Genomic DNA, 57671 nt, shown 5'->3' on the forward strand with positions numbered 1-57671 from the left:
GGTTCCGGCAGCCTTCAGTGGTCTTTGCAGAGTTAAGACAGGCGGCTTAGCGTTGCACTTCGAACTTGAATCCGCCCGACAGGATCAATATATTGGTAGCCATTCGCAAAGTAGATTTCACCCCACTCATCAGGATAGTTTGATAATACAAACAGATCACTGGGGTTATTTTTCTTCATTATTGCAAAAGTAAAGCGAAAATCTCCGAATTTTTGCAGTTCCTGGCTCAGCCATGTCTTTGTCTCGAGATTTATTTTTGTGTTATCGAAATCGTCATGCAACAAAATAGACCCCTTCTGAAAACGGTTATGCTTTCTGGCCTAGCCAGCCATGAAGGAGTGTAATGACATTATATAATCAAGTAAACCATTATAAGGAGAGTGACGTAAGGAATAATAATTACTTAAGCTGATTGACTACAGGTGGAGGAGATGATTTGAGAGTGATTAAATAGAAGATATTATCTTTGACCGTTTTTCGGGATTTATCTGGGGTGATGGCAGGGATCTTACAAATATTCTCCTGCTGGAGAATGCCGGGAATAAGAATAACCTTAACCCCGGCTTAATTCACTCAAGCCACCTGAACCGGCACCGCTTTCGCCAGCCGCTTCATCTGGTTTTTGCCTTCAAAGTAGGCCACTTTCGGCTGCCACTCTCGTGCCTGCTCATCGAGCATCTGCACATAGGAGCAGATAATCAGAATATCGCCCTCGCAGGCACAACGCGCTGCCGCGCCGTTCACCGAGATAATCTTAGAACCGCGTTCCGCGGCAATTGCGTAGGTGGAAAAGCGCTGGCCGTTAGTGACGTTATAAATATCAATCGCTTCATACTGAAGGATGCCGGACGCATCGAGAAAGTCCTGATCGATGGCGCAGGAACCTTCGTAGTTCAAATCAGCCTGGGTCACGGTGACCCGGTGCAGTTTGCCCTGCAACATGGTGCGTATCATTGCGTGGTTACCTTATTCAGCTTCAAACCCTGATAGTCACATCAGGGTATTAAAAATATGAACGACAGTATCTGTCGATCTGCCCGCCTTGTCTATTGCGTCAGATCAACCTGCTGGTTATCAATCAGACGCGCATTGCCCAGCCACGCCGCCATCAGGATTACCGCGCGCTGGCTTTCGGTATTCAGCGGCAGCAGGCTGTCGGCATCGCAAATCGCCAGACGATCGGGGCGGAAGCCTTTCTCTTCCAGCTCCGCTTCGGCAGTGGCGATAATCTCGTCCACATGGCGTTCACCGTCAGACAGTTTATTCGCCATACTGTTCATCACCTGGCTCAGGCCCGGTGCAAGCTGACGCTCCTCTGCGGTGAGATAGCCATTGCGTGAACTCAGTGCCAGACCATCTTTGGCGCGTACGGTCGGCACGCCGATAATCTCGATATCGTAGCCCATATCTGCCACCATCTTGCGGATCAGCGCCAGCTGCTGGTAATCCTTTTCGCCAAAGCAGGAGAGGTCCGGTTGCACCAGATTAAACAGCTTGCTGACCACCGTCGACACGCCACGGAAATGACCCGGACGGCTGGCGCCCTCCAGCAGCGAAGACAGCCCCGGTACGTCGACAAAGGTCTGCGTATCCAGCCCCTTCGGATACACATCCGCCGGAGAAGGGGAAAACACCAGGTCAACGCCGCGACGGTTCAGTTTTTCGCAATCTTCCTGCAGCGTGCGCGGATAACGCGCCAGATCGTCAGGACGGTCAAACTGCATCGGATTGACAAAAATGCTGACCACCACGATATCGGCACGCTCACGCGCTTCGTCCACCAGCGTCATATGACCATCGTGTAAATTACCCATGGTCGGCACCAGCGCGATGCGCTTGCCATCCTGACGCCAGCGGCGCACTTCACGACGCAGCATGGGCAGGGTTTCAATTATCAGCACAGACTTTCTCCTGAATTATTGGAAACTGTGTTCTGCCGCAGGATAGGTGCCAGCTTCCACTTCGGTAATGTACTGGCGCACTGCGCTGCGGATATCGCCACTGTCGGCGAGGAAATTTTTGGCAAATTTCGGAATATGGCCGCCGGTAATGCCAAAGGCATCATGCATCACCAGAATCTGACCATCGGTGACGTTACCGGCTCCGATGCCAATCACCGGAATGGTCAGCGCTTCGGTAATGCGTTTCGCCAGCGCCACCGGCACGCACTCCAGCACCAGCAGCTGCGCACCAGCTTCTTCCAGCACCAGCGCATCCGCCAGCAGGCGGTCGGCATCCTCGGCCTCACGGCCCTGAATCTTATAACCGCCAAAGATATTGACGGACTGCGGGGTCAGGCCGAGATGGCCGCATACTGGCACGGCACGCTCGGTCAGCTGCTGTACGGTCTCTGCCAGCCATTTTCCGCCTTCCAGCTTGACCATATTGGCACCCGCACGCATCAGCTGTGCAGCACTGTCAAAGGTCTGTTCAGGGGTGGCATAGCTCATAAACGGCAGGTCGGACAGCAGCAGGGCGTTTGGCGCGCCACGGCGCACGGCATGGGTGTGATAGACAATATCGGCAACTGTCACGGGCAGAGTGGAATCATGCCCCTGCACGGTCATCCCCAGCGAGTCTCCCACCAGCAACACCTGAATACCCTCTTCGGCAAACAGTCTGGCAAAGCTGTATTCATAGGCAGTGATGGAGGCAAATTTACGGCCTGCCTGTTTCCACTGGCGCAGATGAGAAATAGTGGTCGGTTTCATTACGGCCTCTCAGGTCGAAATTTCTGATGGGCAAGTGTAATGGATTGTGAATGTCAGAGGGAAGGGGGATCAGGTCAGGAAGCACGCCAGGGTAAAATAATTTCCTGACGTGATTACCATGGTTTGATGGTACTGCTGTCCAGCAGGGCAAGGCTGTCCGCGACACGACTGCCATCGGGGAAGCACAGCGCAGGGGCAATTTCGGCTAATGGCAGCAGCATAAATGCACGATTTTTCATATCGTAATGCGGCACGGTCAGACGCGCGGTATTCAGCGTCAGCTCGCCAAACAGCAGGATATCGAGATCCAGCGTACGCGGTCCCCAGCGCTCTTCTTTACGCACGCGTCCCTGTTCCAGCTCGATACGCTGGGTGTGATCCAGCAGGGCTTCAGGCGCAAGCGTGGTGTCGAGCGCAATCACGGCATTCAGGTAATCAGGCTGCTCCGGCGGGCCATAAGGCGGGGTACGATACAGCGAAGATGTGGCAACCAGCTGGCTGTCGGGGATGGCAGCCAGTGCATCAAGTGCATGTTGCACCTGATGCAGAGGATCCGCCAGATTGCTGCCTAGCGCGATATAGACGCGGGTCATGCGCTGGCGCCACCGTCACGGTGCGGCGTGCGTTTGCGCGGACGACGGGTACGACGGCGTGGCACCGGATCGTCACCGAGCGTGTTCAGCATATTTTTCTGCTGTGGCGGCGCGGCAACCTGGAACTCACCCCACCAGGTGGTCAGACGCTGCAGTTCATGGTTATTTTCCGCTTCCGCGCGCAGCGCCAGCAGGTCATAGGCGGCACGGAATTTCGGATGTTCCATCAGTTTCCATGCGCGTTTACCATGGCGGCGCGAAATACGCAGCTGCAACTGCCAGATATCACGGATCAGCGTCGTAATGCGTTTCGGAATCGCCAGCGCGCGGCAGGCTTCATCCAGCACATCGTTCATCGCCAGCGCGAAGGCATCATAATAGGCCAGACCGCTTTCCTGGGCGATTTTCTGCGCCGCTTCCTGCTGTGGATACCAGAACATCGCGGCAAACAGGAATGCCGGATTGACGCGCATCTGGTTATGGATGCGGTTATCGGTATTTTTCAGCACCTGGTTGATCATGCGTTCCATGGCGCTGTCACCCTGGGCGGTAAAGTATCGGGTGATAATCGGAAACAGCGGCTGGAATAACTGGTATTCACGCAGTTGCAGGTAGGTGTCGTAGCCATAGCCCGCCTGCAACAGCTTCAGGGTTTCTTCGAACAGGCGCGCTGGCGGAATATCCTGCAGCAGCGTGGCAAGGCGCGGGATCGGCTCTGCCGTCTCTTCGGCGATGCGCATCTGCAGTTTGGCAGCGAAACGCACCACGCGCAGCATACGCACCGGATCTTCGCGGTAACGGGTTTCCGGATCGCCAATCAGGCGAATAATGCCCTGCTGCAGATCGCTCAGACCGCCGACATAATCACGGACGGTGAAATCCGCCACGCTGTAGTATAGGCTGTTAATCGTCAGGTCGCGACGCTGAGCGTCATCTTCGATGGAACCAAAGATATTGTCGCGCAGCAGCATGCCATTTTGTCCGCGCTGGGAACCGTTACGGTCATCCTGATCTTCATCGGCATGGTGATGGCCACGGAATGTCGCCACTTCGATCACTTCCGGGCCAAACATTACATGGGCCAGGCGGAAACGGCGGCCAACCAGACGACAGTTGCGGAACAGTTTACGCATCTGTTCCGGCGTGGCATTGGTGGTCACATCGAAGTCTTTCGGTTTTTTACCCAGCAGCAAATCGCGTACGCCGCCACCAACCAGGTAGGCTTCATATCCGGCTTTGTTCAGGCGATAAAGCACCTTGAGGGCATTTTCGCTAATGTCTTTGCGCGAAATATTGTGGCGATCGCGAGGGATCACGGTCATCTGGCTGACTTCTTCTTCAACCCTGACTGGCGTGTCATTTTCGCGATGCAGGACTTTTCGGCAAAAATTAGCAACTCGGGTAAAAATGGGACACCTCGATAGTGACTAAGAAACTTAGGTGGTAAAAACAGCGGCTAATCATAGCTTAGTGAGAACCATTTGAGAATGCCGTTGTCGCTGCATCGTTTAGCACGACGTCGTTACGTGGAATTTTCGCTAAATTCCACTGCTGAACCGCCTGCTTTAGCAGCGATTCCAGTGATTCATCCTGCCAGCCTGACGGCACTGGCTGACCGAGAAAACGCAATGCGCGCATCAGCACCGGGCGTGGGTCGCCTTCCGGCAGCGCGGGGGCATGGTTTTGCTTCGACAGCTTGTTGCCGTCCGGGTTAAGCACCAGCGGTAAATGCAGATAATCCGGCATCTGCCAGCCAAACTGCTGATACAGCGCGATTTGCCGCACGGTGGGCTCAATCAGGTCGGCACCGCGTACGATCTCGCTGACGCCCTGGAAATGGTCATCCACCACCACGGCCAGATTATAGGCGAACAGGCCATCGCGGCGATGAATAATAAAATCCTCTGTCGCCAGTGCGCGATCGGCGATAATTTCGCCGCGCAGCCGATCGGTAAATTGTGTGACAGGCGTGTGCTGGCGTAAACGCAGCGCGGCGTTGTCGGCCGTCAGTTGCAGCTCGCGGCAGTGGCCATCATAGTGGCCGCCGAGTTGCTGGATACGGCTGCGTGGGCAACGGCACCAGTAACTTTGTCGTTGCTGGCGCAGCCACTCCAGCGCACTGCGATAGGCATCATGACGCTGTGACTGCCACAGCACCTCACCATCCCAGTGCAGGCCATACTGTTCCAGCTGGCGCAGGATCTGCGCTGCTGCGCCCGGTACTTCGCGGGGTGGGTCGATATCTTCGATACGCACTAGCCACTGCCCGTGCTGCGCGCGCGCCTGCAGGTAGCTGCCAAGGGCGGCTATCAGTGAGCCAAAATGGAGTTCGCCGGAAGGAGAGGGGGCAAAGCGCCCGATATAGCGTCGTGACATGATATTCAGAGTCAGTGTGCAGTGAAGCGGGACAACAATGTATCCCCGCCTCACCGCAGCACCCAGCGCCGTTAGCCGGCCATTTGTTTCTCGCGGATTTCCGCCAGTGTTTTGCAGTCAATGCAAAGATCGGCGGTAGGACGCGCTTCAAGGCGACGGATACCGATTTCTACACCGCAGGAATCGCAGTAGCCGAAATCATCCTCTTCCACCTTTTTCAGCGTCTTCTCGATCTTTTTGATCAGCTTACGCTCGCGGTCACGGTTGCGCAGTTCCAGACTGAACTCTTCTTCCTGAGCGGCGCGATCCACCGGGTCCGGGAAGTTAGCAGCTTCGTCCTGCATGTGCGTAACCGTACGGTCTACTTCATCCCTGAGTTGATTGCGCCAAGCTTCAAGAATCTTCTTGAAGTGCTCCAGCTGGGCTTCGTTCATATACTCTTCGCCTGGCTTCTCTTGGTATGGCTCCACCCCAGCGATGGCGAGAATACTCAGGGACGATGTTTTACGGTTTTGCCCTTCTTGCATGTTGTTTCTCCTGGATAACACGCACTATCGATCCCCAACGGGGAAAAAAACAGGCCGCTATAAATAACAGAAGCGATTAAGGTTGGCAATTATTCCTCAACATCACTTGACAAGCCTGTGAGTAAAAGCGTATTTAGCGCTTCGCCAGCGACCATCCTATCAGAGCAAATTGCGTTAAATATTACAACTCCACGACAAGCGACTTTTTTAACGTCAAGCCAGCAGGTGATAACTGCGCCTTATAACAGAGGATCTCGACACCACTCTGTTGTGCCTGTACCAGTAGTTCTGCGTACTGCGTGTCGATGTGACGTGCCGGGGAAACGTCCTCAATCCCCGTATGCAAAACGGCAAAAAAAAGAACCGCACGTTCGCCCTCAGCGGCGATTTTCGCCAGCTCACGCAGGTGTTTTTGGCCGCGTACGGTCACCGCATCCGGAAAATACCCTTTACCTTGCTGGAGTAGCGTCACGGATTTCACTTCAATATAGCAGTTGCGGCGCTTCTCTGCCTGCAGCAGAAAGTCGATGCGGCTGCGCTCTGCGCCGTACTTCACTTCCGCCTGCAACGTGCTGTAACCCGCCAGTTCTGCAATCACTCCTGCCTCTATCGCTTCACGCACCAGCGTGTTGGCGCGCAGGGTATTGACGCAGATCCAGTCGCCCTGCTGTGTCTCCGTCAGCTCCCAGCTGTGCGGGTATTTGCGTGTGGTGCTGGCGGATGTCGAGTACCACACCGTATCGCCGGGTGTGGCGCAGCCGGTCATCGCGCCGGTGTTGGCGCAGTGAAGGGTCAGGGTGTCGCCCTGCGGGGTGACCACATCGGCCAGAAAGCGTTTGTAACGTTTAATCAGGCGTGCCGGTTGCAGCGCCGGGAAATAATCCATGGTTAATCCTGAGTCAGTGACCAGCTGTCGATAATGTTGTAGCTGCTGCGCCCCTGGGTAAAGGCCGATTCCATCAGCGCGAACTCCGTGACATCAAACTGCCAGTGGAAGTTGCGTGGCGGCATCGCAATCGGCCGGGTGGCATTGCGCAGCAGGCTGATATGCGGATGAAACGGGTGCGGACTTTGATAGCAGCCGCTGCGTGCCGCCTGTGACCGCAGCATCTCCGCCAGCTGCACCAGCCCGCGTGGTGCCTGGCGCGGACCGAGCCACACCACGCCCGGGCGCGGCCAGTGGCCGGCATCATCAAGATGCAGTGTGAACGGCGACTGGCGGATACGCCCGGCCATACGGCGGATGGCGCTGGCCTTTTCATCGCTGATTTCGCCAAGAAACGCCAGCGTCAGGTGCAGATTGGCCGCCGCCAGCGGACGGCCCGCATCGGCGCTGAATGCGCTGGCGCGCCAGGTGACAATCTGTTGCTGGATTGCCTGCGGCAAACCGATGCCAAAGAATAAACGGCGTATGGACATGGCAGCCTCCGGTAATGAATGTGGATGAATGCTACAATGCCCGCTTTCATATGACCACGTTGTTACGGAGTTTTCCTGTGAGTGACTTACCTGTCAGTGCCGTACTGCCTGAACTGCTTGCTGCGTTACAGCAGGCGTCACAGGTGTTGCTGGCGGCACCGACCGGTGCCGGTAAATCGACCTGGCTGCCGTTGCAAATCCTGCAGCAGGCGACATTCAGTGGCCGGATTCTGTTGCTGGAACCGCGGCGACTGGCGGCGCGTAATGTGGCGCAACGGCTGGCGGAACTGCTCGGCCAGCAGCCGGGAGAAACGGTCGGCTACCGGATGCGTGCAGAGACCTGTGTCGGCCCCGCGACCCGGCTGGAGGTGGTCACGGAAGGTATTCTGACGCGCATGCTGCAGCAGGACCCACTGCTGGACGGCGTTGATCTGGTGATCCTCGATGAATTCCATGAACGCAGTCTGCAGGCTGATCTGGCGCTGGCTCTGCTGCTGGATGTGCAGCAGGGACTGCGTGACGACCTGAAAATTCTGCTGATGTCCGCCACGCTGGATAACCAGCGGCTGAGCGAGATGCTGCCGGACGCGCCGGTGATTGTCTCCCAGGGGCGCAGTTTCCCGGTCGAGCGCCGCTATAGCGCGTTGCCGACGCATCTGCGCTTCGATGACGCCGTGGCGCGAGAAGTCAGCCAGCTGTTGCGTGACGAAACCGGATCGTTGCTGCTGTTTTTACCTGGCGTTGGCGAGATCCAGCGCATCAAAACACTACTGGAAGAGCGTGTCAGTGCCGATGTTGATCTCTGTCCGCTGTATGGCGCGCTGCCGCTCAGTGAGCAGCGCCGGGCGATTCTGCCTGCCGCCGCCGGACGGCGCAAAGTGGTGCTGGCGACCAATATTGCCGAAACCAGTTTAACCATTGAAGGTATCCGGCTGGTGGTGGACAGCGGACTGGAGCGGGTGGGCAGTTTCGATTTGCGTACCGGCCTGACCCGGCTGCAAACCCAGCGTATCAGCCAGGCCTCAATGACGCAGCGTGCCGGACGTGCCGGGCGTCTTGAAGCCGGTATCTGTCTGCACCTGCTGGGGAAAGAGCAGGCGGAGCGCGCGGCCAGTCATGCCGATGCCGAGATGGTGCAGAGCGATCTCGCCGCGTTGTGGCTCGATGTGTTGCAGTGGGGCTGCCACGATATCCGCCAGCTGAGCTGGCTTGATCTGCCACCAGCCGCGGCATTGCACGCCGCCGCCACGTTGCTGCATCTGCTGGGGGCGACGGATGACAGCGGCAAGCTGACGGAAAAAGGGCGCAAAATGGCGCAGCTGGGCAGCGATCCGCGTTATGCCGCGTTGCTGATTGCGGCGGGCAGTGATAGCGATCGCGTGGCGACTGCTGCTCTGTTGGTGGCGATCCTCGAAGAACCGCCGCGCAACGGCAGTGGCGATCTGCGTGACAGTTTCTCGCGCCCGCAGTCACACTGGCAGCGGCGGGCACGTCAGCTGCAAAAGCGGCTGGGTATCACTAGCGGTGAGCCGGACAGTGAGCTGATCGCGCCACTGCTGATGTCGGCTTTCCCTGATCGGTTGGCGCGTCGTCGCGGTCAGCAGGGGCGCTATCAGCTGGCGAACGGCATCGGTGCGCAGCTGGATGATGACCATGCGTTAACACGCTATGAATGGTTGCTGGCACCGTTGTTGCTGCAGAGTGGCACACAGCCTGATGCTCGTATCCTGCAGGCGCTGCCGGTGGAAATTGATGCGCTGGTACGCCAGTGTCCGCAGCAGGTGCAGTCAGTGACTGCCGTGGAGTGGGACGAAGAGAAGGGTACGCTGCGTGCCTGGAAGCGTCAGCAGATTGGCTCGCTGGTGTTGCAGGCGCAACCGCTGGCGAAACCGCAGCCGGAAGAACTCCATGCCGCGATGCTCAACTGGGTGCGCGAAAAAGGGCTGGAGGTGCTCTGCTGGACGCCGGAAGCGGAGCAACTGCGTATGCGGCTGGTCTGCGCTGCGCAGTGGCTGCCGGAGGAGGCGTGGCCCGCCAGTGACGATCAGACCCTGCTGGCGACGCTGGATCGCTGGCTGTTGCCTGCCATGACGGGCGTGCAGGACCTGAAAGGGCTGCGGCAAATTAACCTTGCCAACGCATTATTACAATTCCTGACGTGGACTCAACGTCAGCGGCTGGATAGTGCGCTGCCAACTCATTACACTGTGCCGACCGGAAGTCGTCTGCCGCTGCGTTATGACGCGACCCTGCCGCCGGTACTGGCAGTGCGCCTGCAGGAGATGTACGGCGAAGCAAACAATCCCTGCATTGCCGACGGACGGGTGCCGCTGGTACTGGAATTGCTGTCGCCAGCCCAGCGTCCGTTGCAAATCACCCGTGACCTGGCGGCATTCTGGCGCGGTGCGTACACCGAGGTGCAGAAAGAGATGAAAGGGCGTTACCCGAAACATCTCTGGCCGGACGACCCGGCCAATACCCTGCCAACACGACGGACGAAAAAGTTTTCCCCGCCGTCCTGAATGGCCATTGAACACGTTGCATTTCGGAAGGTTCTACTACTCCGTAATGCAGAACAGGAACAGAGTAGTCGGCGTTGCCGATGGCAATCCCTGGAGAAATGAAACGAATGTCTGGGAATGATCGCGAACCTATTGGGCGTAAAGGGAAACAGCCTAAGCCGCCACGTAAGCCGGTAAAAGGTCGCCGCAGGGAAGAAGAGTACGACGAGGACGATTATGACGATTATCAGGATGATGACGATTATGACGAGGAGCCGGAACTGATGCCGCGTAAGAAGAGAAGAGACTGGCTGGGGCTGTTTATCAAGCTGCTGCTGGTGTTTATCGTGCTAATGGCGATTTACGGCGTATACCTCGATTCGCAAATCCGCAGCCGTATTGACGGCAAAGTGTGGGATTTGCCAGCCACGGTGTATGGCCGCATGGTCAGCCTTGAGCCGGGTATGTCCTACAACAAGCAGGAGATGATCGCACTGCTGGAAGGCACACAATATCGTCAGGTGACGCGCATGACCCGTCCCGGCGAGTTCACGGTGCAGGCCAACAGCATTGAGATGATCCGTCGTCCGTTTGATTTCCCGGACAGCAAAGAAGGGCAGATCCGCGCCCGTCTGTCCTTTGCCAATAACGCGCTGAGCGAGATTAAAAACCTCGACAACGGGCGTGACTTCGGCTTTTTCCGTCTCGATCCACGCCTGATCACCATGCTGCAATCGCCGAATGGTGAACAGCGTCTGTTTGTGCCGCGTTCTGGCTTCCCGGACCTGCTGGTGGATACGCTGATCGCCACGGAAGACCGCCACTTCTATGAGCATGATGGCATCAGCCTGTACTCGATTGGTCGTGCGTTTGTCGCCAATATCACCGCCGGGCGTGCAGTGCAGGGCGGCAGTACCCTGACGCAGCAGCTGGTGAAAAACCTGTTCCTGACCAACGAGCGTTCACTGTGGCGTAAGGCGAATGAAGCCTATATGGCGCTGATTATGGATGCGCGTTATGGCAAGGATCGCATCCTTGAGCTGTATCTGAACGAAGTGTATCTCGGTCAGAGCGGCAGCGATCAGATCCGCGGCTTCCCGCTGGCCAGCCTGTACTACTTTGGTCGTCCGGTGGATGAACTGAGCCTCGACCAGCAGGCGCTGCTGGTGGGGATGGTGAAAGGGGCATCGCTGTATAACCCATGGCGTAATCCGAAGCTGGCGCTGGAACGACGTAACCTGGTGCTGCGTCTGCTGCAGCAGCAGAATGTCATCGACCAGGAGCTGTACGACATGCTGAGCGCACGGCCGCTGGGCGTGCAGCCGAAAGGTGGCGTGATCACCCCGCAGCCTGCCTTTATGCAGATGGTGCGTAATGAGCTGCAGCAGAAGCTGGGCGACAAGGTGAAAGATCTCTCCGGGGTGAAAATCTTCACCACGCTGGACTCCGTATCACAGGATGCGGCAGAAAAAGCAGTGGAAGAGGGCATCCCGGTACTGCGTAAACAGCGTGGCCTGAATGATCTGGAAACCGCGATGGTGGTGGTGGATCGCTTCAGTGGCGAAGTGCGCGCGATGGTCGGGGGTTCTGATCCGCAGTTCGCCGGTTATAACCGTGCACTGCAGGCGCGCCGTTCGATTGGCTCGCTGGCGAAACCCGCGACCTATCTGACAGCACTGAGCCAGCCGGATAAATTCCGCCTGAACAGCTGGATCGCCGATAACCCGATTTCGCTCAAGCAGCCGAATGGTCAGGTGTGGAGCCCACAGAACGATGACCGCAAGTTTAGCGGCCAGGTGATGCTGGTGGATGCGCTGACGCGTTCGATGAACGTGCCGACGGTGAACCTGGGGATGACGCTGGGTCTGCAACAGGTGATTGATACCTGGAGCAAACTGGGCGCGCCGAAAGATCAGTTGCAGCCGATGCCAGCAATGTTGCTGGGTGCGCTGAACCTGACGCCAGTGGAAGTGGCGCAGGCATTCCAGACCATCGCCAGTGGCGGTAACCGTGCACCACTGTCGGCACTGCGTTCGGTGATTGCGGAAGATGGCACCGTGCTGTACCAGAGCTTCCCGCAGGCGGAACGCGCAGTACCGGCACAGGCCGCGTATCTGACGCTGTATACCATGCAGCAGGTGGCGGATCACGGCACCGCGCGAGCACTGGGTGCGAAATACCCGAATGCGCATCTGGCGGCGAAGACCGGTACTACGAACAGCCAGGTCGACAGCTGGTTTGCTGGTATTGACGGTAAAGAGGTGGCGATCACCTGGATTGGCCGTGATAACAACCAGCCGACCAAACTGTATGGCGCCTCCGGTGCAATGCAGATCTACAGCCGTTATCTGGCAAACCAGACGCCGATGCCGCTGTTGCTGACCCCGCCGGAAGATATCGCGGCAATGAGCGTCGATTACTCCGGTAACTTTGTCTGCGGCGGCGCCAGCAGCTGGCGCACCCTGCCAGTGTGGACCACCGATGCCAGTGCGCTGTGTCAGCAGCAGCAACAGCAGGTTCAGCAGCAGCAACAACAACAGCAACAGCCACAGTCAGAGCAGAAGGATGCGGATGGCGTGGCCGGCTGGATTAAGGATATGTTCGGCGGCAATTAATGTTGCTGGCGGCATCCGCTTTAACGTTTATCCACGCTCTATCCCCTCCCCCACATCGTGGGGGAGGGTTAGGGTGGGGGAGCAGTCAGTTCAGAAGTCGGCAGTTCCCCCTATCCCAGCCTTCCCCCACAATGTGGCGGAAGGGATTATTCCCATATTCACCTCAGCGCCGCAGGCAATCCTCTTTCATCACCTTATCTCCTCGCCTGACCTTACTCCTTTCTAATAATAATTATCGTTTACATTCACATCTGTTATCGTAGTGGGATCTTGTTATCGAACTTAATGTTTAATCCGGCGCGGTTTACTGCGTCCGCCAATAATGTTGAAGACAGCCATGCAAGCTCAGCACACCCAGGATACAACTTTCACGCTGGATAACGTCAGCTTTACCGTTCCCGGCCGCACGCTGCTCCATCCGCTCTCCCTGGCTTTCCCCGCCGGGAAGGTGACGGGTCTGATTGGTCACAATGGTTCCGGCAAATCGACACTGCTGAAAATGCTCGGCCGCCACCATGCCGCCAGCGGTGGCCGGGTATTGCTCAATGATGCGCCGGTTGGCGACTGGAACAGCAAGACCTTTGCCCGCCAGGTGGCGTATCTGCCACAGCAATTGCCCGCAGCGGAAGGGATGACGGTGCGTGAACTGGTAGCGATTGGTCGCTATCCCTGGCATGGCGCATTAGGGCGTTACGGTGTGGAAGATCGTGAACGTGTAGAAGAAGCGATTGCGCTGGTGGGGTTAAAGCCGTTTGCCCAGCGGCTGGTGGACAGCCTGTCAGGCGGTGAGCGCCAGCGCGCCTGGATCGCTATGCTGGTGGCGCAAAACAGCCGCTGCCTGCTGCTTGATGAACCGACGTCAGCGCTGGATATCGCCCATCAGGTGGATGTGCTGGCGTTAATTCAGCGCTTAAGCCATCAGCGCGGACTGACGGTGATTGCGGTGCTGCACGATATCAATATGGCTGCGCGTTATTGCGATCATCTGGTGGCGCTGCGCGGTGGTGAGGCGATTGCTCAGGGCGCGCCGGATGAGATTATGCATGGTGAGGTGCTGGAAAAAATTTACGGCATTCCAATGGGCATTCTGCCGCATCCGCAAGGCGGCGCTCCCGTCAGCTTCGTTTACTGATTACAGGATGTTCTGATGCCGGATTACCTGCGCCGCCGTTTGCTGGCGGCTATGGCCACTTCTCCCTTGTGGCTTCCTTTATCGGTGCGGGCTGGACAGCCCGTGCCTGACCTCCAGCGCATTGCGGTGCTGGACTGGTTACCTGTCGAACCGTTGCTGGCGCTGGGCGTGATGCCGATGGCGGTATCGGAAATTCATAACTACCGCATCTGGGTGAACAAGCCTGAACTGGCGGCGGATACCGTGGATCTTGGCCTGCGCACGGAGCCCAATCTCGAGCTGCTGACCCAGCTGCAACCGTCGTTAATCCTCTATTATCGGGATAATGCCTCGCCGGAGAAGCTGGCGCGTATTGCGCCGTCGATGGGCTTTGTCTTTAGCGGCGACGATGGCAAGCCGCTGAACGCGGCACGTCATGCGGTGATCAGCCTGGGCGAACGTCTCGGGCTTGAACAACGCGCCACGCAACATCTGGCGGAGTTCGATACTTTTATCGCTAATATGCGCGTGCGACTTAGCCTGCGCGAGCAGCGACCGGTGTTGTTAATGTCATTACTCGACAGCCATCATGCCATGGTGTTTGGCCGGCCAGGGCTGTTCCATGAAGTGCTGGAACTGCTGGGCATGGAAAATGCCTGGCAGGAAGAGACCGGCTTCTGGGGCAGTTCGGTGGTGGGGCTTGAGCGGCTGGCGACCATCAGGGATGTTGATGTCATCTGCTTCGGTCATGACGATGATAAACTGATGGCGCAGGTGGCGGCATCGCCATTGTGGCAATCGTTCGATTTTGTCCGTCAGCAGCGCTTTAAGCGCGCGCCTGCCGTCTGGTTCTATGGCGCGACGCTGACCGCGATGCACCTGTGTCGCGTGATTGAAAATGCGCTGGGGGAGGCATGATGTCGCGAAATCATCGTTTCTCCACCGTACTGCTGCTGAGCCTGCTGCTCGCGACGCTGGCGCTGACGGGCTATAACCTGGCGCACCAGTTACCACTGGCGCAGTGGCGTACTGCGTTACTGAACCCGGACAGCAGCAATGTCACTCAGATGGTATTCCACTACAGCCTGCTGCCGCGGCTGGCAATTTCATTGCTGGTGGGGGCGGGACTGGGGCTGGCAGGCTTGCTGTTCCAGCAGGTGTTGCGTAATCCGCTGGCGGAACCGACTACGCTTGGCGTGGCCTCTGGCGCGCAGCTCGGCATTACTGTTGTGACTTTGTCAGGTGCTGCCGGGGCGCTGCTGACACCACAAATTGCCGCGCTGATTGGTGCGCTGCTGGTCGGTGCTGTGGTCTTCGGTATCGCCTGGGGACGTCGTCTGTCGCCTGTGACACTGATCCTTGCCGGTCTGGTGATGAGCCTTTACTGCGGCGCGGTGAACCAGATTATCGCCATCTTTAACCACGACCAGCTGCAAAGCACCTTCCTGTGGGGAACCGGCGCGTTAAACCAGCTCGACTGGAGTAACGTTCTGCTGCTGTGGCCGCGTCTGCTGATTGCCTTTGCGTTGGCGCTGCTGCTGTTGCGGCCGCTGACGCTGATGGGGCTGGATGATGGCGTGGCGAAAAACCTCGGGCTGGCGCTGGGACTGGCGCGTTTTGCGGCGCTGGCGCTGGCGATTGTGCTTAGCGCGCAACTGGTCAGCACGGTGGGCATTGTCGGCTTTATCGGCCTGTTTGCGCCATTACTGGCGCGGATGCTCGGCGCACGTCGCCTGCTCAGCCGAATGCTGCTGGCACCTGCGATTGGTGCGCTGCTGTTGTGGCTGGCGGATCAGTGCGTGCAGTGGCTGACGGGTGTCTGGCTGGAAGTGTCCACGGGGGCGGTGACCGCGATGATTGGCGCACCACTGCTGCTGTGGCTGCTGCCGCGTCTGCGTACCGGCTCGGTGCCACCGGCGCTGGATCAGGGCGATAATGTCCCTGCCGAACGCCATAACGTGGTGTGGTGGGCGCTGCTGGCTCTGGGCGTGCTGTTGCTGATGGTGGCGGTCGCGCTCTCCTTTGGCCGCAATGCGGCGGGCTGGCAATGGGTCAGTGGCGAGATGTGGCAGCAGTTGCTGCCGTGGCGTGGTCCGCGTCTGATTGCCGCTCTGGCGGCGGGCGTGATGCTGGCGGTGGCCGGATGCATTATCCAGCGCCTGACGGGCAATGCGATGGCGAGCCCGGAAGTGCTGGGTATCAGCGGTGGTGCAGCGTTTGGTGTGGTGATCATGCTGTTTATTGTGCCGGGCGGTGGCGCGTTTGGCTGGTCACTGCCAGCGGGGAGTCTGGGCGCGGCGGTGACGCTGTTGATTATCATGCTGGTCTCCGCGCGTGGTGGTTTTTCGCCGCAGCGGATGTTGCTGGCCGGGATGGCGCTCAGTACTGCATTTACCACGTTGTTAATGCTGTTCCTCGCCAGTGGCGATCCGCGTACCGCCAGTGTCCTCACCTGGATGTCGGGTTCGACCTATCAGGTGGATGGCGTTCAGGCGCTGCGCACGGTGGTGGTGGCGGTGGTGCTGATTGCTATTGCTCCGCTTGCTGCACGCTGGCTGACCATTCTGCCACTGGGTGGCGCTACCGCGCGGGCGGTGGGGATGGCGCTGACACCGTCGCGTCTGGCGCTGCTGTTACTGTCTGCGGCACTGACTGCTGCTGCCACGCTGACCATCGGCCCGCTCAGCTTTATTGGTCTGATGGCGCCGCATATGGCACGTATGCTCGGCTTCCGTCGCGCGTTGCCGCAACTGGTGATAGCTGCGCTGTCAGGGGCGGTGCTGATGGTGTTCGCTGACTGGTGTGGCAGGATGATGTCGTTCCCGGATCAGATCCCGGCAGGGTTGCTGGCGACCTTCTTTGGTGCGCCTTACTTTGTGTATCTGTTGCGGAAAAGCTGAGGGTATTGCTCCTTCCCCCGCCAGGCGGGGGAAGGTTGGGATGGGGGAGCTTTTGGCTCAGAAATGGAGTCGTTAGCTCCCCCTCCCCAGCCCTCCCCCACGTTGTGGGGGAGGGGGTGTCCGCTTACAGTTTCGCGAAGCAGCGTTTGGCTGCCGCCACGGTGTTCTCAATATCCTCCGGCGTGTGCGCCAGCGACATAAAGCCCGCTTCAAAGGCAGAAGGGGCGAGATACACGCCTTCTTCCAGCATCAGATGGAAGAATGTCTTAAAGCGTTCCACGTCACAACGGGTCACATCCTGGTAGCAGGTCACGCTGTCGTCATTGGTGAAGAACAGACCAAACATGCCGCCGACGTGATTCACCACTAACGGAATACCTTCTTCTTTTGCGGCGTTCAGCAGACCTTCCGCCAGTTGCGTGGTCAGTGCGGTCAGGGTGTCATGATTGCCTGCTTTGGCGACTTCACTCAGACAGACAAAACCGGCAGCCATGGCAATCGGGTTACCGGACAGGGTGCCCGCCTGGTATACCGGGCCGGTTGGCGCCAGCGCGTTCATCACATCACGACGGCCACCAAAGGCACCCACCGGCATACCGCCGCCGATGATTTTACCCAGGCAGGTCAGATCCGGTTTCACACCGTAATGCGCCTGCGCACCCGCCAGTGCCACACGGAAGCCGGTCATCACTTCATCGATAATCAGCAGCGCGCCAAACTCGTCACACAGTGCGCGCAGGCCTGGCAGGAAGTCAGGCTGAGGCGGAATGCAGTTCATATTACCAGCCACCGGTTCAACGATAATACAGGCGATATCGGTCGGAGACTGTTCGAACGCCGCGCGAACGGAAGACAAATCGTTATAGGTGCAGGTCAGCGTATGTTTGGCGAAATCGGCCGGTACGCCCGGTGAGTTTGGCTGGCCGAGCGTCAGCGCACCGGAACCGGCTTTCACCAGCAGATGGTCGGCGTGACCGTGGTAGCAGCCTTCAAATTTGATAATTTTGTCGCGGCCGGTAAAGCCACGCGCCAGACGAATGGCGCTCATGGTGGCTTCGGTGCCAGAGTTCACCATGCGCACCATTTCGATGGTTGGCACCAGCTGGCACACCAGCTCAGCCATTTTCACTTCCATCTCGGTTGGTGCGCCAAAGCTCAGACCGCGCTCCGCTGCGGCAATCACCGCGTTGCGGATTGCCGGGTGGTTATGACCCAGCACCATCGGACCCCAGGAGCCGACGTAGTCGATATACGCTTTACCATCCGCATCATAGAGGTAAGCGCCATCAGCACGCTCAACGAAAAGCGGTACGCCGCCGACACCGGTGAATGCACGCACCGGAGAGTTAACACCACCGGGGATTAACTTTTGCGCCTGGGCATACAGGTTTTCAGACTTACTCATGGATCGGGCTCCTGAATCATACATTAAGAAAAATCTCCACTATTCTAGGGAACATAACGTCCGGTTGAAAGGCGCTCAGCAAGATTGATACAGACAGAAAGGATTTTATACAGGACGTTGCCGTATCGGGTGCGTATCATACCGCTATACATTTCCTGACAAATGAAGCTGATATGAGTCTCCCTGATTCCACCGAACAGCTGTCGGTAGTGCCGGCGCGACGCGGTGACTATCTGCGCCTGTTGCTGCGCAAGGATAAAACCCCGGCAGCGATTCTGCTGGTGGCCGGTATAGTGGGGGCACTGGCCGGGCTGGTCGGTGTGGCGTTTGAGAAAGCGGTGAATGCGGTACAGGCAATGCGTTTAGCGACGATTGCTGACGCAGGTAATAACCTGTGGCTGGCTTTTCTCCTCTCCGCGTTACTGGCGCTGGTGGGCTATTTCCTGGTGCGGCGTTTTGCCCCGGAAGCGGCGGGTTCCGGCATTCCTGAGATTGAAGGTGCGCTGGAAGAACTGCGCCCGGTACGCTGGTGGCGGGTGATCCCGGTGAAATTTATCGGTGGCATGGGCACCCTGGGGGCTGGCATGGTGCTGGGGCGTGAAGGCCCAACGGTACAGCTCGGCGGTAATATTGGCCGCATGGTGCTGGATCTGCTGCGTCTGCGCAGCGCAGAAGCCCGCCACACACTGCTGGCAACCGGCGCGGCTGCCGGGCTTTCCGCAGCCTTTAATGCGCCACTGGCGGGGATTCTGTTTGTTATAGAAGAGATGCGTCTGCAGTTCCGCTACAGTCTGATCTCCATTAAGGCAGTATTTATTGGTGTGATTATGTCGAGCATCGTTTTCCGCCTGTTTAATGGCGAGCAGGCGGTGATTGATGTCGGTAAACTCAGCAATGCGCCGGTGCATACCTTGTGGCTCTATCTGCTGCTGGGGATGATCATTGGTGCGATTGGTGTGCTGTTTAATCAGCTGATTTTTCGCACTCAGGACCTGTTCCAGAAACTGCATGGCGGGCGGATGAGCAAAGCACTGGCGATGGGCGCATTGCTGGGCGGGGGCTGTGGCGTGTTATCGCTGGTATTGCCTGCGGCAGCGGGTGGCGGTTTTAACCTGATTCCGCTGGCAACCGCCGGGCAATATACCGTCGGGATGCTACTGTTTATGTTTCTCGCGCGGATGATCACGACATTGCTCTGTTTCTGTTCCGGTGCGCCAGGCGGTATTTTTGCCCCCATGCTGGCGCTGGGTACGCTGCTGGGCACGGCGTTTGGCACCGCCAGCGTGATGCTGTTTCCCGCATGGGGATTGCAGCCTGGCACCTTTGCTATCGCGGGGATGGGCGCGCTGTTTGCTGCCTCGGTGCGGGCGCCATTAACCGGTATTGTGCTGGTGCTGGAGATGACGGATAACTATCAGCTGATTCTGCCGATGATTATTACCTGTCTGGGGGCGACGCTGCTGGCGCAATTTTTAGGGGGGAAACCCTTGTATTCTTCGCTGCTGGCGCGCACGTTAGCAAGGCAGCAACAGCTGCAGGCAGCACAATCTGTACATGCTGTGCCGGGGGCCAATACTTGATCGTGCTATCGGGCTGGTAGATAATAACTAAATAATTGGTCAACTAATGACCTGACAGGCGACAGCCTGCCTGCATTACTGGAGTGTTTAAATGAGTGACGATGTAGCAGCAGCACTGCCTCTGCAATTTACTGATGCGGCAGCAAAAAAGGTGAAAAACCTGATTTCCGATGAAGACAATCCGGACCTGAAACTGCGCGTGTATATTACCGGCGGCGGTTGCAGTGGTTTCCAGTATGGCTTCACCTTTGACGACAAAATGAATGATGGTGATATGACCATCGAAAAAGCGGGTGTGTCGCTGGTGGTGGACCCAATGAGTCTGCAATATCTGGTCGGCGGTTCGGTGGATTACACTGAAGGACTGGAAGGCTCACGCTTTGTGGTAACCAACCCGAACGCAAAAACCACCTGTGGTTGCGGCTCGTCGTTCAGTATCTGAGATGAAAAAAGGGCGAAGATTGCTCTTCGCCCCTTACTTACCATTCAACAGTGACCAGTCGCTGTTCCTGCTTGTTATTCACTACGGTTTTGCTTTCGGTCACCTTCGGTTGGGCGGATAACTGACGTCCACAATCCACCTGCGGCATTTTCTGGCTACCACTGACGTTACCATTCACTTCACAACGTGAATAGATCACCAGCTTCACCCCAATGCTGCCAGTAATTGCGGCTGCACAGGCTTGACCCGCCATCAACAGGCCTAAGGCCATGATAACGGCTTTCATGTTTTTTTCCTGGTGTTACAAATGCGCAATCGCGCAACTAAAAAAACGCCGCGAGAATAACAATTCCCTCAGCGTCATTTTTGATTAACGGCAATTTTTGCTGAATCTTTAATCAATTTTTAAGCCGCCTTTACATGCTTTTTGTATCCCCTAAAGAATTCGTGTCGCAGGAAGGCGGCAAGGCTGCGAGTCGCCGGGAGCATAGATACCTATGTGACCGGTGCGAGTAACGCAGCCAACGCACCTGTGGCGCGAATTACAACGGGGATTGCAAACTGCTGCAAAGTTGTTCAGCAGCGAGAATAATACGCGGTCCGGCACGACTAAACCAGTCCTCATTGAGAGAAATAATGGTGGCGTTGAGCTGCGGTTGCCAGAACTGGCGCACCGTCGGGATATGTGAGGCATCGCCGGTAATGATAATCACCTGCGGCTGACGCATCAGTACCTGCTCGCGGCTGACCTGCGGCCAGGGCACGCGGCTGTCGGCAAAAATATTGTCGCCGCCGCACAGCTGCAGGATCTGGTTTTGCAGCGTGGCCTGCGATGCGGTAAACAGGGGTTGCATACCAAACTGGAGAAACACTTTTTGCCGTTGCGGATGAGCATAACGCTGGCGCAGCGCCGCAAAGCGTTGCACCAGTTCATCGGCATGCTGCTGCGCCAGTTCGGGTTGTGCACTCCACTTTGCCAGCTGGCGTATGCTGGCAATCACGTCGTCAATCGACTGCGGGTCCAGCCAGACAATATGGATACCGAGAGCCTGTAGCTGCTCTGCCTGACGGGCAGGCGTGCCACCACGCCATGCCAGAACCACATCCGGTTTCAGCGCCAGAATACGCTCGACATTGATGCCCTGCCAGTTGGCGACCTGCTCCAGCGTCTGCGCTTCGGGTGGATAATCGGAGTAAGTGCTCACCCCAACCGGCGTAATGCCTGCGGCAAACGCCAGTTCAGTAAGCTGCGGTGCGAGGGTGATAACACGCGGTGCGATTGCCGCCAGCACTGCACCAGACAGTACCAGCAGCAACAGCAGGGTGGCGAGACGCTTAGCCACTCAGGTGGTTCAGCAGGGTTTCGACCATCAGAGATGACTGCTTCGCGGCCACCACGAGGAACTCGTCGAAGCTGAGATGAGATTCCTGATCGGCAACGTCAGAGATGGCACGTACTACCACAAACGGCACCTTGAACTGGTGGCAGACATGACCGATTGCTGTGGCTTCCATCTCGACGGCAATCGCCTGCGGGAAGGTATTGCGGATACGCGCCAGCGGTTCTGCGCCGTTAATAAAGGCATCGCCGCTGACCACCAGGCCACGCACCGCGTTCAGGTTCAGTTTCGCGATGCAGGTTTCCGCTGCGGCGATCAGTTTTTCATCCGCTGCAAACGCCGCCGGGCAGCCCGCCATCTGGCCGGGTTCATAGCCAAAGGCCGTGACATCAGCATCGTGGTAGCGCACTTCATCAGAAACCACGATATCACCGACTTTCAGCGTCGGGGCCAGGCCGCCCGCAGAGCCGGTGTTAATAATCACGTCAGGTTTGCACAGTTCCAGCAGCAGGGTGGTGCCCAGCGCCGCAGAGACTTTGCCGATGCCGGATTTCAACAGCGCGACATCCACGCCATTCAGGGTGCCAGTGTAAATTTCACAGCCCGCCAGCGTCAGAGTCTGACGGTTTTCAATTTTGTCGCGCAGCAGGGTAACTTCCTGCTCCATTGCACCAATGATGCCTGCTTTCATAGTGAGGGCTCGCTTGAGGTATGGATTTGATGAGTTAAAGTGGTGCATAGTTTATCACGGTTGCCCCGATAATATTCACACACCTGGTGAGAGGATTTATGGCAGAGATTAATTTCAGGAAGAAAATCAGTTTCCAGCGGCCATACAATAACCGTGAAGAGCCACCAGTGGGTGAATATAATATTACCCGCCATTTTGAAAGCGATCGCGGGCGAATTATTAATTCAGCGGCGATTCGCCGTCTGCAGCAAAAAACCCAGGTGTTCCCGCTGGAGCGTAATGCGGCTGTGCGCTCACGGCTGACCCATTCGCTGGAAGTGCAACAAACCGGACGTTATATCGCCAAAGAAATTATTGAAACGCTGAAATCGAACGGCGGGCTGGAACAATATGGCCTGAATGATTTCGCGGGCGCATTTGAAAGCCTGGTGGAGATGTCCTGCCTGTTGCATGATGTGGGCAATCCGCCGTTTGGTCATTTTGGCGAGTCAGCCATTAACGACTGGTTTCATGATAATTTGCCTGCCCAGCTGGTGAATCCGCAGAATTGCGACCTGTCCGGCGAACAGGAACGTGCGGCCTTCAATGAACTGAATGCGATGATTCGCCAGGACTTGTGCCATTTTGAAGGTAATGCGCAGGCGATTCGCCTGGTGCATTCGCTGCTGCAACTGAACCTGACTTATGCGCAGGTTGCCTGCATTTTAAAATATACCGCGCCTGCCTGGTGGCATGGTGAGAAACCGGCGCAGTACAGCGTATTAATGAAAAAGCCCGGTTTTTATCTTTCCGAGCAGGAGTATATTGCCGAGCTGCGTGCGGCGACGCATATTGACGAACATCATCGTTTCCCGCTGACCTATATTATGGAAGCGGCGGACGATATTTCTTACTGTATTGCTGACCTCGATGATGCGGTGGAAAAAGCGATATTTAATGTTGATGCGCTGTATGAATTTCTTGAGCAGGCATGGGGAAAATCGCGTACTGGCGATGCGTTTTCCCGTACTGTCGGCTATGCCTGGAAAATGGCCAATGGCAGCGGACGTTTCCGCAGCAAGAGCGACCAATTCTTTATGTCATTGCGCGTCAGCGTACAGAATGTGCTGGTGGCTTACGCGGTTAAACGCTTTGTGGAGAATCTGGACGCGATTTTCGCCGGCAATTTCAATCATGCATTGTTAGAAGATGAAGGTGACGAAGGGCGGTTACTGGCGATATTTAAAGCGGTGGCGCGTAAGCATGTATTTAATCATTCCGAAGTCGAGCAGCTGGAGCTGCAGGGTTATCGCGTGATGAAGGGGCTGCTGGATATTTATAAGCCGCTGCTGGAATTGAGTTATGAGGATTTCACCACGCTGATGAATGAGGATTTCCTGAAAGGACGGCCAATTGAAACCCGGCTGTTCCATAAGCTTTCCACCAAACACCGCAAAGCCTATCAATACAAAATGCGTACCATCATTGTGGAACATAAGTACCAGCGCCTGCTGTGGGAACGTTATTATCGTGCCCGCTTACTGCAGGATTATATTAGTGGCATGACCGATCTGTATGCCTGGGATGAATATCGTCGACTGATGGCGGTAGAGTAACTTTTGCTGCGCGAAGTTTTGTAAAGATTGAGCATAAATTTTTACCATTACCAAATACTTAAACATGAACTTCGCGTTAAAAAATTAATCTTACCATCGTGACCACAGCAATGGTCTGCTTCATTGTCAGAGACGAGAAACCAACGAATGAAAAAAGCAACCTTAGTATTGAGTGCACTGGCTCTGAGCCTGGGTATGGCGATGAATCCAGTGACGGCCAGTGCCGCTGAAACGGCATCCTCCTCCAGCCAGCAACTGCCGAGTCTGGCACCGATGCTGGAAAAAGTGATGCCTTCCGTGGTGAGTATTAATGTGGAAGGCAGCACCACGGTGCGTACGCCACGTTTACCACAGCAATTCCAGCAATTCTTTGGTGATAATTCGCCTTTCTGTCAGGACGGCTCGCCTTTCCAGAGCTCACCGATGTGTCAGGGCGGTGGCGGTGAAGGGCAGGAAGGGGGGGATAATACTCAGCAGGAGAAATTCCGTGCGCTGGGGTCCGGTGTGGTGATTGATGCCACGAAAGGCTATGTCGTCACCAACAACCATGTGGTGGATAACGCCACCAAAATTCAGGTGCAGCTGAGCGACGGCCGTAAATACGATGCCAAAGTGATTGGCAAAGATCCGCGTTCGGATATTGCGCTGATCCAGTTGCAGGACTTTAAAAATCTGACGGCGATTAAGCTGGCGGATTCCGACGATCTGCGCGTCGGCGATTACACCGTCGCGATTGGTAACCCGTATGGTCTCGGCGAAACCGTGACTTCCGGGATTGTTTCGGCGCTGGGTCGCAGCGGCCTGAACGTCGAGAACTATGAAAACTTTATCCAGACTGATGCGGCAATTAACCGTGGTAACTCCGGTGGTGCGCTGGTTAATCTGAACGGTGATTTGATCGGGATTAACACCGCGATTCTGGCGCCGGATGGCGGCAATATCGGTATCGGCTTTGCTATCCCGAGTAATATGGTGAAAAACCTGACGGCGCAGATGGTGGAATTCGGTCAGGTGAAACGCGGTGAGCTGGGGATTATGGGCACCGAGCTGAACTCCGAACTGGCGAAAGCGATGAAGGTGGATGCCCAGCGCGGCGCCTTTGTCAGCCAGGTGCTGCCAAACTCCTCAGCGGCGAAAGCCGGGATTAAAGCGGGCGATGTGGTGGTTTCAATCAATAAGAAACCGATCTCCAGCTTCTCGGCGCTGCGTGCGCAAATCGGCACGCTGCCTGTCGGCAGCAAACTGGAACTCGGCCTGCTGCGTGATGGCAAACCGGTTACGGTGAATGTGGAACTGCAACAGAGTACGCAGAACAAAGTAGAGTCCGGCAATATCTACACCGGTATTGAAGGTGCTGAGCTGAGTAATGCGGAAGTCAAAGGTCAGAAAGGCGTGAAGGTTGACAGCGTGAAGCCAAATACGGCGGCGGCGCGTATCGGTCTGAAAAAGGATGATGTGATCCTTGGTGTGAACCAGCAGCCGGTCACTAACCTTGGCAAGCTGCGTAAAATCCTCGACAGCAAGCCTTCTGTGCTGGCGCTGAATATTCTGCGTGGCGACAGTTCTATCTATCTGGTAATGCAGTAAACCTCTGACGTGTCGCGGCTCCGGCCGCGGCACGTTTTTCCTTCTTCCTCGTTCCATATGTGATGTTCCCCGCAATTTTTGCAGCTAATGCACAGCTCTGTGCGTTTGCACAATGTTTCGCCTCAGACTCCCCGGTATGCTGAATATCCCTATGCATTACAGGAGTGTTTGATGGCCACCTATCATCTCGACGCCCGCCTCGCCCAGGATATCGTCGCCCGGACGATGAAAATTATTGACAGTAATGTCAACGTGATGGACGCACGGGGCCGAATTGTGGGCAGCGGCGATCGGGAACGTATTGGGGAAATGCACGAAGGTGCATTGCTGGCACTGTCGCAGGCGCGTGTGGTGGATATCGATGACGCGGTCGCGAAACACCTGCACGGTGTGCGTCCCGGGGTCAATTTACCGCTGCGTATTGACGGCGAGATTGTCGGCGTCATCGGCCTGACGGGTGACCCGGTCGCGCTGCGCCACTATGGCGAGCTGGTGTGTATGACAGCGGAAATGATGCTGGAACAGGCGCGTCTGCTGCATATGCTGGCGCAGGACAGCCGTCTGCGTGAAGAGCTGGTGCTGAACCTGATCCGCAACGAAACTCTGACGCCAGCGCTGACCGACTGGGCGCAGCGGCTGGGTATTGACCTCAATCAGCCGCGTGTGGTGGCGGTGGTGGAAGTGGACAGCGGTCAGCTGGGTGTCGACAGTGCGATGTCCGAACTGCAACAGCTGCAAACCCTGCTGACCACGCCGGAACGCGATAATCTGATCGCTATCGTTTCACTGACCGAGATGGTGGTGCTGAAACCGGCGCTGAATGCCCATGGCCGTCACGATCAGGACGATCACCGCCGTCGCGTTGAGCAACTGTTGTCGCGGATGAAGGAGAGTGGTCATCTGCGTATCCGTATTGCACTGGGCAATTACTTTACCGGGCCCGGCAGTATTGCTCGCTCCTACCGCACTGCGCATACCACCATGCTGGTCGGTAAGCAGCGTATGCCGGATCAGCGCAGCTATTTTTATCAGGATCTGGTATTGCCAGTGCTGCTGGACAGTCTGCGTGGCGGCTGGCAGGCGAACGAGTTATCACGCCCACTGGCGAAGCTGAAGGCGCTGGACACCAATGGCCTGTTGCGGCGCACGCTGATTTCTTGGTTCAGTAATAACGTCCAGCCTTCCGCCACGGCGAAAGCGCTGTTTATTCACCGTAATACCCTTGAGTATCGGCTGAATCGTATTTCTGAACTGACGGGGCTAAATTTGAGTAACTTTGACGACAGGCTGTTGCTGTATGTGGCGTTGCAGCTGGATGAGCAACCCTGAGCAAGAGGCGGGCGGAACGATGTCCGCCCGTGGTGCAGATTAACGGCCGTTACGGGTTAATTTTTCCAGATCGGCTTCAATCTCGGTGATCTTGTTGGAGACCACGCTCTCCAGATGGCGCAGATCGTCGAGGATCTTACGTTTCAGGTCCACTTCCACCTGGTCGCGCTGGCAAATCTGATCCAGCTCATCAATCACATAGCGCAGATTCGGGCTGATTTCCTGTACTTCTTTATAACCCTGGCCGAGGCTGTCGCCGACCACGGTTTTGCGCTGGCGCGGATATTTAAATTTCACGCTTTTGGCGAAGAATTCGCCTTTATCTTTGCGGAAATAGATTTTCAGAATGTCGTTGCTGGCTTCCTGACGCAGGCTGTAACGGTCGATATCGTCGGGATTGGTAATACCGAGGCTCTTCAAATTATCGTACATAGTCTTGATTCCTTTTGCGGAAAAATGTGAATTCGGCTGCGCGCGTATTTGCTCGTCCCGTACTCAGCTGAGTATATGTGAAAATTAAAAAAGCATGCGGAAGAGCGGCCTGCGCTTAACTGGCGCGGATTATCGCCTGGAATATAAACAAACGCATCTGTTTATTCGTTGCGCAAAACAACTCGGGAAAAACGAAAGTGTAAAGAAAAAATTACGGGCCACAGGATGTGGCCCGCAGAGGAATTAGTCGATGGTGCGCAGCAGTTCGTTGATGCCCACTTTGCCACGGGTCTTGGCGTCGACTTTTTTCACGATAACCGCGCAGTACAGGCTGTAGCTGCCATCTTTGGATGGCAGGTTGCCGGAAACCACCACGGAACCTGCTGGTACGCGACCGTAATGAACTTCACCGGTTTCACGATCGTAGATTTTGGTGCTCTGGCCGATATAAACGCCCATGGAGATCACCGCACCTTCTTCCACGATCACGCCTTCAACGATTTCAGAACGCGCGCCGATGAAGCAGTTGTCTTCGATGATGGTCGGGTTTGCCTGCAGCGGCTCCAGTACGCCACCGATGCCAACGCCACCAGACAGGTGCACGTTTTTACCGATCTGTGCACAGGAACCAACGGTTGCCCAGGTGTCCACCATGGAGCCTTCATCAACATAAGCACCGATGTTGACATAAGACGGCATCAGTACGGTGTTACGGGCGATAAACGCACCCTGACGTACGGCTGCTGGCGGCACCACACGGAAGCCTTCGTTTTTAAAGCGAGCTTCGTCGTAACCGGCAAATTTCATTGGAACTTTGTCGTAGTAACGGCTCTCTGCACCATCAATCACCTGATTGTCATTGATGCGGAAAGAGAGCAGTACCGCTTTCTTCAGCCACTGGTGGGTGACCCACTGGCCGTCGATTTTTTCCGCTACGCGCAGGGCGCCGCTGTCCAGCAGGCTGATCACCTGGTTCACCGCTTCGCGGGTAACGGTATCGGCGTTGGCTGGCGTGATTTCGGCACGGCGTTCAAAAGCCGCTTCAATAACATTCTGCAATTGTTGCATGAGGTAACGTTTCCTGTATCAAATCCTGTAATGGTCAAACATCTCCCCGGAACAGTCCCTTCCCCCGAATCACGGGGAAAGTGAGGATGGGGGATAATACACGCCTGATCGTTGACGCGTATTTCCCCACCCAACCCTCCCACCACAGGTGGGGGAGGGGGAATAACGGGCTTCGGAGAATCGAAAAGTAAATCTCGGTCACACTTTATCGTTTGGATTAAGTGCTTCTGTCAACCGTTGTTGCAACACATTGCATAATTCGCCATCAAGTGCGCGACGATCGCTGTTGGCGAGAATAAATAAATCTTCCACCCGTTCGCCGATGGTGCTGATGCGTGCGCCATGCAGCGAGACGCCTAAATCGGCGAACACTTCACCCACCCGCGCCAGCAGGCCGGGCTGATCCAGTGCCACCAGTTCCATATAAGTGCGGCGGTCGGTGTGGCCGGGTAAAAAGTTGACGGCGGTATCGACGTTAAAGTGCTTCAGTTTCGCCGACTGGCGGCGGGTACGCGGTGGTGTCCAGGTGGTCTGGGTGATCGCCTGCTCCAGCGCCTGGCGGATCAGCGGGTGGCGATCCGGCGACAGCGGGCTGCCATCCGGCTCCAGTACGATAAACGTATCCATCGCCATGCCATCGCGGCTGGTAAAGATCTGGGCATCATGCACGCTCAGGTTACGGCGATCCAGTTCACCCGCGACCGCGGCAAACAGGTATGGGCGATCCGGGCTCCAGATAAAGATCTCGGTGCCGCCGCGGGTGGCCTGCGGGCTGACCAGCACCAGCGGCTGTGTCAGATCATGATGCAGCAGATGGCGCGCGTGCCATGCCAGCTGGTTAGGCGTATGGCGCAGGAAATAATCCGCGCGGCAGCGGCTCCAGATATCGTGCAGGGCTTCTTCATTGATATTGTCCATCCGCAACAACGCCAGCGCCTGCAGACGGTGATGGCGCACGCGTTCGCGCAGATCCGGGCTGTTGTCCATGCCGCGACGCAGCTGTTTTTCGGTGGCGAAAAACAGTTCACGCAGCAGGCTCTGCTTCCAGCTGTTCCACAACGTTTCGTTGGTGGCGCAGATATCCGCTACCGTCAGACACACCAGATAACGCAGCTGGTTTTCATTCTGCATCACTTCGGCAAACTGCTGGATAACCGTCGGGTCCTGAATATCGCGGCGTTGCGCCGTCACTGACATCAGCAGGTGATGACGCACCTGCCAGGCAACCAGCTGCATTTCACGCGAATTGAGGCCGTGCAGTTCGGCAAACTCCAGCACGTCCTGCGCGCCGAGAATTGAGTGGTCGCCGCCACGTCCTTTGGCGATATCATGGAACAACGCCGCCATCAGCAGCAAATCCAGCTGCGGCAGGCGTGGCCACAGTTCCACACACAATGGATGGCGTGGACGTGTCGCTTCATCAGCAAAGCTTTCCAGCTTCTGCAGCACGCGGATGGTATGTTCATCAACGGTATAGGCGTGGAACAGGTCAAACTGCATCTGCCCGACGATGCTGCTCCACTGCGGCATATAGGCCGACAGCACGCTGTGGCGATGCATCGGCACCAGCGCCCGGCTGACTGCCCCTGGGTGGCGCAGAATCGACAGAAACAGCTGGCGCGCCTGTGGAATGGTACACAGTGGCGCTTTCAGGTTGCGGCGGGCATGGCGCAGCTGGCGCAGAGTGGTGGAGTAGATGCCAGTGATATGCTGGTTGCGCACCATGGTGTAGAACAGGCGCACAATCGCTTCCGGCTGGCGTTCGAACAGGGTTTCATCACGCAGGTCGATCAGGCTGCCGCGCAGCTGGAAATCGTCATCAATCGGGCGTGGCTTCTCATCTGCACCCAGCGCCAGAATCGCTTCATCAAACAGTTGCAGCAGCATCTGGTTCAGCTCGCTGATGCGATGGGTGACGCGGTAGAAATCCTTCATCATCCGTTCGACCGGCTCGTTGCCTTCGCCCTGATAATTGAGGCGCTGCGCCACATTCAGCTGGCGGTCAAACAGCAGACGGTTGTCATAACGCGTCAGCGTCAGATGCAGGGCAAAGCGAATGCGCCATAAGAAACACTGGCACTCCAGCAGTTCATGGCATTCGGCCCGGGTCAGGAAGCCAAAGCCGACCATCTCTTCCATTGAGGTGGCGCCAAAGTGACGACGTGCCACCCACTGCAGGGTGTGGATATCGCGCAGGCCACCCGGGCTGCTTTTGATATCCGGTTCCAGGTTGTAACTAGTGCCGTGGTAGCGGGTATGGCGCTCCTGCTGTTCGTTGATTTTGGCGGCAAAAAAGTCGGCGGAGGGCCAGAAACCGTCGCTGAACACGTTCTTCTGCATTTCGAGGAACAGCGCGACATCGCCGGTCAGCATACGTGATTCGATCAGATTGGTGGCGATGGTCAGGTCAGACAGCCCTTCCTGCAGGCACTCAGCCAGCGAGCGCACGCTGTGGCCGACTTCCAGTTTCAGGTCCCACAACAGCGTAATCAGTTCGCCCGTGCGCTGAGCGGCATGCTCATCGAGCGGCGCGCGGCTGAGGATCAGCACGTCAATATCAGACAACGGGTGCAGTTCACCGCGTCCATAACCACCAACCGCGACCAGTGCGATATCTTTCATGGCCTTAAAGCCGTAGAAACGCCACAGACGGCGCAACAGCCGATCAATAAATTTGGTACGTGCGGCGATTAACTCTTCGGCCGCTATACCGGCATCGAATGCATCGGCCAGCGACTGGTTAAACACATCCAGATGCTGTTTAAGGATTTCACGTGTCAATTGCGCGTCATCCCACTGGAGGGGGGATACCCGCAGCCCACTGTTTATTTGTTCTGTCACGCTATTGCTCATCTGCGCTCTCTCTGTGGGGGGAAGGTTGCGGCCATAAAAAAGCCGGCTTTGGCGCCGGCTCGGTTTACGTTGCGTCACGGGCAGGGATTAGCCCTCGTTGACCAGCACTCTTTCAATGGTGTCGTCTTTACGCAGCGTGAGAATTTCACAGCCGTTTTCTGTCACCACAATAGTATGCTCGTACTGCGCGGACAAGCTGCGATCTTTAGTTTTTACGGTCCAGCCATCTTTCATGCTGCGAATACGGTAATCACCGGCGTTGACCATCGGCTCGATGGTGAAGGTCATGCCTGCCTGCAGCACCACGCCGCCATCATCCGCGTCATAGTGCAGCACCTGCGGCTCTTCATGGAAGCCTTTACCAATGCCGTGACCGCAATATTCACGTACGACGGAGAAGTCCTGCGCCTCGACAAATTTCTGGATCTCACGGCCCAGGGTACGCAGGCGAATGCCTGGCTTCACCATCCGCAGCGCCAGGTACAGGCTTTCCTGCGTCACACGGCACAGTCGTTCACCCTGAATGGTCGGCTTGCCGGCGATAAACATCATTGAGGTATCGCCGTGATACTCGTCTTTAATGACGGTGACGTCGATATTGACGATATCACCGTCTTTCAGCACTTTTTCGTCGCTCGGGATGCCGTGGCACACCACTTCGTTGACAGAAATACACACCGATTTTGGGAAACCGTGATAGCCGAGGCAGGCGGAAACCGCGTGCTGCTCATTGACAATATACTCATGGCACAGACGGTCTAACTCTGCTGTCGTGACGCCGGGTTTGACGTAAGGTCCAATCATCTCCAGCACGTCGGCTGCCAGACGACCAGCGACGCGCATCTTTTCGATTTCTTCCGGGGTTTTTATAGAAATTGCCATTAATTTTGTCCGTTGTTGTCGTCATTTTCGACAATAATGATGCTAGTGGTGCAATGTTAACAGCCTGCCCAGGCCGTGCCAAATGCAGTTTGTGCCGCGGCGGGCGACTGAACAATTATTGGCGTCACCGGTGACTTTATGGTATAAAGCGCGCCGACGATTCTCTGTACGACAGATAATGCCGGACAGGAAACGCATAAATCTCACTATGTGTAAATAACACACACGTATCGACACCGTACGCCGGGGTGCCTGTAACAGGGTCGGTTGTAGGGGATACGTGGAGGCTTAACCCCATACATTTATTTAGAGGTAATCATGGCAACTGTTTCCATGCGCGATATGCTCAAAGCTGGTGTTCACTTCGGTCACCAGACCCGTTACTGGAACCCGAAAATGAAGCCATTCATCTTCGGCGCACGTAACAAAGTTCACATCATCAACCTTGAGCAGACCGTACCAATGTTCAACAACGCTCTGGCGGAACTGAACAAGATCGCATCTCGCAAAGGTAAGATCCTGTTTGTTGGTACTAAGCGCGCTGCAAGCGAAGCGGTGAAAGATTCAGCTCTGAGCTGCGACCAGTTCTTCGTTAACCACCGCTGGTTGGGTGGTATGCTGACTAACTGGAAAACTGTTCGTCAGTCCATCAAACGCCTGAAAGATCTGGAAACTCAGTCTCAGGACGGTACTTTCGACAAACTGACCAAGAAAGAAGCACTGATGCGTGCTCGTGAACTGGCCAAGCTGGAAAACAGCCTGGGCGGTATCAAAGATATGGGCGGTCTGCCGGATGCACTGTTTGTAATCGATGCTGATCACGAACACATCGCAATCAAAGAAGCCAACAACCTGGGTATTCCAGTATTTGCGGTTGTTGATACTAACTCTGATCCAGATGGCGTTGATTTCGTTATCCCTGGTAACGACGATGCGATCCGTGCTGTAAGCCTGTACCTGACTGCAGTGGCTATCACTGTACGTGAAGGTCGCTCTCAGAACATCGCTGAGCAGGCTGAAGAGAGCTTCGCTGAAGCTGAATAATAAGGTTTGCTCGTTACAGAGCCCTTAGAAATCAGATAACGATCTGTAAGGGGCCTGCTCAGGCCCCTTTATTTTATCCAAGTCTGTCACGCTGGCCGAACCGGCAAGCGGGGCAGAGTAAATTTTCCGCAACAACTCTCTGCGAGTGTATACGCACCCTGAGACGAATCGAGGATTCTGGAATGGCTGAAATTACCGCTGCACTGGTAAAAGAACTGCGTGAGCGTACTGGCGCAGGCATGATGGACTGCAAAAAAGCGCTGACTGAAGCGGCTGGCGACATCGAGCTGGCGATTGAGAACATGCGTAAATCTGGTGCGATCAAAGCTGCTAAGAAAGCAGGCAACGTTGCTGCTGACGGCGTGATCAAAACCAAAATCGCTGACGGCTTCGCGGTAATCGTTGAAGTTAACTGCCAGACCGACTTCGTAGCAAAAGATGCTGGTTTCCAGGCGTTTGCTGACAAAGTGGTTGATGCTGCTGTCGCGGGCAAAGTTACTGATGTGGAAGTTCTGAAAGCGCAGTTCGAAGAAGAACGCGTAGCACTGGTTGCGAAAATCGGTGAGAACATCAACATCCGTCGTGTTGCTATCTTGGACGGTGCTGAGCTGAACAGCTACCAGCACGGTGCTCGTATCGGCGTTCTGGTTTCTACCAAAGGCGCTGACGAAGAGCTGAGCAAGCAGATTGCTATGCACGTTGCGGCAAGCAAGCCTGAGTTTGTTAAGCCAGAAGACGTGTCTGCTGAAGTGGTTGAGAAAGAGTACCAGGTACAGCTGGACATCGCGATGCAGTCTGGTAAGCCAAAAGAAATCGCAGAGAAAATGGTTGAAGGCCGTATGAAGAAATTCACCGGCGAAGTTTCTCTGACCGGTCAGGCTTTCGTAATCGATCCAGCTAAAACTGTTGGTCAGGCGCTGAAAGAGAAAAACGCTGACGTGATCAACTTCATCCGCTTTGAAGTGGGCGAAGGTATCGAGAAAGTTGAAACCGACTTCGCAGCAGAAGTTGCTGCCATGTCTAAGCAGTAAGACATGGTTTTAAAAGAGCCGCCTCAGGGCGGCTCTTTTTTGCCCGTCGTCTTTGACGCTACAGCTGCGTTGCTGCGCTCACTCACCCGAATCACTGGCTGATGCCAGCGCATCGGGATTCATTCGCTCGCGCCTTGCTGTAACGCTAATGACTGAGGGCAAATGAAGCTCTATTTAGGGCCACGCTTTTCAGTCTCATCCCAATAGCAATTTATGTTGTCTAAGCGGATGATACATCAGATTTTACCCGTCATAATTCAGGTTGCCGGTGCGTTGGCTGCGCCAGCTCACCCCGGTCACATAGCTATCTATGCTCCCGGGGATTTGCAGGCTTACCGCCTTCCTGCAACGCGAATTATTCAGGGAAAACGTCTCCAATTTGATGCTAGCTTCCAGGAAAAATGACCATGGCTACCAATGCAAAACCTGTATATCAACGTATCCTGCTAAAACTGAGTGGCGAAGCACTGCAAGGTGCTGAAGGCTTTGGTATCGACGCAAGCGTGCTTGATCGTATGGCGCAAGAAGTGAAAGAGCTGGTCGAGCTCGGCATTCAGGTGGGCGTGGTGATCGGCGGTGGTAACCTGTTCCGCGGTGCTGGTCTGGCGCAGGCGGGAATGAACCGTGTGGTCGGCGACCATATGGGGATGCTGGCAACGGTAATGAATGGCCTGGCAATGCGTGATGCGCTGCACCGCGCTTATGTCAATGCGCGCCTGATGTCTGCTATCCCGCTGAACGGCGTGTGCGACAACTACAGCTGGGCGGAAGCGATCAGCCTGCTGCGTAACAACCGCGTGGTGATCTTCTCCGCCGGTACTGGCAATCCGTTCTTTACCACCGATTCTGCTGCCTGCCTGCGTGGTATCGAAATCGAAGCCGATGTGGTGCTGAAAGCCACCAAAGTTGACGGCGTCTACTCTGCCGACCCGGTGAAAAACCCGGATGCCACTCTGTACGAGCAGCTGACCTATGCTGAAGTGCTGGATAAAGAGCTGAAAGTGATGGATCTGGCGGCCTTTACCTTGGCGCGCGACCATCAGTTGCCTATCCGCGTGTTCAATATGAACAAGCCGGGCGCACTGCGTCGCGTCGTGATGGGTGAAAAAGAAGGCACGCTGATTACGCATTAATATCAGTCAGGGCATAAAATAGGGTATATTCTGGGGGCGCGCGGCGAAGTCATGCGCTCCATTCAGGATTATTTAAACGGGCCTTCCTTGCTGAGGCCTGCCTGGTAACCAGAATCCAAGGGTTCCAACGTGATTAACGACATCAGAAAAGATGCTGACACGCGCATGGATAAATGCGTTGAAGCATTCAAAAACCATATCAGCAAAGTGCGCACTGGCCGCGCTTCTCCTTCCATCCTTGATGGTATCGTGGTGGAGTATTACGGTACGCCGACGCCACTGCGTCAGCTGGCTAACGTCACCGTAGAAGATTCCCGTACGCTGAAAATCAACGTCTTCGACCGTTCTCTGAGTGCGGCGATGGAGAAAGCGATTATGGCCTCTGATTTGGGTCTGAACCCAAGTTCAGCAGGCACGGATATTCGTGTGCCATTGCCACCACTGACGGAAGAGCGTCGTAAAGACCTGATCAAAGTGGTGCGCGGCGAAGCAGAGCAGGGACGTGTTTCCGTGCGTAACGTGCGTCGTGATGCCAACGACAAAGTTAAGGCACTGCTGAAAGACAAAGAAGTCAGTGAAGATGAAGAGCGTCGTTCACAGGATGATATCCAGAAAATGACCGATGCTTACATCAAGAAGATCGATACCGCGCTGGCGGAAAAAGAAGCGGAACTGATGGAATTCTGATTCCTGTATGCCCTAAATAATTCGAGTTGCAGGAAGGCGGCGAGTCCGCGAGTCCCCGGGAGCATAGATAACTATGTGACTGGGGTGAGCGGATGAAGCCAACGCATCTGCAACTTGAAGTATGACGGGAATATGCGCCGTTGAAACGCCGTCCAGATCCCCTTCAGCAGAATGGCGGATCTGGCGGCGTTTTGCATTTTGATACGTCAATGCGGCAGGCATTGGCCCTCAGGCAGAACAAAACATGAAGCAATTGACCATCCTTGGTTCGACCGGTTCCATTGGCGTCAGTACTCTGGCGGTGGTGCGTGAAAATCCTCATCTGTATGCGGTAAAGTCGCTGGTCGCCGGGCGTAACGTCACGAAAATGGTGGAGCAGTGCCAGCAGTTTCGTCCTGCGTATGCCTGTATGAGTGACGAAGCCTCCGCACAGGCGCTGCGCCAGCAGCTGGGCGCCCTGAATATCGCCACCGAAGTGATGGCTGGTGAGCAGGCCGCCTGTGAGCTGGCGGCGCTGGAGGATGTGGATCAGGTGATGGCGGCGATTGTTGGTGCGGCCGGCCTGTTGCCGACGCTGGCGGCGATTCGCGCCGGGAAAACGGTGTTGCTGGCCAATAAAGAAGCGCTTGTCACCTGCGGCCGCTTATTTATGGATGCGGTGCGTCATTCCGGGGCGCAGCTGCTGCCGATCGACAGCGAACACAACGCCATTTTTCAGAGTTTACCTGCTGCCATCCAGCAGCAGTTGGGTTACGCTGACCTCAGGGATAACGGCATTGACAGCGTTATTCTCACGGGATCGGGTGGCCCGTTTCGTGACACGCCGCTGGACACACTGCACTGTGTGACACCGGATCAGGCGTGCGCGCATCCGAACTGGTCGATGGGACGTAAAATTTCCGTCGATTCGGCCACCATGATGAATAAGGGTCTGGAATACATCGAAGCCCGCTGGCTGTTTAATGCGACTGATGCTCAGATGGAAGTGATTCTGCACCCGCAATCGGTGATCCACTCCATGGTGCGTTACCGGGATGGCAGTGTGATTGCGCAGTTGGGTTCTCCTGATATGCGCACGCCGATCGCCCATGCCATGGCCTGGCCACAACGCGTCAGAGCCGGGGTAACGCCGCTGGATTTCACCCGTATGGGGGCGCTCACCTTCTCTGAGCCTGACTTTGCACGCTACCCTTGCCTGAAACTGGCAATGGATGCCTGTAAGCAGGGACAAGCATCGACCACCGCGCTCAATGCGGCGAATGAAATTGCCGTTGCGGCATTTTTGCAAACGCAGATTCGTTTCACTGATATTGCCGCCATCAATGCGGCGGTGCTGGCTGGGCTTTCCTGTGCTGAGCCGGACAGTGTGGAGGCGGTGCTGGCTATCGATCAGCAGGCGCGTGCCACTGCGCAGGATCTGCTGCCGCGCTTTGTCGTCAGTCGCTAATTCAACGATTTGCGGAGCCGCTATTTGTTCGCGCGGCCGGAAATGGTATAGTCTCCGGCTAGCGCTGAGTAAAGCAGCGCCTGCAGAGAGCCGTGTGGAACACGGCTTTTTTGCGCCAGCGTGCAGAGTATTCAGAGGCCGTTGTATTTCTGATTAAAGGAAATAATTACGCGTTATGTCGTCCGAAAATCTATTAAAAACCGATGACCAACCCGGGACTGGCCCCCGCCATGTGGCCATCATTATGGATGGCAATGGTCGCTGGGCAAAGAATCAGGGCAAAATGCGCATCTCCGGTCATAAAGCGGGAGTGAAGTCGGTACGTCGTGCCGTCAGTTTCGCTGTGAGTAATAAGCTCGAGGCACTCACGCTTTATGCCTTCAGTAGTGAAAACTGGAGCCGTCCGCCACAGGAGGTGTTGGGGCTGATGGAGCTTTTTAGCTGGGCGCTCGACAGCGAAGTAAAAAGTCTGCACAAGCACAATGTTCGTTTGAGAATTATCGGTGATATCAGCCGGTTTAACTCACGTCTACAAGAGCGTATTCGTCGCGCAGAGGAACTTACTCAACAAAATAACGGATTAACTCTCAACATTGCCGCGAATTATGGCGGCCGTTGGGATATCATTCACGGCGTCAGACAGATTGCCGAACAGGTGCAGGAAGGATTGCTTCGTCCCGATCAAATCGAAGAAGAAACCCTTTCGCAGCATCTTTGTCTGAACGAACTGGCGCCAGTGGATCTGGTAATAAGGACCGGGGGAGAACACCGTATCAGCAACTTCCTGCTGTGGCAGGTGGCCTATGCTGAGTTTTACTTTACGGATGTTCTCTGGCCTGACTTTGATGAACAAGTTTTTGAAGGTGCAATGAATGCTTTCTCTCACCGAGAGCGCCGGTTTGGCGGCGCAGCACCTGGTGGCGCCTGAGCGCACTGGGGGTAACATTTGCTGAAGTCTCGTCTGATTACAGCGTTCATACTGATACCTCTGGTGATCGCAGCGTTGTTCCTGCTGCCGCCATCAGGCTTTATGATCATTACTTTAGTGGTTTGCATGCTGGCAGCATGGGAGTGGGGCCAGTTTGCTGGCTTTACCTCGCGTTTTCAGCGTCTCTCCCTGGCGGCGATCTGCGGCGTGCTGCTCGCCGTGATGGCGCAGTCGCTCCCTGTCCATGATGCACAGTTGCCGGCAATCAGCCTGTGGCTGTGGACATCCCTCGCCTGGTGGCTCGCGGCGCTGGTGCTGGTGCTGTTTTATCCGGCGTCGGCGTCTCTTTGGCGTCAGTCACGTTTCCTGCGCCTGGCCTTCGGTATTCTGACTATCGTGCCTTTCTTCTGGGGCATGCTGGCATTACGTTACTATCACTACGAACTGGATCACTTCGCGGGTGCCTGGTGGCTGCTGTATGTGATGGTCCTCGTATGGGGCGCAGATTCCGGCGCGTATATGTTTGGTCGCCTGTTTGGCAAACGCAAGCTGGCACCGAAAGTGTCGCCAGGCAAAACCTGGGAAGGCTTCTTTGGCGGTTTGCTGACTTCGGCGCTGATTTCCGTGCTGTTCGGCAACTTCGCACCGCTCAGTGTGGAACCTGTCGCGCTGCTGGTGTGCTCGGTGACGGCGGCACTGGCCTCGGTGCTGGGCGATCTGACCGAAAGTATGTTCAAGCGTGAAGCCGGTATTAAAGACAGCGGCAACCTGATCCCGGGTCACGGTGGCATTCTCGACCGTATCGATAGCCTGACGGCAGCGGTGCCAGTATTTGCCTGCCTGCTGTTGCTGGTGTTCAGAACCCTATAGAGGACGCCGTTGCCATGTTAAGTGTGCTGTGGAGCTTTGCTGCTTTTATCGTCGCGCTGGGCGTGTTAATCACCGTGCACGAATTTGGCCATTTCTGGGTGGCGCGCCGCTGTGGTGTGAAAGTGGAGCGTTTTTCGATCGGGTTTGGCAAGGCGCTGTGGCGACGTCGCGATCGTCAGGGCACTGAATATGTGCTTGCGCTGATTCCGCTGGGCGGCTACGTCAAGATGCTCGATGAGCGAGTGGAAAGCGTGCCGCCTGAACTGCGCCACCAATCCTTCAACAATAAAACCGTGCTGCAGCGTGCGTCGATCATTGCCGCCGGTCCCATCGCCAACTTTATTTTCGCCATCTTTGCTTACTGGCTGGTGTTTATCCACGGAGTCCCTGGTGTTCGTCCGGTTGTTGGCGAAATTCTGAGCGGTTCGGTGGCGGCGGAAGCGCAAATTGCCCCAGGTATGGAACTAAAAGCAGTCGACGGTATCGAAACGCCTGACTGGGAAGCTGTACGCATGGCGCTGGTGGGGAAAATTGGCGATGACCAGACGACCCTCAGCGTCGCGCCATTCGGTTCTGCACAGACCACGGAAAGGACGCTTAATTTACGCGACTGGCACTTCGAGCCTGACAGGCAGGACCCGGTGGTGTCGTTAGGTATCCGGCCGCGCGGACCAGAGATTGAATCGGTACTGGCTGAAGTGCAGGCGGGCTCACCTTCCAGTGAAGCAGGTTTGCAAGCGGGCGACAGGATCGTTAAAGTCGATGGTCAGCCGTTAGGGCAATGGCAAAATTTTGCCACCCTGGTGCGGGATAATCCGGGTAAAGCGATTGCGCTGGACGTTGAGCGGGAAGGGGAAGTCATCAGGCTGAACCTGACGCCAGCGGAGAAACCGGGCAACAGTGCGGAAGGTTTTGCCGGCGTGATACCACGCGTGCTGCCTCTGCCAGACGAATATAAGACGGTGCGTCAGTATGGACCGTTTGCCGCAATTGGTGAGGCCACGGCGAAAACCTGGCAACTGATGAAGCTGACGGTCAGCATGCTTGGCAAGCTGATCACCGGTGATGTGAAGCTGAATAATCTGAGCGGGCCGATTTCGATCGCGCAGGGCGCCGGGATGTCAGCAGAGTACGGGGTAATTTATTATCTGATGTTCCTCGCGCTAATCAGCGTGAACCTTGGGATAATTAACCTGTTCCCGTTACCGGTTTTAGATGGTGGGCACTTGCTCTTTCTGGCGATCGAAAAGATCAAGGGAGGACCGGTGTCCGAGCGAGTTCAGGACTTCAGCTACCGTATCGGCTCAATTTTGCTGGTGCTGTTAATGGGGCTTGCACTATTCAATGATTTCTCACGCCTGTAACCGCCGCAAGGCGCCTGCAGGCACGGGACGTGTTAGGAAGAACGCATAACAACGATGGCGATGAAAAAGTTGCTCATAGCGTCGCTGCTGTTTAGCAGCGCCACCGTATACGGTGCAGACGGGTTCGTAGTGAAGGACATTCATTTCGAAGGACTGCAGCGAGTTGCCGTCGGTGCGGCCTTGCTCAGCATGCCCGTGCGCCCTGGTGATACCGTCTCTGATGAAGACATCAGTAATATCATCCGCGCCCTGTTCGCCACCGGAAACTTCGAAGACGTGCAGGTACTGCGTGACGGCGATACGCTGATCGTGCAGGTAAAAGAGCGTCCAACCATTGCTAGTATCACTTTTGCCGGTAACAAAGCGGTGAAAGAGGACATGCTGAAGCAGAATCTGGAAGCGTCTGGCGTGCGCGTGGGGGAAGCCCTCGACCGCACCACCATCTCGTCCATCGAGAAAGGGCTGGAAGATTTCTACTACAGCGTGGGTAAATACAGCGCCAGCGTGAAAGCGGTGGTGACGCCACTGCCACGTAACCGTGTTGACCTGAAACTGGTGTTCACCGAAGGCGTGTCTGCGCAGATCCAGCAGATCAACGTGGTCGGTAACAAAGCGTTCAGCTCTGAAGAGTTGATCTCCCGTTTCCAGCTGCGCGACGAAGTGCCGTGGTGGAACGTGGTCGGCGATCGTAAATACCAGAAACAGAAACTGGCGGGCGACCTTGAAACCCTGCGCAGCTTCTATCTGGATCGCGGTTATGCGCGCTTCAATATCGATTCCACGCAGGTCAGTCTGACGCCGGACAAGAAAGGCATTTATATCACTGTTAACATCACCGAAGGCGATCAGTACAAGCTTTCTGGCGTGGTGGTGAACGGCAGCATGGCGGGTCACTCTGCGGAAGTGGAAAGTCTGACCAAAATCGAGCCGAGCGAGCTGTATAACGGCGCGAAAGTCACCCGCATGGAAGATGACATCAAGAAAATGTTCGGTCGTTACGGCTATGCTTACCCGCGTGTGGTAACCCAGCCGGAAATCAACGATGCGGATAAAACCGTGAAGCTGCATGTTAACGTCGATGCGGGTAACCGCTACTACGTGCGTAAAGTGCGCTTCGAAGGTAACGACACCTCAAAAGATTCCGTTCTGCGTCGCGAAATGCGTCAGATGGAAGGTGCATGGCTGGGCAGCGACCTGGTTGAGCAGGGTAAAGAGCGTCTGAACCGTACTGGTTACTTTGAAACCGTGGATACGGATACCCAGCGCGTACCTGGCACTACCGATCAGGTTGATGTGGTGTACAAGGTGAAAGAGCGTAATACCGGTACCTTTAACTTCGGTATTGGTTACGGCACTGAGAGCGGTGTCAGCTTCCAGGTCGGCGTGCAGCAGGAAAACTGGCTGGGCACCGGTAATACCGTGGGCATCAGCGGCACCAAAAACGACTACCAGACTTATGCTGAGTTCTCTCTGACCGATCCGTACTTCACGGTGGATGGTGTCAGCCTCGGTGGGCGTATTTTCTATAACGACTTTAAAGCGGATGATGCGGACCTGTCCGACTATACCAACCGCAGTTATGGTGTCGATGGTACGCTGGGCTTCCCTATCAACGAGAATAACACCCTGCGTGTGGGTCTCGGCTATGTGCATAACGACCTGTCGGATATGCAGCCGCAGATCGCCATGTGGCGTTATCTGGAGTCGATGGGCCAGGAGCCGGGCAAAGACTTCTCTGCTGACGACTTCACCTTTAACTATGGCTGGACGTACAACACCCTGGACCGTGGCTTCTTCCCAACGGCCGGTAACCGTACCAACCTGAATGGTAAGGTGACGATTCCGGGATCGGACAACAGCTTCTACAAAGTGACGCTGGACACCCAGCAGTATATGCCGATCAATGACGATCGTACCTGGGTACTGTTGGGCCGTGGCAAAGTGGGTTATGGCGCGGGCTTAAGCGGTAAAGAGCTGCCGTTCTACGAGAACTTCTACGCCGGTGGTTCCAGCACGGTGCGTGGTTTCCGTTCGAACAACATCGGTCCAAAAGCGGCGTACTACAATAACAACTCGTCTTACTGTTCCGGTACGGGTGTGGTGCTGTGTAACTCTGACGATGCAGTCGGTGGTAACGCGATGGCGGTCGCCAGTGCAGAACTGATTACGCCAACGCCATTCCTCAGCGAGAAGTATTCAAACTCAGTACGTACTTCGCTGTTTGTGGATGCCGGTACGGTATGGGATACCAACTGGGAAAACACCTCTGAGACGCTGGCTGAGGGGATTCCTGACTACAGCAAGCCGAACAATATCCGTGTTTCTGCTGGCCTGTCGCTGCAATGGATGTCACCACTGGGTCCACTGGTGTTCTCCTACGCGCAGCCGGTTAAAAAGTATGATGGAGATAAGGCAGAGCAATTCCAGTTCAACATCGGTAAAACCTGGTAATGTACTGCGCACGGAAGCGAGACAAGTAAGTATCGCCTTGCCAGACGGCAGCCTGCGAGCTGGCGGTGGCAGGGAAAACATGTGTCTGTGACACAAACGGTGATGGTAAGGAGTTTATAGTGAAAAAGTTGTTGTGTGCCGCAGGTCTGGGTCTTGCTTTAGCTGTTTCAGCTGGCGCTCAGGCTGCTGACAAAATTGCAGTGGTAAACGTTTCCAGCATTTTCCAACAGTTACCGGCGCGTGCGACAGTTGCCAAGCAGCTGGAGAATGAGTTCAAAGGCCGTGCGACTGAGTTGCAGGGGCAGGAGCGTGATCTGCAAACCAAAATGCAGCGTCTGCAGCGCGACGGTTCAACCATGAAAGCTAGCGAACGCAGCAGCATGGAAAAAGACATCATGGCGCAGCGTGAAGCTTTCGCTTCTAAAGCTCAGGCATTCGAGCAGGATAACCGCCGTCGCCAGAACGAAGAACGTAACAAAATCCTGAGCCGTATCCAGGATGCTGTGAAGAAAGTGGCTGACAGCGAAGGTTACGACGTTGTTATTGATGCGAACGCAGTTGCTTACGCAACTAACGCTAAAGACATCACTGCTGATGTTCTGAAACAGGTTAAATAAGACATGTCTTCAATTCGACTGGCTGATTTAGCCCAGCAGTTGGATGCAGAATTGCACGGAGATGGCGATATCGCCATCTCCGGCATTGCTTCTATGCAATCCGCCCAGAACGGTCAGATCACTTTTTTAGCAAACAGCCGCTACCGCGAGCAGCTCGCCAGCTGTCAGGCTTCAGCCGTGGTGCTGACGGAAGCGGATCTGGAGTGGTGCCACAGCGCTGCACTGATCGTTAAAAATCCGTATCTGACTTACGCGCGTATGGCGCAACTGTTGGATACCACGCCGCAACCGGCACAGAATATTGCACCGAGCGCGGTCATTGACGCGACGGCGAAACTTGGCGCTAACGTGTCTGTCGGCGCTAATGCGGTGATCGAGTCTGGCGTTGAGCTGGGCGATAACGTGGTGATTGGCGCTGGGTGCTTTATCGGTAAGAACACCCGTATTGGCGCAGGCACCCGCCTGTGGGCCAATGTTTCCGTTTACCATGAAATCCGCATCGGTGAGCATTGTCTGATTCAGTCAGGCACCGTCATTGGTTCTGATGGCTTCGGTTATGCCAACGATCGTGGCAATTGGGTGAAAATCCCGCAAATTGGCAGCGTGGTGATTGGTGATCGCGTTGAGATTGGTGCCTGTACCACAATTGACCGTGGTGCACTGGATAACACTCAGATCGGCAATGGTGTTATCATAGATAACCAGTGTCAGATTGCACATAACGTTGTAATTGGTGACAATACCGCAGTTGCGGGTGGTGTCATCATGGCGGGCAGTCTGAAAATTGGCCGTTACTGTATGATTGGTGGTGCCAGCGTCATTAATGGTCACATGGAAATTTGTGACAAAGTGACGGTGACCGGGATGGGCATGGTGATGCGACCTATCACCGAACCTGGGGTATACTCCTCGGGCATTCCGCTGCAACCCAACAAAACCTGGCGTAAGACTGCCGCGTTGGTGATGAATATCGATGAATTAAGCAAGCGCTTGAAAAACATCGAACGCAAGGTTGGTAAAGACGACTAAGCGACCACCCCGCGTCTGCCCGGCTTCATAAATACAATAGGCGAAGCCGGGAAAGTCAGACATACGGAAACAGAATTTGCGGCCTGCGGACGATCCTGCGGATCTTTGCAGGCCGTGTTATTAATGCCATCGGATTTTTTAGGACAGGAAGAGTATTTTGACTACTGAAACTCATACTCTGAAAATTGAAGAGATTTTAGAATTACTACCACACCGCTATCCTTTTTTGCTGGTAGACCGCGTGCTCGAGTTTGAAGAGCATAAGTATCTGCGCGCTGTGAAGAATGTCTCGGTCAACGAACCGTTTTTCCAGGGGCATTTCCCTGGTAAGCCGATTTTCCCAGGTGTCCTGATTCTGGAAGCAATGGCGCAAGCCACTGGCATCCTGGCGTTTAAAAGCGTCGGTAAACTGGAACCAGGCGAACTGTACTACTTTGCCGGTATCGATGAAGCGCGCTTCAAGCGCCCTGTGGTGCCAGGCGACCAGATGATTATGGAAGTCACTTTCGAGAAAACCCGTCGTGGTCTGACCCGATTCAAAGGCGTCGCCACCGTTGACGGTAAAATTGTCTGCGAAGCAACCATGATGTGTGCCCGCAGCCGGGAGGCTTAATCTGTGATAGACCCAACCGCCGTAATCCATCCGAGTTCTGTGATTGAAGAGGGCGCCATTATTGGCCCTCGCGTCCATATTGGCCCGTTTTGCTTTATCGGCGCTAACGTGGAAATTGGTGAAGGTACCGTTCTGAAATCCCATGTGGTGGTGAACGGCCATACCCGTATTGGCAAAGATAATCAGATCTACCAGTTCGCTTCGATTGGTGAAGTGAACCAGGATCTGAAATATGCCGGCGAACCGACCCGCGTGGAAATTGGCGATCGCAACCGCATTCGCGAGAGCGTCACCATTCACCGCGGCACCACCCAGGGTGGCGATGTGACGCGCATCGGCAGCGATAACCTGCTGATGATCAATGCGCATATTGCCCATGACTGTGTGATCGGCAATCGTTGTATCTTCGCTAACAACGCCACGCTCGGTGGTCATGTGACGGTTGATGATTTCGCGATTATCGGCGGTATGACTGCAGTGCACCAGTTCTGCGTCATTGGCGCGCATGTGATGGTGGGCGGTTGTTCTGGCGTGGCGCAGGATGTGCCGCCGTATGTAATTGCTCAGGGCAACCATGCGACGCCATTTGGCATCAATATCGAAGGGCTGAAACGCCGTGGCTTCAGTAAGGAAGCGCTGCACACGATTCGCAACGCTTACAAACTGCTGTACCGCAGCGGACGTTCACTGGACGAAGTGAAGCCGGAAATTGAACAGCTGGCGCAGGAGCATCCTGAAGTCCAGCCGTTCTACGACTTCTTTGCCCGTTCCACGCGGGGTCTGATTCGTTAACTCATGCAGAAGCGTCCTTTAACGATTGCCCTTGTCGCCGGAGAAACCTCCGGCGATATTCTTGGTGCCGGTCTGATCCGCGCCTTAAAGCAGGCTCATCCTGATGCGCGCTTTGTCGGTGTCGCCGGACCATTGATGCAGGCAGAAGGTTGTGAAGCCTGCTATGAGATGGAAGAGCTGGCGGTGATGGGCATCGTTGAGGTGCTCGGTCGCCTGCCGCGTTTGCTGAAGATCCGCCGCGATCTGACCCAGCGCTTTACTGCGCTGCGGCCGGATGTGTTTGTCGGCATCGATGCACCTGACTTCAATATCACGCTGGAAGGGCGCTTAAAGCAGCGCGGTATTCGCACGATTCATTACGTCAGCCCCTCTGTCTGGGCGTGGCGACAAAAACGCGTTTTCAAAATTGGCCGAAACACCGATCTGGTGCTGGCCTTCCTGCCGTTTGAAAAGGCGTTTTACGACCGTTTTAATGTTCCCTGCCGCTTTATCGGCCACACCATGGCGGATGCCATGCCACTGCAGCCAGATAAGCTGGCTGCGCGTCAGGCGCTCGGTATTGCCGAAGATGCCCGCTGTTTAGCACTGCTGCCTGGCAGCCGCCATGCGGAAGTGGAAATGCTGAGTGGCGATTTCCTGAAAACGGCACTGCTGCTGCGTCAGCGCTGGCCGGATCTGGAAATTGTTGTGCCGCTGGTCAATCCACGCCGTCGCGAGCAGTTTGAGCAGATCAAAGCGCAGGTTGCGCCGGATTTGCCTATGCATTTGCTGGATGGCAAGGGGCGTGAAGCGATGGTGGCCAGCGATGCTGCATTGCTGGCGTCCGGCACCGCGGCGCTGGAGTGTATGCTGGCGAAGTGCCCGATGGTGGTGGGTTACCGGATGAAACCGTTCACCTTCTGGCTGGCGCAAAAGCTGGTGAAAACCGATTACGTCTCGCTGCCGAATCTGCTGGCGGGCCGTGAGCTGGTCAAAGAGCTGCTGCAGACTGAGTGCCAGCCTGAGCAGCTGGCAGCGGCGCTGGCACCTTTGCTGAGCGACGGTGCGGCGCGTGATGCGCAGCTGGCGGCATTTTATCAGCTGCATGAACATATCCGCTGGAATGCGGATCAACAAGCGGCACAAGCGGTGCTGGAGCTGGCAAATGGCTGAATTTATTTACCCGCAGGCGAACCTGATCGCGGGCGTGGATGAAGTCGGACGTGGTCCGCTGGTTGGCGCGGTGGTGACTGCCGCCGTGATCCTCGATCCGGCCAAGCCGATCGCTGGTCTGGCGGATTCCAAAAAGCTGTCTGAAAAGCGCCGTCTGGCGCTGTATGATGAGATCAAAGCCAATGCGCTGGCATGGAGTCTTGGCCGTGCTGAACCGGGAGAGATCGACCAGCTGAATATTTTGCACGCCACCATGCTGGCGATGCAGCGTGCGGTCGCGGGGCTGGCGATTGTACCGGATTATGTGCTGATCGACGGTAACCGTTGCCCGGCGTTGCCGATGCCGTCGATGGCGGTGGTGAAAGGTGACAGCCTGGTGGCGGAGATCAGTGCGGCTTCTATTATTGCTAAAGTGACGCGCGATCGGGAAATGGCGGAGCTGGATCTGCAGTTCCCCGAGTACGGTTTTGCCCAGCACAAAGGCTATCCTACCGCGCTGCATATGGAAAAACTGGCGCTGCATGGCGTGACGCCACACCATCGTCGCAGTTTTGCGCCAGTCCGTAATGCCCTGCTGGACGCTGAAGTCCAGGCATTGCGCTAATCGTCTTTTTTACGCGTTAACCGGAGCCGGAAACCAATATGGCTGAACCTCGTTTTATTCACCTGCGTGTCCACAGCGACTACTCCATGATCGATGGACTCGCTAAGACCGGTCCGCTGGTGAAAAAAGCGGCGGCGCTGGGGATGCCGGCGATTGGTATTACTGACTTCACCAACCTGTGCGGCCTGGTAAAGTTTTATGGCACCGCGCACGGCGCAGGTGTTAAGCCGATCATTGGCGCTGACTTTATGATGGCCAGCGAACTGATGGGCGATGAGCTGAGCCATATCACGGTGCTTGCGGCGAATAATACCGGTTATCAGAATCTGACGTTGCTGATTTCCCGCGCTTATCAGCGCGGCTATGGTGCGGCGGGGCCGATTATTGATCGCGACTGGCTGGTTGAGCTGCAGGACGGCATTATTCTGCTCTCCGGCGGACGGCGTGGTGATGTGGGTAAAAGCCTGCTGCGTGGTAATCAGGCGCTGGTCTCGCAGTGCCTGGCGTTTTATCAGGAGCATTTCCCGGATCGTTATTACCTTGAGCTGATCCGTACCGGGCGTCCGGACGAGGAGAGTTACCTGCACGCCGCGGTAGAGCTGGCGATTGCTGAAGGTGTGCCCGTAGTGGCAACCAATGACGTGTGCTTCCTGACGCAGGACGACTTTGACGCGCACGAGATCCGTGTGGCGATCCACGACGGTTTTACCCTCGACGACCCGAAACGGCCGCGTAATTACAGTGCTCAGCAATATCTGCGCAGTGAAGAGGAGATGTGCGAGCTGTTCTCGGACATCCCGGAAGCGCTGACGAACAGCGTCGAAATTGCTAAGCGTTGTAACGTTACCATCCGCCTTGGCGAATATTTCCTGCCGCAATTCCCGACCGGTGAGATGAGCACCGAAGATTTCCTCGTGATGAAATCGAAAGAGGGGCTGGAAGAGCGTCTGGAATTCCTGTTCCCGGATGAGCAGGTGCGTGCTGAGCGGCGTCCGGAGTATGACGAGCGTCTGGATGTTGAGCTGAAAGTGATCAACCAGATGGGCTTCCCCGGTTACTTCCTGATCGTGATGGAGTTTATCCAGTGGTCGAAGGATAACGGCGTGCCGGTAGGGCCGGGACGTGGTTCCGGTGCCGGTTCTCTGGTGGCGTATGCGCTGAAAATTACCGACCTCGACCCGCTGGAATTTGACCTGCTGTTCGAACGTTTCCTTAACCCGGAACGTGTTTCGATGCCCGACTTTGACGTCGACTTCTGCATGGAAAAACGTGACCAGGTGATTGAGCATGTGGCCGAGATGTATGGCCGCGAAGCGGTATCGCAAATCATCACCTTCGGTACGATGGCGGCGAAGGCGGTTATCCGCGACGTGGGCCGTGTACTGGGTCACCCGTACGGCTTTGTTGATCGTATTTCGAAACTGGTGCCACCCGATCCGGGCATGACGCTGGAAAAAGCTTTTGCCGCGGAACCGCAGCTGCCGGAAATTTATGAGGCAGATGAAGAGGTTAAAGCGCTGATCGACATGGCGCGTAAGCTGGAAGGGGTCACGCGTAACGCCGGTAAACATGCCGGGGGCGTGGTGATTGCGCCGACTAAAATTACCGACTTTGCGCCGCTTTACTGCGATGAGAGCGGTAACCATCCGGTCACTCAGTTTGATAAAAACGACGTGGAATATGCCGGGCTGGTGAAGTTTGACTTCCTCGGTCTGCGTACTCTGACGATCATCGACTGGGCGCTGGAAATGATTAACGCGCGCCGGGCGAAAAGCGGCGAACCACCGATTGATATCGCGGCCATCCCGCTCGATGACCAGAAAAGTTTTGATATGCTGCAGCGCTCGGAAACCACCGCGGTATTCCAGCTTGAATCGCGCGGCATGAAGGATTTGATTAAGCGTCTGAAGCCGGACTGCTTCGAAGACATGATCGCACTGGTGGCGCTGTTCCGTCCTGGCCCGCTGCAGTCAGGGATGGTGGATAACTTTATCGACCGTAAGCATGGTCGTGAAGCGATCTCTTATCCGGATATTCAGTGGCAGCATGAGACGCTGAAACCGGTGCTGGAACCGACCTACGGCATTATCCTGTATCAGGAACAGGTAATGCAGATAGCCCAGGTGCTGTCCGGTTACACCCTTGGCGGTGCAGATATGCTGCGTCGTGCAATGGGTAAAAAGAAACCGGAAGAGATGGCGAAACAGCGCTCGGTATTCGAAGACGGCGCCAAAAGCATGGGCGTCGACGGCGAATTGTCGATGAAAATCTTCGATTTAGTGGAGAAATTCGCCGGTTACGGCTTTAATAAATCACACTCCGCTGCGTATGCGCTGGTGTCGTATCAGACGCTGTGGCTGAAAGCGCACTATCCGGCCGAATTTATGGCGGCGGTGATGACCGCCGATATGGATAACACCGAGAAGGTGGTTTCGCTGGTGGATGAGTGCTGGCGTATGGGCCTGAAGATCCTGCCGCCGGATATTAACTCCGGCCTGTATCACTTCCACGTCAATGATGACGGTGAGATTGTGTACGGTATTGGCGCGATTAAAGGCGTCGGTGAAGGCCCGATTGAAGCGATTATTGAAGCGCGTAATGAAGGCGGTTATTTCCGCGAGCTGTTTGACCTCTGCGCCCGCACCGACACTAAAAAAATTAACCGTCGGGTGATGGAAAAACTGATTATGTCCGGGGCGTTTGACCGTCTCGGACCGCACCGTGCGGCGCTGATGAGTGCGCTGTCTGATGCGCTGAAAGCCGCCGACCAGCATGCCAAAGCGGAAGCTATTGGCCAGGCCGATATGTTCGGCGTACTGGCGGATGAGCCAGAACAGGTGGAGAAATCCTACGCGGATATCACACCGTGGCCGGAACAGATTCAGCTGGACGGTGAGCGGGAAACCTTAGGGTTGTACCTCACCGGCCACCCGATCAATCAGTATCTGAAAGAAATTGAGCGCTACGTTGGCGGTACGCGCCTGAAAGACATGCACCCGACCGAACGTGGTAAAATCACCACGGCAGCCGGTCTGGTGGTGGCGGCCCGCGTGATGGTCACCAAACGCGGTAACCGTATTGGCATCTGCACTCTGGACGATCGTTCTGGTCGGCTGGAAGTGATGTTGTTTACAGATGCTCTGGATAAGTACCAGCAGTTGCTGGAGAAGGACCGTATCCTGATCGTCAGCGGACAGGTCAGCTTTGATGACTTCAGCGGAGGCCTTAAGATGACCGCCCGCGAATTGATGGACATCGATGAAGCACGTGAAAAATACGCACGTGGACTTGCTATCTCGCTGACGGACAGGCAAATTGATGACCAGCTTTTGAACCGTCTCCGTCAATCCCTGGAACCCCATCGTTCGGGAACCATTCCGGTACATCTCTATTATCAGAGAGAGGATGCGCGGGCGAAGTTGCGTTTTGGCGCAGCGTGGCGCGTATCGCCCAGCGATCGTTTACTTAACGATTTGCGGTCGCTGGTAGGATCGGAGCAGGTGGAACTGGAGTTTGACTAAAACAGGATTATTATGAGTCTTAATTACCTGGATTTCGAACAGCCAATCGCAGAACTGGAAGCGAAGATTGATTCGCTGACTGCGGTTAGCCGTCAGGATGAAAAACTGGATATTAATCTGGATGAAGAAGTGCAGCGTCTGCGCGAAAAAAGCGTTGAACTGACACGTAAAATCTTCTCCGATTTAGGCGCATGGCAGATCGCGCAGTTAGCGCGTCATCCGCTGCGTCCGTACACGCTGGACTATGTCCGTAACGTGTTCACCGACTTTGATGAGTTAGCTGGCGATCGCGCTTACGCTGATGATAAAGCGATTGTAGGTGGTATTGCTCGTCTGGACGGTCGTCCGGTGATGATCATTGGTCATCAGAAAGGCCGCGAAACCAAAGAAAAAATCCGCCGCAACTTCGGGATGCCTGCACCAGAAGGTTACCGTAAAGCACTGCGTCTGATGGAGATGGCTGAGCGCTTTAAAATGCCGATCATCACCTTTATCGATACGCCGGGTGCGTATCCGGGTGTTGGCGCAGAAGAGCGTGGTCAGTCCGAAGCGATTGCCCGTAACCTGCGCGAGATGTCTGGCCTGAAAGTGCCGGTTATCTGTACCGTGATTGGTGAAGGCGGCTCCGGCGGCGCGCTGGCGATTGGCGTCGGTGACAAAGTCAACATGCTGCAGTACAGCACCTATTCGGTGATTTCACCGGAAGGCTGTGCTTCCATCCTGTGGAAAAGCGCCGAAAAAGCGCCACTGGCAGCGGAAGCGATGGGCATTACTGCTCCGCGTCTGAAAGAGCTGAAACTGATCGACAGCATCCTGCCTGAACCACTGGGTGGCGCGCATCGTAACCCGCTGGCAATTGGCGAGACGATGAAAGCGCAACTGCTGGCAGATTTGGCTGAGCTGGAGGCGCTGAGCACAGAAGAGCTGCTTAACCGTCGTTATCAGCGTCTGATGAGCTACGGCTACGCGTAATACCCTGTCGTTCCCTGCCAGCTGAAAGCCGCAGGGATCGTCCCTTCCTCTGCTACGCGGGGGAAGGGCAGGATGGGGGAGCAAGCGACTCTGTGTCGCCAGTTCCTCCATCCTGACTCTTTAATCCCTCTGTCTGATTTCTTTCCCATTTATTAATAATCACCCTAAGAAACTGATTGCCGCCGATTTAGCCAGCAGATAAGATGCTGACGCTTTATTTGATAATAATAATCATTGTCTTTAACGGGGTTAATCATGCATTACCTATGGAGTCGTCTCGCGGGCTTACTGGCCGTGTTAGCACTGGCGCACAGCGCGCTGGCTGCCCCCATCGTGGTCGAAGATGTCAGCGGCCGCAAAGTTGAAATCAAATCCGAAGTTAAACGTATTATTTTAGGTGAAGGCCGACAGATCTATCTGCTGGCGGCGTTCGATACCGATGCGCCATTCCTGCGCGTCATTGGCTGGCGTGATGATCTGCCAAAAGCGGATTTTGACAGCTACCAGATTTATGCGGCGAAGTACCCGCAAATCACCAAACTGCCGACCTTTGGCGGTGCAAAAGATGGCACCTTTAACGTTGAACAGGCGCTGACGCTGAAGCCCGATCTGGTGCTGATGAACCTGGAATCCAAAGCCGCGACCGACGAATCCAAACTGACCGAAAAACTGGCTGCGCTGGGCATTCCGGTGGTGTTTATCGACTTCCGCGAAAAGCCATTTGAGAACGCGGAAAAAAGCATTCACATCATGGGCCTGCTGCTGAACAAGCCTGAACGCGCGCAGGAGATTATTGATTTCCGCCGTAAGCAGATTGATATCGTGATTAACCGCCTGAAAGATTACAAAGGTCCGCGTCCGAAAGTGATGATCGACCGTGCCGGTGGTTATACCGAAGAGTGCTGCATGTCATTTGGTGATGAGAACTTTGGCCGTATGGTGGAAGTGGCGGGCGGCAGCAATATCGCCAAAGATCTGATCCCTGGCACTTTCGGTACGCTGAACCCGGAGCAGATTATCAGCTCGCGTCCTGATGTGGTGGTGGTGACCGGTGCGAACTGGAAAAACTACAATACTGCCAATGGCTGGGTCGGTGTGGGTCCTGGTGCTGATCTGACGGTGGCGACACAGCGTTTGCAGAAACTGATGGAGCGCTCTGCCTTTAAAACACTGCCGGTAGCCACCAATGGCAATGCTCATGCTATCTGGCACCAGTTCTACGACAGCCCGTACCAGTTTGTCGCGATTCAGGCTTTAGCGAAGTGGATGCACCCGGATCTGTTTAAAGATATCGATCCGGACGCGACCTTCCGCGAATTCCATCAGCGCTTCCTGCCGGTAGAGTACAAGCCGGGTTACTGGGTCACCCTGCCAGCGAAAAAATAATGCATTTCGGGCCGGCGATCGCCGGCCCATCTTCCTGCCACAATCCCCTCCGCGCTGTCCGTCGTCGCAATCCGCTATGCTTATTACTGGTAGTACATTCACCAGGAGGCACGATTGAATATTATTGCGATTATGGGACCGCATGGCGCTTTCTATAAAGACCAGCCAATACGTGAACTTGACGCGGCGCTGCAACAACAGGGATTTCAGCTGATTTACCCGAATGACGCCAGTGATTTACTGAAACTGATTGAACACAATCCGCGTATCTGTGGGGTGATTTTCGACTGGGATGAATACAGTCTTGACCTGTGCAGTGAAATCAACCAGCTCAACGAATATCTGCCGCTGTACGCCTTTATCAACACGCATTCGTCACTCGATGTCAGCATCAATGAGATGCGTATGGCGTTGTGGTTCTTTGAATACGCACTCAACGCGGCGGAGGATATTGCCCGCCGTATCCGCCAGTACACGAATGAGTATCTCGACAGCATTACGCCGCCACTGACGCGCGCGCTGTTTAACTATGTGGCAGAGGGGAAATACACCTTCTGTACCCCCGGCCATATGGCGGGCACCGCGTTCCAGAAAAGCCCGGTAGGTTGCCTGTTTTATGACTTCTTTGGCGCCAATACGCTGAAAGCGGATATCTCGATTTCGGTGACAGAACTGGGTTCGCTGCTCGACCACACCGGCCCGCATCTGGAAGCGGAGGAGTATGTGGCGCGCACTTTTGGCGCGGAACAGAGCTATATGGTGACCAATGGCACCTCCACCGCGAACAAAATTGTTGGCATGTTCGCGGCGCCCGCGGGCAGCACAGTGCTGATTGACCGTAACTGCCATAAGTCGCTGACGCATCTGTTAATGATGAGCGACATTATCCCCATCTGGCTAAAGCCGACGCGCAATGCGCTGGGGATCCTCGGGGGCATTCCGCGCAAAGAGTTCAGCAAAGAGAGCATTGCGCTGAAAGTGGGCCAGACGCCACGCTCCAGCTGGCCGGTGCATGCGGTTATCACCTACTCCACCTATGATGGCCTGCTGTATAACACGCAGTACATCAAACAGACGCTGGATGTGCCGTCGATTCACTTTGATTCCGCCTGGGTTCCCTATACCAATTTCCATCCGATTTACGACGGCAAAAGCGGCATGAGCGGCGAACGTACGCCCGGGAAAGTGGTGTATGAAACACAGTCGGCGCATAAGCTGCTGGCGGCGTTCTCGCAGGCTTCACTGATTCATATTAAGGGCGCGTACGACGAACAGACGTTTAACGAAGCCTATATGATGCACACCACCACCTCACCGAATTATGCCATTGTCGCTTCAATTGAAACCGCGGCAGCGATGCTGCGTGGCAATCCGGGTAAGCGCTTAATCAATCGTTCCGTGGAGCGAGCATTGCATTTTCGGCGCGAAGTGCAGCGCCTGCGTGAGGAGAGTGACGGCTGGTTCTTCGATATCTGGCAACCGGACGGTATTGATGAAGCCGAATGCTGGCCGATTGCGCCGGGCGAAGCGTGGCACGGTTTTAGCGAGGCCGACAGCGACCATATGTTTCTCGACCCGATTAAAGTCACCATCTTAACCCCGGGGATGAGTGAGCAGGGGGGGATGGCGGATGAGGGAATTCCGGCGGCGCTGGTGGCGAAATTCCTTGATGAGCGCGGTGTGGTGGTGGAGAAAACCGGGCCTTACAATCTGCTGTTCCTGTTCAGCATCGGCATTGATAAAACCAAGGCGATGAGTTTGCTGCGCGGGCTGACAGAGTTTAAACGCGCCTACGATCTGAATCTGCGGGTGAAGAACATGCTGCCTGACCTGTATGCCGAAGATCCCGACTTCTATCGCAATATGCGTATCCAGACGCTGGCAGAGGGCATTCATACACTGATCCGGCAACACGATCTGCCACGTCTGATGCGTCAGGCATTTGATGTGCTGCCGGAAATGAAAATGACGCCACACCAGATGTTTCAGCAGCAGGTGAAAGGCAATGTGGAAACGGTGGAACTGAGCGAGCTGGTAGGGCGCGTCTCCGCCAATATGATTTTGCCGTATCCACCGGGCGTACCGCTGGTGATGCCTGGCGAGATGATTACGGCTGCCAGCCGCGCGGTGCTCGATTTTCTGCTGATGCTGTGCACCATCGGCGAACACTATCCCGGTTTTGAAACCGATATCCACGGTGCCACGCTGACCGAAGAGGGGCGTTATCTGGTGCGGGTGCTGAAAAATCTGGAAACGGCAAAGCCGGATTAACGCCACTTGTTGCCTGCACCGATTCAGCGTAGGGTGCAGGCAACATTCATTTTTCCGGAACACCGTATGCTGGGGTTAACACAGGTTCACCATATCGCCATCATTGCCACCGATTACGCGCGCAGCAAAGCGTTCTACTGCAACGTGCTCGGCTTTACCCTGCTGGATGAGGTATACCGGGCGGAGCGTGATTCCTGGAAAGGGGATTTAGCCCTCAACGGGCACTACACCATTGAGCTGTTTTCGTTTCCCCATCCTCCGGCACGCGTTACTCAGCCGGAAGCCTGTGGCCTGCGCCACCTGGCATTCAGCGTCGGGGATATTGAGCGCGCGGTGACGTGGCTGACGCAACAGGGCGTCAGTTGCGAGCCGGTCCGCATTGATCCCCTGACCAGTAAGCGCTTTACCTTCTTTAACGACCCGGACGGTTTGCCGCTGGAACTGTATCAGGCGTAGAATACCCGCTGAGTTTATACCGGGTTATCTGAGGCCATCATTATCACCATGTCACAGCTTGCCACTCTGAACGAACAGCTTGCCGGGCATCAGCGCCTGCTGGTGGCCTACAGCGGTGGTCTCGACTCGACGGTGTTGCTGCATCAGCTGGTGCAGCTACGCGACACGCATCCGCAACTGCAGTTACGCGCCATTCATATTCATCACGGTCTGAGCGGCAATGCCGACAGCTGGCTGCAGCATTGTCAGCAGCAGTGTCAGCAGTGGCAGCTGCCGCTGCTCAGTGAACGGGTGCAGGTCGATGGCAGCGATAAGGGCATCGAAGCGGCAGCACGTGATGCACGCTATGCTGCTTTTCGTCGCCATCTGCAGCCAGGCGAAGCACTGGTGGTTGCCCAGCATCTCGATGACCAGTGCGAAACCCTGCTGCTGGCGCTGAAACGCGGCAGTGGTCCTGCCGGGTTAGCGGCGATGCCTGCTGTCACGGCGCTTGATGGACATCCATTGCTGCGTCCGTTGCTGAACCAGAGTCGTCAGCAGCTTGAAGTCTGGGCGCAGCAGCACCAGCTGAGCTGGATTGAGGATGAAAGCAATCAGGATGTGCGCTATGAGCGTAATTTCCTGCGTCAGCAGGTGGCTCCGCTACTGAGTGCGCGCTGGCCGCACTTTGCCCGCTCAGTTGCCCGCAGTGCAGCGCTGTGTGCGGAACAGGAGCAACTGCTGGACGAACTGCTGGCCGAGTCGCTGGCGGCGCTGGTACAGCCAGATGGTTCACTGCTGATCGCGCCGTTGCAGCCACTGAGTGAAGCACGGCGTTATGCCATACTGCGCCGCTGGATTGGCGGGCAGGGCGGTCTGATGCCGTCTCGCGATGCCTTGCAGCGTATCTGGCACGAAGTGATTAACAGTCGTGAGGACGCTTCACCGCGTATCCGCCTCGGCGACTATGAAATTCGTCGTTATCGCCAGGCGATTTACTGGCTGCCGCTGTATCCTTCACTGCGCGAATGCGTGCTGACATGGCAGGCGCCATGGCAACCGCTCACTTTGCCGCAGCAATTGGGGGTGATCAGTGTCGATCAGCAGGGCGTCACGCTGCGCCAGCCGCAGGCGGATGAAGCGGTATCGGTGCGTTTTGCGGCACAGGGTGAGGTGCATATTGTTGGCCGTGCGGGAGGCCGCGCGGTGAAAAAACTGTGGCAGGAGTTTGCTATTCCGGTATGGCAACGCGAGCGCACGCCACTGCTGTTTTATGGTGAGCAGCTGATTGCCGCGCTGGGGGTGTTTGTCACCCGCGAAGGCAGCCCGCAGGATAATCACAGCTGGTGTATAAACTGGCGTAAAGA

49 protein-coding genes (1 of these 49 running past the window's edge) are annotated in these 57671 nt (G+C 55.7%); 31 read left to right on the top strand and 18 right to left on the bottom strand.

Annotation, left to right across the window (positions count from 1 at the left end; genetic code table 11):
• Positions 1-32: 32 nt before the first annotated feature.
• The 10 genes from ACSZO1_RS05220 to thpR form a co-directional block, all read right to left on the bottom strand.
• Positions 33-284 (bottom strand): autoinducer binding domain-containing protein, encoded by a 252-nt coding sequence (locus ACSZO1_RS05220; RefSeq protein ID WP_437610218.1) that lies wholly within the window; start codon positions 282-284, stop codon positions 33-35.
• A 289-nt stretch (positions 285-573) separates the two neighbouring features.
• Positions 574-954, bottom strand: coding sequence for an aspartate 1-decarboxylase (gene panD, locus ACSZO1_RS05225; protein WP_437610220.1), 381 nt, complete (start codon positions 952-954; stop codon positions 574-576).
• Between the two features lie 92 nt (positions 955-1046).
• Positions 1047-1901, bottom strand: a complete 855-nt coding sequence (gene panC / locus ACSZO1_RS05230; protein ID WP_437610222.1) for a pantoate--beta-alanine ligase — start codon at positions 1899-1901, stop codon at positions 1047-1049.
• A 15-nt stretch (positions 1902-1916) separates the two neighbouring features.
• Complete coding sequence (gene panB, locus ACSZO1_RS05235) at positions 1917-2711, bottom strand: 3-methyl-2-oxobutanoate hydroxymethyltransferase (protein WP_437610224.1); 795 nt, start codon at positions 2709-2711, stop codon at positions 1917-1919.
• 113 nt (positions 2712-2824) lie between these two features.
• Entirely contained in the window at positions 2825-3304 is a 480-nt protein-coding gene (gene folK / locus ACSZO1_RS05240; RefSeq protein ID WP_437610226.1) for a 2-amino-4-hydroxy-6-hydroxymethyldihydropteridine diphosphokinase, read from the bottom strand.
• The gene (pcnB, locus tag ACSZO1_RS05245) at positions 3301-4713 is read right to left on the bottom strand and encodes a polynucleotide adenylyltransferase PcnB (RefSeq protein ID WP_437610333.1); all 1413 of its coding nucleotides are present in this window, start codon (positions 4711-4713) and stop codon (positions 3301-3303) included. Before pcnB ends, folK begins: the two co-directional genes overlap by 4 nt.
• Positions 4714-4771: 58 nt before the next feature.
• Complete coding sequence (gluQRS, locus tag ACSZO1_RS05250) at positions 4772-5680, bottom strand: tRNA glutamyl-Q(34) synthetase GluQRS (RefSeq protein WP_437610228.1); 909 nt, start codon at positions 5678-5680, stop codon at positions 4772-4774.
• A 71-nt stretch (positions 5681-5751) separates the two neighbouring features.
• Positions 5752-6207 carry an RNA polymerase-binding protein DksA gene (dksA, locus tag ACSZO1_RS05255; RefSeq protein ID WP_437610230.1) on the bottom strand — a complete coding sequence of 152 codons (456 nt, stop codon included), beginning with the start codon at positions 6205-6207 and terminating at the stop codon, positions 5752-5754.
• Positions 6208-6388: 181 nt separating this feature from the next.
• Positions 6389-7093 carry a DNA/RNA nuclease SfsA gene (sfsA, locus tag ACSZO1_RS05260; RefSeq protein WP_437610232.1) on the bottom strand — a complete coding sequence of 235 codons (705 nt, stop codon included), beginning with the start codon at positions 7091-7093 and terminating at the stop codon, positions 6389-6391.
• A gap of 2 nt (positions 7094-7095) precedes the next feature.
• Positions 7096-7626, bottom strand: coding sequence for an RNA 2',3'-cyclic phosphodiesterase (thpR, locus tag ACSZO1_RS05265; RefSeq protein WP_437610234.1), 531 nt, complete (start codon positions 7624-7626; stop codon positions 7096-7098).
• Between the two features lie 77 nt (positions 7627-7703).
• Between thpR and hrpB the strand changes: the two genes are divergently transcribed.
• The 5 genes from hrpB to fhuB all read left to right on the top strand — a co-directional run bounded on the left by hrpB (position 7704) and on the right by fhuB (position 16753).
• Positions 7704-10148 carry an ATP-dependent helicase HrpB gene (hrpB, locus tag ACSZO1_RS05270; protein WP_437610236.1) on the top strand — a complete coding sequence of 815 codons (2445 nt, stop codon included), beginning with the start codon at positions 7704-7706 and terminating at the stop codon, positions 10146-10148.
• A 107-nt stretch (positions 10149-10255) separates the two neighbouring features.
• On the top strand, positions 10256-12742 hold the full coding sequence (gene mrcB / locus ACSZO1_RS05275; RefSeq protein WP_437610238.1) for a bifunctional glycosyl transferase/transpeptidase: 2487 nt from the start codon (positions 10256-10258) through the stop codon (positions 12740-12742).
• 337 nt (positions 12743-13079) lie between these two features.
• The gene (gene fhuC / locus ACSZO1_RS05280; RefSeq protein WP_437610240.1) at positions 13080-13874 is read left to right on the top strand and encodes a Fe3+-hydroxamate ABC transporter ATP-binding protein FhuC; all 795 of its coding nucleotides are present in this window, start codon (positions 13080-13082) and stop codon (positions 13872-13874) included.
• Between the two features lie 15 nt (positions 13875-13889).
• Positions 13890-14771 carry a Fe(3+)-hydroxamate ABC transporter substrate-binding protein FhuD gene (gene fhuD / locus ACSZO1_RS05285; RefSeq protein ID WP_437610242.1) on the top strand — a complete coding sequence of 294 codons (882 nt, stop codon included), beginning with the start codon at positions 13890-13892 and terminating at the stop codon, positions 14769-14771.
• Complete coding sequence (gene fhuB, locus ACSZO1_RS05290) at positions 14768-16753, top strand: Fe(3+)-hydroxamate ABC transporter permease FhuB (protein WP_437610244.1); 1986 nt, start codon at positions 14768-14770, stop codon at positions 16751-16753. The genes fhuD and fhuB overlap by 4 nt, the downstream gene beginning before the upstream one ends.
• Before the next feature lie 124 nt (positions 16754-16877).
• Here fhuB and hemL read toward each other — a convergent pair whose 3' ends face one another.
• Positions 16878-18158, bottom strand: coding sequence for a glutamate-1-semialdehyde 2,1-aminomutase (hemL, locus tag ACSZO1_RS05295; RefSeq protein WP_437610246.1), 1281 nt, complete (start codon positions 18156-18158; stop codon positions 16878-16880).
• Positions 18159-18331: 173 nt separating this feature from the next.
• On the opposite strand from hemL, the gene clcA reads away from it, so the two are divergent.
• On the top strand, positions 18332-19738 hold the full coding sequence (clcA, locus tag ACSZO1_RS05300; RefSeq protein ID WP_437610247.1) for a H(+)/Cl(-) exchange transporter ClcA: 1407 nt from the start codon (positions 18332-18334) through the stop codon (positions 19736-19738).
• A 91-nt stretch (positions 19739-19829) separates the two neighbouring features.
• Positions 19830-20180 carry an iron-sulfur cluster insertion protein ErpA gene (gene erpA / locus ACSZO1_RS05305; protein WP_437610249.1) on the top strand — a complete coding sequence of 117 codons (351 nt, stop codon included), beginning with the start codon at positions 19830-19832 and terminating at the stop codon, positions 20178-20180.
• A 37-nt stretch (positions 20181-20217) separates the two neighbouring features.
• Here erpA and ACSZO1_RS05310 read toward each other — a convergent pair whose 3' ends face one another.
• The 3 genes from ACSZO1_RS05310 to mtnN all read right to left on the bottom strand — a co-directional run bounded on the left by ACSZO1_RS05310 (position 20218) and on the right by mtnN (position 22211).
• Positions 20218-20466: a hypothetical protein gene (locus ACSZO1_RS05310; protein WP_437610251.1), complete on the bottom strand. Its 249-nt coding sequence runs from the start codon at positions 20464-20466 to the stop codon at positions 20218-20220.
• 256 nt (positions 20467-20722) lie between these two features.
• Positions 20723-21523, bottom strand: a complete 801-nt coding sequence (gene btuF, locus ACSZO1_RS05315) for a vitamin B12 ABC transporter substrate-binding protein BtuF (RefSeq protein ID WP_437610253.1) — start codon at positions 21521-21523, stop codon at positions 20723-20725.
• A complete protein-coding gene (mtnN, locus tag ACSZO1_RS05320) occupies positions 21516-22211 on the bottom strand; it encodes a 5'-methylthioadenosine/S-adenosylhomocysteine nucleosidase (RefSeq protein ID WP_437610255.1) in 696 nt (231 codons plus the stop codon). The genes btuF and mtnN overlap by 8 nt, the downstream gene beginning before the upstream one ends.
• A 98-nt stretch (positions 22212-22309) precedes the next feature.
• Between mtnN and dgt the strand changes: the two genes are divergently transcribed.
• The 3 genes from dgt (at position 22310) to ACSZO1_RS05335 (ending at position 26722) form a co-directional block, all read left to right on the top strand.
• The gene (dgt, locus tag ACSZO1_RS05325) at positions 22310-23806 is read left to right on the top strand and encodes a dGTPase (RefSeq protein ID WP_437610257.1); all 1497 of its coding nucleotides are present in this window, start codon (positions 22310-22312) and stop codon (positions 23804-23806) included.
• Between the two features lie 147 nt (positions 23807-23953).
• On the top strand, positions 23954-25393 hold the full coding sequence (degP, locus tag ACSZO1_RS05330) for a serine endoprotease DegP (RefSeq protein WP_437610259.1): 1440 nt from the start codon (positions 23954-23956) through the stop codon (positions 25391-25393).
• Between the two features lie 171 nt (positions 25394-25564).
• Positions 25565-26722, top strand: coding sequence for a CdaR family transcriptional regulator (locus tag ACSZO1_RS05335; RefSeq protein WP_437610261.1), 1158 nt, complete (start codon positions 25565-25567; stop codon positions 26720-26722).
• Positions 26723-26761: 39 nt separating this feature from the next.
• On the opposite strand, the gene ACSZO1_RS05340 is transcribed toward ACSZO1_RS05335, so the two are convergent.
• The 4 genes from ACSZO1_RS05340 to map all read right to left on the bottom strand — a co-directional run bounded on the left by ACSZO1_RS05340 (position 26762) and on the right by map (position 31957).
• On the bottom strand, positions 26762-27154 hold the full coding sequence (locus tag ACSZO1_RS05340; protein WP_437610263.1) for a DUF3461 family protein: 393 nt from the start codon (positions 27152-27154) through the stop codon (positions 26762-26764).
• Between the two features lie 243 nt (positions 27155-27397).
• Complete coding sequence (dapD, locus tag ACSZO1_RS05345) at positions 27398-28222, bottom strand: 2,3,4,5-tetrahydropyridine-2,6-dicarboxylate N-succinyltransferase (protein WP_437610265.1); 825 nt, start codon at positions 28220-28222, stop codon at positions 27398-27400.
• Positions 28223-28420: 198 nt separating this feature from the next.
• Entirely contained in the window at positions 28421-31075 is a 2655-nt protein-coding gene (gene glnD / locus ACSZO1_RS05350; protein ID WP_437610267.1) for a bifunctional uridylyltransferase/uridylyl-removing protein GlnD, read from the bottom strand.
• 87 nt (positions 31076-31162) lie between these two features.
• Entirely contained in the window at positions 31163-31957 is a 795-nt protein-coding gene (gene map / locus ACSZO1_RS05355; RefSeq protein ID WP_437610269.1) for a type I methionyl aminopeptidase, read from the bottom strand.
• A 318-nt stretch (positions 31958-32275) separates the two neighbouring features.
• Here map and rpsB point away from each other — a divergent pair, with 318 nt between their 5' ends.
• The 21 genes from rpsB to tilS all read left to right on the top strand — a co-directional run.
• Positions 32276-33001 (top strand): 30S ribosomal protein S2, encoded by a 726-nt coding sequence (rpsB, locus tag ACSZO1_RS05360; RefSeq protein WP_437610271.1) that lies wholly within the window; start codon positions 32276-32278, stop codon positions 32999-33001.
• 182 nt (positions 33002-33183) lie between these two features.
• Positions 33184-34032: a translation elongation factor Ts gene (gene tsf / locus ACSZO1_RS05365; RefSeq protein ID WP_437610273.1), complete on the top strand. Its 849-nt coding sequence runs from the start codon at positions 33184-33186 to the stop codon at positions 34030-34032.
• A 407-nt stretch (positions 34033-34439) separates the two neighbouring features.
• Positions 34440-35165 carry a UMP kinase gene (pyrH, locus tag ACSZO1_RS05370; RefSeq protein WP_013507944.1) on the top strand — a complete coding sequence of 242 codons (726 nt, stop codon included), beginning with the start codon at positions 34440-34442 and terminating at the stop codon, positions 35163-35165.
• A gap of 129 nt (positions 35166-35294) precedes the next feature.
• Complete coding sequence (gene frr, locus ACSZO1_RS05375) at positions 35295-35852, top strand: ribosome recycling factor (protein ID WP_437610276.1); 558 nt, start codon at positions 35295-35297, stop codon at positions 35850-35852.
• A 244-nt stretch (positions 35853-36096) separates the two neighbouring features.
• A complete protein-coding gene (gene ispC, locus ACSZO1_RS05380) occupies positions 36097-37299 on the top strand; it encodes a 1-deoxy-D-xylulose-5-phosphate reductoisomerase (RefSeq protein ID WP_437610278.1) in 1203 nt (400 codons plus the stop codon).
• A 175-nt stretch (positions 37300-37474) separates the two neighbouring features.
• Positions 37475-38227 (top strand): (2E,6E)-farnesyl-diphosphate-specific ditrans,polycis-undecaprenyl-diphosphate synthase, encoded by a 753-nt coding sequence (ispU, locus tag ACSZO1_RS05385; RefSeq protein ID WP_437610280.1) that lies wholly within the window; start codon positions 37475-37477, stop codon positions 38225-38227.
• Between the two features lie 18 nt (positions 38228-38245).
• Positions 38246-39097: a phosphatidate cytidylyltransferase gene (gene cdsA, locus ACSZO1_RS05390; RefSeq protein WP_437610281.1), complete on the top strand. Its 852-nt coding sequence runs from the start codon at positions 38246-38248 to the stop codon at positions 39095-39097.
• 14 nt (positions 39098-39111) lie between these two features.
• A complete protein-coding gene (gene rseP / locus ACSZO1_RS05395; protein WP_437610283.1) occupies positions 39112-40461 on the top strand; it encodes a sigma E protease regulator RseP in 1350 nt (449 codons plus the stop codon).
• Between the two features lie 54 nt (positions 40462-40515).
• On the top strand, positions 40516-42912 hold the full coding sequence (gene bamA / locus ACSZO1_RS05400) for an outer membrane protein assembly factor BamA (RefSeq protein ID WP_437610285.1): 2397 nt from the start codon (positions 40516-40518) through the stop codon (positions 42910-42912).
• A gap of 119 nt (positions 42913-43031) precedes the next feature.
• Positions 43032-43529, top strand: coding sequence for a molecular chaperone Skp (gene skp / locus ACSZO1_RS05405; RefSeq protein WP_437610287.1), 498 nt, complete (start codon positions 43032-43034; stop codon positions 43527-43529).
• A gap of 3 nt (positions 43530-43532) precedes the next feature.
• Positions 43533-44558, top strand: a complete 1026-nt coding sequence (gene lpxD, locus ACSZO1_RS05410; protein WP_437610289.1) for a UDP-3-O-(3-hydroxymyristoyl)glucosamine N-acyltransferase — start codon at positions 43533-43535, stop codon at positions 44556-44558.
• A gap of 157 nt (positions 44559-44715) precedes the next feature.
• On the top strand, positions 44716-45171 hold the full coding sequence (gene fabZ / locus ACSZO1_RS05415) for a 3-hydroxyacyl-ACP dehydratase FabZ (protein ID WP_013507953.1): 456 nt from the start codon (positions 44716-44718) through the stop codon (positions 45169-45171).
• 3 nt (positions 45172-45174) lie between these two features.
• Positions 45175-45963: an acyl-ACP--UDP-N-acetylglucosamine O-acyltransferase gene (lpxA, locus tag ACSZO1_RS05420; protein ID WP_437610292.1), complete on the top strand. Its 789-nt coding sequence runs from the start codon at positions 45175-45177 to the stop codon at positions 45961-45963.
• 3 nt (positions 45964-45966) lie between these two features.
• Positions 45967-47115 carry a lipid-A-disaccharide synthase gene (gene lpxB / locus ACSZO1_RS05425; protein WP_437610294.1) on the top strand — a complete coding sequence of 383 codons (1149 nt, stop codon included), beginning with the start codon at positions 45967-45969 and terminating at the stop codon, positions 47113-47115.
• On the top strand, positions 47108-47719 hold the full coding sequence (gene rnhB, locus ACSZO1_RS05430) for a ribonuclease HII (RefSeq protein ID WP_437610296.1): 612 nt from the start codon (positions 47108-47110) through the stop codon (positions 47717-47719). The genes lpxB and rnhB overlap by 8 nt, the downstream gene beginning before the upstream one ends.
• A 38-nt stretch (positions 47720-47757) precedes the next feature.
• Positions 47758-51240, top strand: coding sequence for a DNA polymerase III subunit alpha (gene dnaE / locus ACSZO1_RS05435; protein ID WP_437610298.1), 3483 nt, complete (start codon positions 47758-47760; stop codon positions 51238-51240).
• Between the two features lie 12 nt (positions 51241-51252).
• Entirely contained in the window at positions 51253-52212 is a 960-nt protein-coding gene (accA, locus tag ACSZO1_RS05440; protein ID WP_437610300.1) for an acetyl-CoA carboxylase carboxyl transferase subunit alpha, read from the top strand.
• A 255-nt stretch (positions 52213-52467) separates the two neighbouring features.
• Positions 52468-53598: an ABC transporter substrate-binding protein gene (locus ACSZO1_RS05445; RefSeq protein WP_437610302.1), complete on the top strand. Its 1131-nt coding sequence runs from the start codon at positions 52468-52470 to the stop codon at positions 53596-53598.
• Between the two features lie 114 nt (positions 53599-53712).
• The gene (locus ACSZO1_RS05450) at positions 53713-55869 is read left to right on the top strand and encodes a lysine decarboxylase LdcC (RefSeq protein WP_437610304.1); all 2157 of its coding nucleotides are present in this window, start codon (positions 53713-53715) and stop codon (positions 55867-55869) included.
• Between the two features lie 66 nt (positions 55870-55935).
• A complete protein-coding gene (locus ACSZO1_RS05455; RefSeq protein WP_437610306.1) occupies positions 55936-56325 on the top strand; it encodes a VOC family protein in 390 nt (129 codons plus the stop codon).
• A 48-nt stretch (positions 56326-56373) separates the two neighbouring features.
• On the top strand, positions 56374-57671 hold the 5' portion of the coding sequence (gene tilS / locus ACSZO1_RS05460) for a tRNA lysidine(34) synthetase TilS (RefSeq protein WP_437610308.1). 7 nt of this gene lie beyond the right edge of the window; 1298 of the gene's 1305 nt are visible here — the first part of the coding sequence; its start codon is at positions 56374-56376; its stop codon lies off the right edge, out of view.

The sequence above is a fragment of the Erwinia sp. V71 genome (assembly GCF_965644245.1).
Classification (GTDB): Bacteria; Pseudomonadota; Gammaproteobacteria; order Enterobacterales; family Enterobacteriaceae; genus Erwinia.

Excerpts from the sequence above, each read along its gene's own strand:
- ACSZO1_RS05455 (WP_437610306.1), top strand. The coding sequence starts at position 55,936 with ATGCTGGGGTTAACACAGGTTCACCATATCGCCATCATTGCCACCGAT.
- rpsB (WP_437610271.1), top strand. The coding sequence starts at position 32,276 with ATGGCAACTGTTTCCATGCGCGATATGCTCAAAGCTGGTGTTCACTTC.
- fhuD (WP_437610242.1), top strand. The coding sequence starts at position 13,890 with ATGCCGGATTACCTGCGCCGCCGTTTGCTGGCGGCTATGGCCACTTCT.
- bamA (WP_437610285.1), top strand. The coding sequence starts at position 40,516 with ATGGCGATGAAAAAGTTGCTCATAGCGTCGCTGCTGTTTAGCAGCGCC.
- ACSZO1_RS05335 (WP_437610261.1), top strand. The coding sequence starts at position 25,565 with ATGGCCACCTATCATCTCGACGCCCGCCTCGCCCAGGATATCGTCGCC.
- ispC (WP_437610278.1), top strand. The coding sequence starts at position 36,097 with ATGAAGCAATTGACCATCCTTGGTTCGACCGGTTCCATTGGCGTCAGT.
- panB (WP_437610224.1), bottom strand. The coding sequence starts at position 2,711 with ATGAAACCGACCACTATTTCTCATCTGCGCCAGTGGAAACAGGCAGGC.
- ispU (WP_437610280.1), top strand. The coding sequence starts at position 37,475 with ATGTCGTCCGAAAATCTATTAAAAACCGATGACCAACCCGGGACTGGC.
- mrcB (WP_437610238.1), top strand. The coding sequence starts at position 10,256 with ATGTCTGGGAATGATCGCGAACCTATTGGGCGTAAAGGGAAACAGCCT.
- fhuB (WP_437610244.1), top strand. The coding sequence starts at position 14,768 with ATGATGTCGCGAAATCATCGTTTCTCCACCGTACTGCTGCTGAGCCTG.
- degP (WP_437610259.1), top strand. The coding sequence starts at position 23,954 with ATGAAAAAAGCAACCTTAGTATTGAGTGCACTGGCTCTGAGCCTGGGT.
- dnaE (WP_437610298.1), top strand. The coding sequence starts at position 47,758 with ATGGCTGAACCTCGTTTTATTCACCTGCGTGTCCACAGCGACTACTCC.
- rnhB (WP_437610296.1), top strand. The coding sequence starts at position 47,108 with ATGGCTGAATTTATTTACCCGCAGGCGAACCTGATCGCGGGCGTGGAT.
- tsf (WP_437610273.1), top strand. The coding sequence starts at position 33,184 with ATGGCTGAAATTACCGCTGCACTGGTAAAAGAACTGCGTGAGCGTACT.
- dgt (WP_437610257.1), top strand. The coding sequence starts at position 22,310 with ATGGCAGAGATTAATTTCAGGAAGAAAATCAGTTTCCAGCGGCCATAC.
- dksA (WP_437610230.1), bottom strand. The coding sequence starts at position 6,207 with ATGCAAGAAGGGCAAAACCGTAAAACATCGTCCCTGAGTATTCTCGCC.
- thpR (WP_437610234.1), bottom strand. The coding sequence starts at position 7,626 with ATGTCCATACGCCGTTTATTCTTTGGCATCGGTTTGCCGCAGGCAATC.
- folK (WP_437610226.1), bottom strand. The coding sequence starts at position 3,304 with ATGACCCGCGTCTATATCGCGCTAGGCAGCAATCTGGCGGATCCTCTG.
- lpxD (WP_437610289.1), top strand. The coding sequence starts at position 43,533 with ATGTCTTCAATTCGACTGGCTGATTTAGCCCAGCAGTTGGATGCAGAA.
- mtnN (WP_437610255.1), bottom strand. The coding sequence starts at position 22,211 with ATGAAAGCAGGCATCATTGGTGCAATGGAGCAGGAAGTTACCCTGCTG.
- lpxB (WP_437610294.1), top strand. The coding sequence starts at position 45,967 with ATGCAGAAGCGTCCTTTAACGATTGCCCTTGTCGCCGGAGAAACCTCC.
- hemL (WP_437610246.1), bottom strand. The coding sequence starts at position 18,158 with ATGAGTAAGTCTGAAAACCTGTATGCCCAGGCGCAAAAGTTAATCCCC.
- ACSZO1_RS05445 (WP_437610302.1), top strand. The coding sequence starts at position 52,468 with ATGCATTACCTATGGAGTCGTCTCGCGGGCTTACTGGCCGTGTTAGCA.
- pyrH (WP_013507944.1), top strand. The coding sequence starts at position 34,440 with ATGGCTACCAATGCAAAACCTGTATATCAACGTATCCTGCTAAAACTG.
- erpA (WP_437610249.1), top strand. The coding sequence starts at position 19,830 with ATGAGTGACGATGTAGCAGCAGCACTGCCTCTGCAATTTACTGATGCG.
- sfsA (WP_437610232.1), bottom strand. The coding sequence starts at position 7,093 with ATGGATTATTTCCCGGCGCTGCAACCGGCACGCCTGATTAAACGTTAC.
- panD (WP_437610220.1), bottom strand. The coding sequence starts at position 954 with ATGATACGCACCATGTTGCAGGGCAAACTGCACCGGGTCACCGTGACC.
- accA (WP_437610300.1), top strand. The coding sequence starts at position 51,253 with ATGAGTCTTAATTACCTGGATTTCGAACAGCCAATCGCAGAACTGGAA.
- glnD (WP_437610267.1), bottom strand. The coding sequence starts at position 31,075 with ATGAGCAATAGCGTGACAGAACAAATAAACAGTGGGCTGCGGGTATCC.
- ACSZO1_RS05340 (WP_437610263.1), bottom strand. The coding sequence starts at position 27,154 with ATGTACGATAATTTGAAGAGCCTCGGTATTACCAATCCCGACGATATC.
- dapD (WP_437610265.1), bottom strand. The coding sequence starts at position 28,222 with ATGCAACAATTGCAGAATGTTATTGAAGCGGCTTTTGAACGCCGTGCC.
- clcA (WP_437610247.1), top strand. The coding sequence starts at position 18,332 with ATGAGTCTCCCTGATTCCACCGAACAGCTGTCGGTAGTGCCGGCGCGA.
- rseP (WP_437610283.1), top strand. The coding sequence starts at position 39,112 with ATGTTAAGTGTGCTGTGGAGCTTTGCTGCTTTTATCGTCGCGCTGGGC.
- fhuC (WP_437610240.1), top strand. The coding sequence starts at position 13,080 with ATGCAAGCTCAGCACACCCAGGATACAACTTTCACGCTGGATAACGTC.
- map (WP_437610269.1), bottom strand. The coding sequence starts at position 31,957 with ATGGCAATTTCTATAAAAACCCCGGAAGAAATCGAAAAGATGCGCGTC.
- gluQRS (WP_437610228.1), bottom strand. The coding sequence starts at position 5,680 with ATGTCACGACGCTATATCGGGCGCTTTGCCCCCTCTCCTTCCGGCGAA.
- ACSZO1_RS05310 (WP_437610251.1), bottom strand. The coding sequence starts at position 20,466 with ATGAAAGCCGTTATCATGGCCTTAGGCCTGTTGATGGCGGGTCAAGCC.